This is a genomic window from Halogranum gelatinilyticum (assembly GCF_900103715.1).
Classification (GTDB): Archaea; Halobacteriota; Halobacteria; order Halobacteriales; family Haloferacaceae; genus Halogranum; species Halogranum gelatinilyticum.
In genome coordinates this window covers 440,873-495,568 of sequence record NZ_FNHL01000001.1, presented here as the reverse complement: position 1 = coordinate 495,568, position 54,696 = coordinate 440,873, and the positions used below count along the sequence as shown (strand labels likewise).

Genomic DNA, 54,696 nt, shown 5'->3' with positions numbered 1-54,696 from the left:
ACTCCCTGTTCCACGGCTTGTCTGCCCGGGTGGTGTAGTGGCCCATCATACAACCCTGTCACGGTTGTGACGCGGGTTCAAATCCCGCCTCGGGCGTTTTTCCGAACACAACACGAACGAGGAGCGTCAGCGACGAGTGAGTCGTGTTCGGAAGGCGACTACGAAGAGATTTGAACCAGAGAGCGACTGCAAGGAGCGACCGTGGTTCAAATCCCGCCTCGGGCACGTTCCCACACTACGGACGAAGAGCGAAGCCCTCGCCTACTTCCGTGCGTCGTCGACGATACCGACGAGGTAGGTCCCGGTCCGGCTGTTGTCGTAGACGATTGTGAGCGCGAAGAAGTCCCCCTTCTCGAGTTCGAACGCCTTGTTCGTGTTGTCGACGTAGTAGAACTTCAGGTAGATCGCCGTCGTCGAACTATCGGAGAGGACGATGGGGTTCGCTCCACCGGGGCTGTCGACAGCGACGAAGCTTCCACCGACCGTCAGCGGCGAGTAGAGGACGGTGCCGTCGGCGGCGACGAGCGCGGCGTAGTCCGGGAAGTCACCCTCGCTGTTCGAGATCGAGTTGGCACTGTAGAAGTTCACCCGAATCTGCTCGATGTTGCGGTCGAACGTGTCGAGGTTCTCGAAGTTGAGTCGGATCTCACAGAACGTGTTCGCCGTGCACGTCCCGTGGTTCGTGTTGCTCGTCGACAGGCGTTCGGCCTGCTGGAGGATGACCGTCTTCGAGCCGACGGGGTTCAGCGAACCCTCGTACTCGGAGTAGCCGTCGCCGACGGGGGTGACAAACTCGACGTTGAACATCGCCTTCTCGCGGGCAGTGATCGAGCCACTGTCGTCGAGATCGCCCTTCGCGGTCAGGAGTACGTCCCCGTTGGGCCGGAAGTAGACGCGTGCGAGTCCGTTCGCATCGGTCGTCACGTCGACCGACGACGACGGGATAACGGTGCCGTCGGATTTGACGAAGGTACCGGTTCCGTCCACCGAGAACGTCAGCGACACACCGGGCGTCGGATTGTTGAACTGGTCGCGGACCTGTGCAACGAACGTTCCGGCGTTCCCGGCGACGACAGCCGAGCCGTCGCCGTCGACCGCGGTGACGTAGAGCGGCGGCTCGTCGGTGTATCCGTTGCCGACTCCGACCTTCGCCAGTCGGAGGTCGTAGCTGCCGGGCTCCATGGTGAGCGTGAGGACACCACCGGTGACGTCGAGGTCGGCGATGTACGCTCGCGGCTCTTCGTCGACGAGGGGGTCGTAGCTCGTCGGGTTCGCCGGGTCGTAGCCGTCGACCTGATCACCGAGGAGGTCGAGCCACGTCGCCTCGTCGAAGGCGGTCGGGAGCGTCAGGACGACGCCCGAGGAGTCCCGGCTCGTGATGGTCGTCGTCTGTGCCGGACCGCTCAGTCCGTGGAGTTCGACCGTGGTCGGGGCCGACGACGCCGTCGAGAGCTGGCCGTCGAGGACGACGAGCGAGATCTCGCGGCCGTCGACGAGATTGCTCTCGCTGGCCGGGAGGACCGTCCCGTCGGCGAACCGGTTGTAGAGGACGCCGTGTTCGTAGTAGGTCTCGGGGGCACCCTGGTACTGTCTGTAGCCTGGGGTATATCGGACCGTACTCGTCGCGAACGTCGGGTCCGCCGTGGCCGTCTTCGACCAGTAGTTGGTGTTGTGGACGACGGCTGCGTTGGTGATGCCGATGTCTCCCGCAGAGTCGACTTGGAGCTGTCCGACGACCGGCGGCGGGTTGAACAGGAACGGGCGGGTCGGGTAGTCCATGCCGGTGTCGAGGACGACACTCCGGCTGCTTCCCGTCGCCGCCACGTCTTCGACGGCCTGGTCGAGCGTCTGGAACTCGGCCTGGACCGCTTGGCTGTGGTGGAACTCCTCTTGGGCGTTCCACACCGGGACACCCGTCACCTGGATGAGCGACACCATGGCGATCACGAGACCGAACATGAGGATGCCGCCGATGACGGGAGAGACCGCCCGGTCGGTGGTTCGTCGCGATGCGACGTGCGGTTCGGTTCGTCTGGAGTTGGTGAATCTGCTGTGCATGGCTTAGATGAACTGGAAGACCAGCGTGGCGACAAGCACCATCGCGATGGCGTATTTCAGTCCGGCGAGTAGGTCGTTGTCCGAGAGCATTCCGGTGATGAGTCCGCAGCCGATGGCCTGGACCAACACGGAGTGGAAGAACAACATGCGGTACGTGTCGATGGGGATCGCGGTGACACCCGGCAGCCCGGTCATCGAGCCGGTGGCAGCCGTGCCACTGATCTCCGAGAGCGGGCCGAGGTAGCTCGTGTTGAGCAGCGCGATGACCATCAGGTAGACCAGGAAGCCGATGACGACGACGGCGATGTACGACGTCATGGCGCGCTTTCGGTCCCGCGAGATGGTGTACTGGTTGCGCGTGTCCTCGGCGGCGATGCTGAGGAGCCGCGAGAGGTCACTGCTCGACGAGCCGCCGTCGGCGATGAGCTTGATCGTTCGCGACAGTGGCGGGACGTCGAGGCGGTTCGCAAAGCGCAGGAGCGCCTTGCGGGTGTCACCGTTCCACCGGATGTCGTTGCGGACGGTCCGGAGCTCGTCGGCGAACTTGCCGGTCGACCAGCGGGCGACGATGTCGAACGCCTCGGTCAGCTGAATCCCCATGTTGTTGGCGCTGGAGAGGATGTTCAGCGTGTCCGGGAAGCGACGGACGATCTCGTTGTCGTGGCCGCGCTTCAGTTCGTGGAACACCGAGAGCGGCACCGTCACGAGGAGCATCGGAACGACGACGAGGAGCGTCGTCGCGGTGATCGGATCCGCGAGGAGCGCGTCGGTCGAGGTCGGCACGAGGCCCAGGAGTACCACGCCGGCGACGTAGAGCATCGCAGCGGGAACAGTGGCGACGAGCGTGAACACGGGCGTCGCCCGGACCGCTCCGAGCGGGTTGTCGAGGTAGTCGCGGAGACCGTCCCAGCGGTGTGACTCGGCGAAGGCGAGATACTCCGGGTCGTCCGAGAGCTGCGAGCCGTCGATTTCGACGTCGCCGTCCTCGTCGATTGCGAGGTGGGTCTCGGGCTGTTTGTACGGTTCCGACATCGTCGACAGCAGGACGATGAAGCCCGCGACGCCCAGCGGCAGTCCGAGGTAGATGAGTACCGCCATCTGGCCGATGGCTTGGCCGCCGAGGACGCTGATGATCATCAGGATGACGATGAGGAACAGCGGGGCGGCGACGAAGCCGACGATGAAGACCTCGCTCATGACCGACAGGGTCTCGAGGAAGTCCTCCTGCTCCTCCTGTGCGCGACGGAGATACCGCGCGCTCTGTTCTTCGAGGAAGGCGGTGATGTCACCGCCGGAGTCGAGGACGCTGACCATGTCGTCGATGAACTGTTCGAGGTTATCACTCGGCGTCAGGTTGCGGGCGTTCCGCAGACTCGTGTAGAGGTCGTTGCCGAACAGTTCGACGTCACGGTGGACCATGTCGAACTCCTCGGCGACCGCGCCGTAGGCGTCTCGGGAGTCGGCCAGCTTCGAGATGACTTCGACGAAGTTCATGCCGCCGTACGACATGGCGTACATGAAGACGATGGCGTGCGGGAGCGTGAAGTCGATACTCCGGCGTCGCGTGCTGGCCTTCTGGCCGGGCGCGAGATACAGATACGCCCACGTTCCACCGCCGAACGTCGCCGCTGAGATGAGGGTGATGAGTCCCGCGGCGATGGCGACTTTGAAGCCGCTGGCCATCACGGCGAGGCCGCCGGGGACCGCGTTCGGTGCCCGGAGACCGTCGAGCATCCCCGCCTGCGCGAGGAGGTAGGCGGTCAACAGGCCGAGGAGCAGGCCGACGAGCGTGGCGGCCCCGCTGTAGTGGACCGCTCGCTCCAGATACCGGTCGTACGTCACGCCCATCCGGGCCTGATTGAGCGACCGCTGGAGCTGGTGGTAGTCGTCGGCGTGCGTCTTGAAGTACGCACGGATCAGTCCGTACTCGTCCTTCAGTGCCTGCCAGCTCTCCGCGTCCAGCTCGGGCTGGACCGGGAAGTACTGGCCGACTTCGTACTCGGGCAGCGGAACTTCGTTCATGCCCGCGTTGCTCGCTGCCATTTAGGCCTCCGACGGGAACGACGTTGGGTCGAGTTCGTCGCGCTCGATGAGTCCGAGGACGTACTCCGGGTCGCGGGCGAACATGTGAATCGTCGATGCGACCCCCCGGTAGTCGGTGATCTCGTTGTCGACGAGATACGCGAGGACGGTCCGGCGGTTCGCCAGCTCGCTCGCGAGGTCTTCGTCGCTCCAGCCGCGAAGCTCGGCGACGTTCCGGAGCGCGAGCGACTCGTTCTTCTGGACGAACTCGTCGGTCCGGGGGTCGCGGTCGAACACGGTGTAGGTCTCGACGGAGTCGTGGCTGTCGCCACGGGTGACTTCGGCGATGCGGACGTTGCGGCGGACCCGTTGGTCGCCCTGGAAGACCTGCTTCTGGATGCAGACGATGTCGAGGTCCTGGATCATCTGGGCAGGCACGCCGAGCGGCGGGTTCTCCAGGCGGCTCAGGAACGACTCCACGGAATCGGCGTGGAACGTCGAGTAGGCGGTGTGGCCCGTCCCGATGGCCTGGAAGAAGGTCATCGCGACCTTCGGCTCCGTGCGGATCTCGCCGACGAGGATGTACTCGGGGCGTTGGCGCAACGAGGCCTGCAGGAGTTCGTAGGTGCCGATCTCGCCGCGGCCGTCGGCCGTCGCGGATGGGCGCGTCGTCCCCTGAATCCAGTTGTCGTGCGGCAGCGTGATCTCGCGGGTGTCCTCGATGGAGACGACCTTCGAGTCCGGCGGGATGAAGAAGGACACGGCGTTCATCGCCGTGGTCTTGCCCGACCCCGTCCCGCCCGCGATGACGAGCGAGCGGTTGTTCTCGATGGCCAGCCAGAGGTAGGCCAGTTGGTCGACGTCGAAGGTGTTCCAGTTGATCATGTCGACCGGGCTGTACGGGATGTCTGCGAACTTGCGGATGGTGAAGTTCGAACCGCGCGCACTGACGTCGGTCCCGAGCGTCAGCTGGATACGCGAGCCGTCCGGCAGGCTGGCGTCGACGAGCGGGTTCGACACGGAGATGTGTTTGCCCGCCCGCTGGGCGAGTCTGACCGTCAGCGAGTTCAGGGGCTGCCCCTCGAAGACGACGTTCGTCCGGAGGTCGCGGAACTCGCAGTGGTAGACGAACACGGGGACGCCCGCGCCGTCACAGGAGATGTCCTCGATGTCGGGGTCGCGCATCAACGGGTCGATGTGGCCGAAGTCGAGGAAGTCTCTGAACAGATAGTAGATGAGCTTGTGGACCGTGCCGACGTCGACGGTCGCGGCGTGGTCGTCGACGATCTCGCTGACCTTCGTCGCGAACAACGCCTCGCGGTCGTCCGTGGTCTCGATCTCTTCGTACATGAGGCTGTTGCGGACGACGCGGACGAGGTCGTCTTTGGCGTACTGCTCGAAGGGGTTGAGCACCGGCTCGGTGACGTGGTAGCGGAACGACTTGCCCTCGCGGTCGTAGAGGACCGTGACGTACGCGAAGGGCTTGTTCACCCAGTAGCGGTCGACCTGTTCGTACTGGTCGAGGTAGTCGAAGTTGAACCACCGAGTCTCGATGAACTCGTCGGTCGGGACGAGGGTCTCACGGGCGAAGTCGAACCATCGTTCCTCACCGTGCTTGGCGTCGCCTGCCTCGTATTGGGCGGCAAGCTGTTCGAAGTACTCCTTCACCTCGCGGAGGATGGCCGCCCGGATGTCTTCGGGCGGCATATCCGTCGTCTCCGGGTGGACAAAGTCCTCGTCGGTGACGAGCGCGGGTGGGTCGGCCTCGTCGATGGGCGGCTCTGCCTCGTGGCGGCGGAGACGCTGGTCGGCGCGGGCGGTCGGCAGGCCACCGATGCCCGACGTCGGCAGATCGTCTTCGGACCGTTCGGTGGGGAGTGTCTCGTCAGTGTCAGAGGTTAGCACGTCGCTGTCCGGTGTCGTGTCGTTATTATTACTCATGAGATGGGTGATTCGGCCGAGCGACTGCTGTCGCACGTGTGTGCCCAGCATCCCGCTTAAGCGGGCCGCTCTGCCAGTAATCGTCAGGTTCTCTAGACAGTCCGCAAATACTTAAACATATCTCAGAGAGAATGTACGTTGAGATGGTACTTTTCTCGCGCGAATCAGGAGTAGAGAGAGCGAAGCGAACGACAGAATCGACCGACAGCACCGATCAACAGCACGACCGACGGCACCGCGACCGACGAGACGCACAGCGAGCAGCCGAGGCGACGCTCACAGGAGACTGACGAGACCGGCACCGACGCCGACGCCGAGGAGCGCGCCCGCCAAGTTCGTCACGGCGTACCGCCCCGCAGCGACGGTCCGGCCCTCTCCCGAACGGCTTGCGACCTCCACGGCGAACGAGGAGAACGTCGTGAACGCGCCACAGAACCCCGTTCCGAAGAGCAGCCCCGCCGTCTCGCTGAACGCCCCAGAGAGCTGTCCCGCGACGACCGCTCCGAGCGCGACACTGCCGAGGACGTTGACGACGAGCGTCGCCCGACTGCTCTCCAGCCGTTGGCCGACGAGATGCCGCGAGACGGCTCCGAGCATCCCGCCGAGACCGACGAGCAGTGCCGGCAGGACCCCCTCAGCCGTCACCGTCGCCCTCCCAGCGCCAGGCCCAGCCCCGCCGCGAGGAAGCCGAGCAGGTAGGTGACGCCGACGTTGGCCGTCCCGGCGAGCGGGCCGAGCTGGGCCGTCTCGACGGCGAACGTGCTGTACGTGGTAAACGACGAGAGGAGGCCGGTTCCGAGGAAGAGCCGCGTCCGGCGGGTCGCCGCGACGGAGACGAAGAGACCGAGGACGAAGCTGCCGACGACGTTGGCGACGAGGGTCCCCGCGACGTCCGGCAGCGCGAGACCGACGCCGTACCGGAGGACGGCACCGCTGAATCCGCCGAGTGCGACGAGGGCGACGGCCTCGACCTGCTCGGTCTTCATCGACGGCTCGCCTCGCTCATTCGTTCGACTGCTCGTCGCCACGGTTTAGGGGCCTTTCGAATCCGGCGTCAGAGGTCGCTCACCCGAGCACTCGCCCCGCCGTGGGGCGTGTCACGCTCGCGGACCGAGACGGCGTGGACGGACTCGGTCGCGTCGTCAACGACGAGTGCCTCGCCGGTCCCCCGCGGGAGGCGACTCGCGAGCGACTCGCCGAGGTAGGTCGGTTGGGCGGATGCCAGTGCCCGGATGTCGGTCTCGGCGGTCAGCCGGTGGGCGACGAGCAGGTCGGCCTGGGAGACGGCGACGTCGGGCAACGCGCCGGGGCGTTGGGTCGCGGCGACGAGACTCACGCCGGGTGCGCGTCCACGGGTGAGAAGCGTCCGGAGGGGGTCGGCCGCGACGCCGTCGAAGAAGGCGTGCGCTTCGTCGACGAGGAGCCACGGCAGGCGGTCGGTGTCGTCGGCGACGCGAGCCTCGTACAGCCCGCTCGCGACGGCCGCACAGACGGCGTTCATCGCGGCCGGTCGCCGTCCCGAAAGGTCCAGCACCGTCGCCTCGTCGCCGGTGAGGTCGGATGCACGGAGGCCGTCCGGGGCGAACACGTCCCACGAGTCGGCGAGTCGGAGATGGTTGGCGGCCGCACGCGTCGCCGTCTCCCCGGCAGACGCGTCGGCGACGTACTCGGCCATGCCGTCGAGCGTCGCGGTCTCGGTCGCCGCCTCCCAGACGAGCGACCCCGCCGCGCTCGTCGCGTCGAGTCCGAGCAGCGTCGGCCACGCGGTCGGTGAGAGCGCGTCGGCGCGGACCCTCGGTTCGCTCACGGCCGACGCCGGGACGTCCGGGTCGCCGCGGGTGAGACCGGAGAAGACGCCCATGGGGTCGACGACGACCGGCGCGACGCCGTCGGCGCGGGCGGCGGCTTCGGCGAGGACGCCGAGCGTGTAGGACTTCCCCGAGCCGCGTTTGCCGACGACGAGACCCGCGTGCGGGCGGTCGAGGTCGACGCCGACCTGCGCGCCCGAACTGCCGTCGCGGGCGCGGTAGCTGCCGAGGCGGCCGGTCGGGAGCGAGTCGGTGTCGTCGGCGAGGGCTGTCGCATCGGCGGACGCTGTCGCGTCGTCAGTGCGGCCGAGGACGTGCATGGGCGACGGTGGCCCTGTCATCCGACAAAAGGCCTCGCCCCACGCCGAGCGGGGGCGGACGAGGGTTTATACCGGAGAGCGGGACAACTCCGGCTCATGTTCGACAGTCTCGGCCGCTTCGGTCGCGAGAACAGCTTCCACGGGGACGAACGCGCAATCGAGGGGTTGCCGATCCGGCTCGTCATCGCCCTCGTCGTCGGCGTCGCCAGCCTCTCGGTGATGATGAGTATGCTCGGCGGGCTCAGCGGGCTCACGGTCACGGAACTCGACGCCCGCCCTACCGACGAAGTCGTCACACCCGGCGAGCAGAGCATCGAGCTGACCGTCGTCGGTGCCGACGGTGATCCCGTCTCGGACGCGACGGTCGTCGTCAAGGGTGGCACCGCCGACATCGACGGCGTCGAGACGGCCGAGACGGACGCGAGCGGCAAAGCCACGGTAACGGTCGCGCCCGAACTCCGGGCGAATCAGGAGGACGGCACGCTCGTCATCGACATCAAGCCACCCGCCGGGAGCGAGTTCGCCGACGAGCGGGGGAACACGAAGATACTGGTCGTCAGAGAATAGGCAGCGGCCGCCGAGTCGTCGACGACTACCGACCGTCTAGCCGCTCGTCCCAGTCGACCCACTCGTACTCCCAGCCGGAGGGGGCGAAGTAGCCCTGCTGGGCGAACTCGCGGTCCTCGCGTTCCGTCCGGTTGCGCGAGAGACCGCCAGCCTGCTCGCCGTCGACGAGCAGGGGGTTGAACGCCGCGGGACCGAACTCGCCGACGACGTCGTAGCCGGTCGCAGGGTCGGGTTCCACGGCGACGAGCGTCTGTTCGGGACCGCCCATCGGCATGACGAGCCGGCCGTCGTCGGCCAGTTGATCCAAGAGCGTCTGCGGCGGCCGAACCGACGCGGCTTCGACGAGGATGCGGTCGAAGGGGGCGTACTCGGGGAGGCCGCGCGCGCCGTCGCGGCAGTCGACGAGGACGGCGTCGTAGCCCGCTTTCTGTAGGTTTTCACGCGCGTCGATGACCGCGCTCCGGTTGATGTCGACGGCGTGGACGTGGCGGCCGCCGACGAGGTCGGCGACGACAGCAGACGTGTAGCCGACGCCCGCGCCGACGACGAGGGTATCCTGTTCCTCGTCGGCGTCGAGTGCCGAGAGCATCCGAGCGACGGTTTCGGGGGCGAGGACGCGGGTTCCACCGCGTTCGCTGGCGCGGTTCTCGTAGGCACGGTCGGCGACGAAGTCGTGGCGGGGGACGGTGCGCATCGCCATGGCGACGGCTTCGTCGACGAGTTCGCCGGACAGTGCATCCTCCAGTCCGTCGACCATGTCGTCGCGGAGCACGGCGGGGTCCATGCTCTCGTCTCGGTGGTGGCGACTAATCAACTGTGCGCTTGTCGGCCGCCGAGAGTGTCCGTACCGCGCGGCGGTCTGTCAGGGGAGAGTCAGCCGTCGCCCGGTTTGTGGCCGACGACCGCCTGCCGAGACGCCCCGGGAACGTCGCGGACGACGACGTCGGCCAGCCCAGCCGCCTCGAACCACTCGCGGACGGCTGTCTCAGCGTGGAGCGCGCCCTCACCGGTCGCGAGCGCGTCGACCGCGACGGCGATGGCATCGTCCGCGTTCGCGGACTCGTCCTCGCGCGCGAACACGTCGACGAAGACGAGCGTTCCTCCCGGTGCGAGCGTGTCGGCCGCGCTGGCGACGAGAGTGGCGGCCTCGCCGGGGTCGAACCGCCGAAGGGCGTCGACGCCGACCGCGAGGCCGAAGGAACCGTCGAGACCGGACAGCGACGGCAGTTCCGTCGTCGCGAGGTCGACAGCGGTCGGTTCGAGTAGCGGCGAGACGACATCGACGACGTCGGGGTCGTCGGCGAGCATCACCTCGTGGCCGCGGGCGACGAACTCACGCGCGTAGACGCCCGACCCACCGGCGACGTCGAGGGTGCGGGTCGCCTCGGGAGCCTCGCGGACGGCGGCGGTCACGCAAGCGCGGACGACTGTCTCGTCGGTGGCGGCTTGCGCGCCGAGTCGGTTGCGCGTCCAGTCGGCAGGTTTCGGAGGTTCCTCGCCCGAGGCCATCGTCTCCGGCAGCGCGGTCCAGAGGTCGAACACGTCCAGCGCGTGCGACAGGCGGCCGATGGAGCGGACGTCCCGCTTCGCGAGGAAGCCGAGCGTGCGGTTCGTGATCTCGTACTCCGAACCGACCTGCTTCAGAAAGCCCATCGCTTCGAGACCGTCGACGGTCACGCGGGCGGCGTGTTCGGTGACGCCCGCCGTCTCGGCGACCTCCTCGGGGGTGCCGGCACTCTCCAGCAGGGCGTCGAGGACACCGCTGCGTCGGGCGGCCCAGAGCAACACGAGTCCGTCGAGTGGGAGACCGCCGCGCTCTTGGGTAGGCATGGCTCAGCGGTCGGCCTGCGGGGAGAAAAGTGCCACAGTTCACGGGTCGTGCCGGACGCTGCACGGAGACGAGAGACCGAGCGACGTTACCAGGCGGACCAGGCGGAGGTGGACTTGTCGGTGCCGTAGAGACGCTTGACGTCCTTCGCGTAGACCATGTCGCCCTCGTGGTCGAGCTTGCCGTGACGGTAGCTCGGAGCGTCCTTGCGGACCTGGATGGCCTTCACGTAGAACTTCTCGTCGCCGAACTCCTCGGTCTCGCCGATGACGAACTCGTAGTCGCCGGGGACCTGCACCTTCAGACTCTTCGTGTGGTCCTTGGTTCCCTCCTTGGGGTTGACCGTGACGTTGACAGAGACGTTGTCGACGACGCGGGTCCAGATGGTGTCGATGTCTTCGATGTCGGCCTCGTCGGCACGCCGTTCTTCGCCGACTTCGAGCGACGTGATGCGCACCTGCATGATTGCCTCGGGCGTGTCGACGATGAACTCCTCACCGGCGGCGAGGGTCTCCTCTTGGGGGACGTCGACGGTCGTCCGGAAGGAGTCACCCTCCTGGGAGACGATGACCTCCGTCTCGACGGTCTTCTCGATGGTGACCTTCTCCTTGTGGACGTGGCTGCAGTCGGTACACCGGACGGTCACGTGACCGCCGGGTTTCAACACCTCGTGGACGGTCTCCTCGTAGGGAGAACACGACGGACAGGCGAGGGCGACGCGCTCGCCGGCGTCGGGACCTGGATGGCTCATGGACGTGCATATCCGGTCAGGCCGTAAAAAGCCGCTTCTTTGCGTGTCGGTGCGGTTCGGTGTGGCATACTGGCTTTGTAGGGGAGGTCAGGACTCCTCGGTAGCGGTATGCATCGGCTCCGACCGACTCGGTCTCGGTAGCGAGTCCGAGTCGCGGAGGGTCCGACCGTAGAGGAACAGCGGGAGACCGGCGACGAGGGCGACGACGAGGAAGAACAGGTGATACCCGACGGCGAAAATCGGTCCGAAGTCCCCGCCCTCGGCGATGCCGACGAGCGTTGCGAGGACGAAGGGGACCAGAATCGCTCCCGCGACACCTGCCCGTCTCCGCCCCGTCGTCGCCGCCCCGAGCGGTGTCGAGAGTGCCATCGCGTACGGGACGAGGAGTTGGAACGAGCGGGCGACAGTCGGCAGGTCAGACAGCGACCGCAGTGGGTTGGTGTGTAGTGGCCACACCTGCAGGACGACCGGGAACGCGACCGCGACGAGGGCAACGGCGATAGTGGTTCGGAAGTCGGCTGAGTTGGGGGTTCGGACGGTTCGAAGTGCTTCGATGAGGAGGCCAGTGACGAGGTAGACCGACGCGAACCCGAGCCACGTGTGGGGTTGGACAGGGAGCTGGTTGGGGAGGGCGACGGCACTCAGCGCGAGAACGGCCCCGATGGTGATGAGGAGGACCGACCGCTGTCGGGGAGTCATACTCGGAGCTTGAATGGGTGCTGTGAATACTTTGGGGCCCGAACCTACCGGGGTTGCTCGTTGTGCTTCTCGTCTTGTTGCGATTCTCGTTGGATTCGGATTCCTCGAAAGTCCACCCATCCGCGACAGCCACACCCTCCCCAACCGACTCCTTCGCTCCTTCCAGTCGCTCAGTCGTCCCTCGCACGAGTGTTTCGCGGCATGAAAGCCGCGCGAAGCCACGCGCCACACCAGAGGCTCAACGGTCGCACTCAGTCGGAAAAATCGCCATCGTTGTCGGTCCGGATTCAGGGCCGCGGCAGTTCGATTTCCTCTCCGTCTCGCGGTCTACGGCCGCTCGACAGTCGGGAGGTCTACGACCTCGCCGTCAGCATAGACCGTCGGGTCCGTCAGAATCCCGTCGAGATGCAGCGGGGCGTCCGTGTCGCCGCCGATACCGGCGTCGTCGCCGATGGCGATGTGGACCGTGCCCGCGGCCTTCTCGTCGAGCAGGACCGAGCCGACGAGTTCGTCGACGCCGACGTTCGTGCCGATGCCGAGTTCCGCGAGGTTGTAAGCGTCCTGTCCGACGTCTTCGGCGGCCGTCTCGACCTGTTTCCGGACTTCGTCGTCGCTAATTTCGGTGACGTAGCCGTCTTCGACCTCGAAGCGGAGCTCCTGTCCCTCGTCGAGGAGCCCGTAGGGCATCATCGTCCCGTCGACGACGTAGGTGCCGTTGACGTCTTCGGGACTCACGAACACCTCGCCGGCAGGGAGGTTCGAGAACTCGCCGGGGTCGTGGACCATCCCGGTGTCGGCGAACCACTCGCGGTCGCCCGGCGTGAAGGTGATGTCCGTACCCTTCGGTGTGGTGACGCGGATCTCCTCGGCCTCGTGGACCTGCTCGAGCACGTCGTCGCAGTGTTGGGCGATGGCACTGTAGTCGGCGTCGAGACCAACTACCATCACCTCCTCGGTGATGCCGGGCAGGGTCGCGCCGCGCGCACCGGCGTCGTTGGCCGCGCCGCGAGCGCGGGTGTGGCTCAGGCTCTTCGTCGTCGGGGCGAGAAAGACGTCGGCCTCAGCCATCGCGGCGGCGACGGGTGCGGGTGGCTCCTCGCCGTGCTGGCTGCCCGGCGGGTAGCAGAGGATGGCCGCGTCGGCCGTGATCTCGCTCGCCACCTCGTACAGTGCCTCGCCGATGGGCCGACGCTTGTCGTCGGTGACGACGACGCAGCTCTCGTCGGCCTGGAGGTTCATGCACTGGCGGATGGCGGTCTCGGCGGCGTCGCGGAGTGCCGCCTCGGAGTGGTCGCTCATACACGGCGAGTCGCGGGCGCGAGATTAGGGTGTTCCGCCTCGGTCGTCGCCTCGTCCGTCGCCCCCACCGCTCGGTCTCCGCCGACCGGAATGTGACGGCTGCGGCACCGTTACCCGGATTCGTAAAAATCCACGTCCGTTACTCGCCTCGGAGTTAATTTCTGGACCCTTATCTCCGGAATAACTATCTATCTCGATGGTCCAGAGACGGACGAAATGATCAAGGTCGGCGTAAACGGGTACGGGACCATCGGCAAACGCGTTGCGGACGCAGTTCGAGCACAACCCGACATGAAGCTGGTCGGGGTCGCCAAGACCCGACCGAACTACGAGGCCGAGGCCGCGGTACGGAAGGGATATCCGCTCTACGCGGCCATCCCCGACAAATCCGACGCCTTCCGTCAGGCCGGAATCGACCTCGCGGGCGAGGTCGACGACCTCGTCCTCCAGTCGGACGTCGTCGTCGACTGCACCCCCTCCGGCATCGGCGAGAAGAACCGCGAACTCTACGACCGCTACGACACCCGCGCGCTCTTTCAGGGCGGCGAGGACGCCGACGTGGTCGACGCGAGCTTCAACGCCCGCGCCAACTACGACAACGCCCGCCCCGACGACGTGCGGTTCGTCCGCGTCGTCTCCTGCAACACGACCGGTCTCTCTCGGCTGATGGCTCCCCTTCAGGAGACCTTCGGCGTCGAAAAGGCCCGGGTCACCCTCATCCGTCGCGGCGGCGACCCGGCCGACGCGACCCGCGGCCCCATCAACGACATCCTCCCCGACCCCGTCACCGTCCCCTCCCACCACGGTCCCGACGTCAACACCATCTTCCCGGATCTGGACATCGACACCGTCGGCGTCAAAGTGCCCGCGACGCTGATGCATCTCCACAGCGTCAACGTCACGCTCGAATCCGAGCCGACCACCGAGGAGGTCCGCGAGCTCCTCTCCGACGAGTCGCGGCTCTTCCTCGTCCCCGGCGTCGCCGGTATCGACGGCACGGGACAGCTGAAAGAGTTCGCGATGGACACCGGCCGTCCCCGCGGCGACCTCTGGGAGAACTGCATCTGGGGCGAGTCGATTTCGATGGAGGGCGACGACCTGTATCTCTTCCAGTCGATTCACCAGGAGTCCGACGTCATCCCCGAGAACGTCGACGCTATTCGAGCTGTCATGGACGCGGCCGACCAGCGCGAGAGCATGGAACGGACCGACGACAACCTCGGCGTCGGGCTGGAGAGCGTCTTCGGCGGCATCCGCAAGCGCATCACGCCGCGGGACGTCAACGCCGACGACTGAACTGTCCTTCCGGTCGCCGACTCGGCGACCGACTCAGCCGATCTTCTGGAAGTCGATGTCGCCCGTCTCCGTGTCGAGCGTCGCGACCGAGTAGTCGTCGTCCGCGCCCGAAATCGGCAGCCCGCCGGGGTTGACGTGGACCGTCCCGTCGCGCTCCTCGTGGACGCGCTGGTGGGTGTGGCCCCGGACGACGTAGTCGTAGTCGCCGCTGGCGACGAGCGCGTCGACGATGCCCTCGCTCGTCCCGTGGTAGACCGCGACGTCGACGCCGTCGAGTTCGAGCGCGCCGAACTCGCCGAGGTAGGTCCCGAAGTCGTCGACGACGTTCGCCAGTGCCCACTCGCCGTCGTTGTTACCGCGGGCAGCGTAGAACTCGAAGTCGGCGTCGAACGGCGTCGCCGAGAAGGGCGCGACGATGTCGCCGCAGTGGACGACGGCGTCGACGTCCTGTTCGGTGAAATAGTCGACTGCCGCATTGACGAGGTCGAGGTTGTCGTGGGTGTCCGAGCAGAGTCCGACGAGCATGGCTCGACCGTCGACCCCCGAACCAATCAACGCACCGGAAGCTTCGAGTCGTCGCCGCCTGCACGCCGAAGTATGCCAACCCCCCGCTCCGAACTGGAAGTCGCTGGCGGCCTCCTCCTCGTCGGCTGGTCGTGTTACGCGGCCCTCGAACAGCTGCTTCTCTCCCGGCCGATGGGCGGCTGGACGATACTCGGCGGTGAGTTACCCGGCGCGCTCGGGACATCACTGGCGTTCGCGCTCGGTACGTTCGTCGCTGCCAACGGGCTGTTCCGGGGAATCCGTGGCGCGGTGGAGGGCGAGTGACCGTGCAGCCGCCAGCTCACGACACCGAGGAGGGTTCGGCGGACGACAACGACGCGCAAACAGACACGTCGGGCGTCGACGACCCGTTGTCACCGGCTTTCGTCGCCGCCTGCGGTCTCTCGGTGATGGCCTTCGTGACGTTCGTCGCGCTGAATCAGCTACCGACCGCCACCTACGGCGACGGCGGCTTCGTCGCGTTCGTCCTCACGATTCCGTTCTTCTTCGGCGCGTACGTCGCAGCCCGCGGGTTCTTCGCGGGTGTGGAAAAGGAGACTGCAGCCGACGACTGACTGCTCGCTATCCTCAGTTCGACTGCAGCAGTTCGACGGCTGGCAGCGACTCACCTGTCATCGCGCGGATGTAGGCCCCGCCCGCGATGGAGACGTGCGAGAAGTCGTCCTCGCTCATGCCGTACATCTCGATGGCGCGGGAGGTGTCGCCGCCGCCGACGACGGAGAAGCAGTCGGTCTCGGCGATGGCTTCGAGCACGCCCACGGTGCCGACGGCGAACCGCTCGTCCTCGAACAGACCCAGCGCGCCCTTGACGAAGACGGCCTCGGAGTCGTGGATGTAGGGCGTGTAGGTCGCGACGGTGTCGCTGCCGACGTCGAGGTAGCCGGTATCCTTCTCGGTGATGTTGGCGACCGGAACCTCGGCGCGCTCGTCGTTGTCGTCCTCGTAGGCGAGGTCGGTCGCGAGGACGATCTGGTCACCCTTCTCGTCGAGAATGCTCCGGATGAGGTCCTCGTTCGCCTCCCACTGGTCGTCGAAGAGGTCCATGCCGCCGACGTCGTAGCCGACCTCGTGACCCGCAGCGCGGAGGAAGAGTTCGCCCGCAATGCCGCCGAGCAGGAACTGGTCGACCTTCTCGTCGAGTGCGTTCATCACGCCGATGACGTCGGTAGCCTTCGTGCCGCCGACGACCATCGTCACGTCGCCCTCGAACTCCTGGGTCGCGATGGAGGAGTTGGCCTCGTACTCCGACTCCATGACGCGGCCCGCATAGCTGGGAAGGACGAGCGGGAAGCCGACGAGCGAGGCGTGCTTGCGGTGGGCTGCCGAGTAGGCGTCGTTGACGTAGGCGTCGAACTCCTGCGAGAGAGTCTGCACGAACTCGGTCTCAGCTTTGACCTCCGGGTCTTCCTCGGGCAGTTCCTCGTCGAGCATCCGGGTGTTTTCGAGGAGGAGGACTTCACCTGCTTCCAGCCCGCGGATGGCCTCGATTGCCTCGTCGCCGTAGGTGTCGGCGACGAACTTGACATCCATTCCGATGTGGCCCGCGAGGATGTCGGCGTGCTGTTCGAGCGAGACGAAGTCGTCGCCGCCGGGACGGCCCTGGTGGGCCATCAGGACGACTCTGTCGCCGCGGTCGGCGAGTTCCTGCACCGTCGTCGCGTGGCGGTCGAACCGGCGGTTGTCCTGCACTTCGCCGTCCTCGACGGGGGAGTTGAGGTCGAGGCGGACGAGGACGCGCTGTCCGGCGTCGAGGTCGTCGAGCGTCTTGAACGTCATTACGCGATTTGACGAGAGCGACGCACTTAGTCGTGGCCGAAACGGGCGAGGACTATCTCACGGTGTCTCGAGAGCGATACCGTCGGCTCGGGGGTGGAAAAGCGGAAAAGTCGGGTGCGCGGATTACTCGGACTTGACGAACGACGCCATGTCGAGCATCCGGTTCGAGAAGCCGTACTCGTTGTCGTACCAGGTGAGGATCTTCGCCATCTCGCCGTCGTTGACGACGTTCGTCGACTGGAGGTCCACAGTGGACGAGAACGGCCAGCCGAGGATGTCCGAGGAGACGACCTCGTCGTCCGTGTAGCCGAGGACGCCGGCGAGTTCGTTGTCCGCGGCGTCGCGGAAGGCCTCGTTGATCTCTTCGGCACTCGGGTTGCCCTCGAGGTCGACGACGAGTTCCGTGATGGAGCCGTTCGGGACAGGAACACGGATCGCCATCCCGTCGAGCTTGCCGTCGAGCTGCGGGAGAATCTCGGTGGCGGCCTGTGCGGCACCGGTCGTCGTCGGGACGATGTTCTCGGCGGCGGCGCGGCCACGACGCTTCTTGCCCTTCGGGCCGTCGATGAGGTTCTGGCTGCCCGTGTAGGCGTGAACCGTCGTCAGCAGGCCGGAGTTGATGCCGAACTGCTCGTCGAGCACCTTCGCGACCGGTGTGACGCTGTTGGTCGTACAGGAGGCGTTGGAGACGACGTCCTCGCCGTCGTACTCGTCGTGGTTGACGCCGTAGACGAGCTGCTTGACGGGCTTGTCACCCTTCGGCGGGGCCGAGATGACGACCTTGTCCGCGCCGCCCTTCAGATGCTCGCTCGCGTCGTCGAACGTCCGGAAGATACCCGTACACTCCAGAGCGACGTCGACGTCGAGTTCGTCCCACGGCAGTTCGGCGGGACTCTGCTCGTTGAACAGCGGGACCGACGTGCCGCCGATAGTCAGATGTTCGTCTTCGAGTTCGACACCCGCGAGTTCGCCCATGACGGTGTCGTACTTCGCGAGATACTCCATGTCCTCGAAGTCCATCACGTCGTTGATGCCCGCGAGTTCGATGCGCGGGTCCTCGAGCACAGCACGGAAGACGTTGCGGCCGATGCGGCCGAAGCCGTTCAGTCCGACACGGACGACTTCGTCGTCGGCGACGTCGCCTGCGTCGAGGTACGATTTTTCACTCATATCCGAGTGATTTGCCTTCGAACTACTAAAATCCGCCCGTTTGCCGCGGTCGTCCGGCGGGGTTCTTCGGGAAATATCCACACAGAAGCCCTCTATAGTCGTCTTGAGGTGTCCGTCCCCCGTCCCACGCGCTGCTGTGGGTGTACGTCTGAAAGCTCCGTGACAAGAGTACACATTTCTCATGCTTCAGAAGGCTTTTGAGGACGAGTAGCATACCGTGGAGCATGGATAGAGACGACCGTGACGACCCGTTCGACAACATCTTCGACGAGATCGAACGGATGATGAGCGGCATGACCGGTGGCACGCGCGACCAGACCGGATTCGCCACCGAAACCCACGTCGACGTCTTCGACGAGGGTGACGTCATCCGACTCGTTGCGGACCTCCCCGGCGTCGACAAGGACGCAATCGAACTGAAGTGCGACGGCGAAGTGCTGACCATCAGCGCGGCCTCCGACCGCCGCGAGTACGACGAACGCATCCGGCTCCCGGCCCGCGTCGACGAACACTCCGCGAAGGCGTCGTTCAACAACGGCGTCCTGCAGGTGACACTCGACCGCATCGAGGACTCGGCCGCCATCGACGTCGAGTAATCCCTCGTTCTCCATCCGTTCTCACACCCGCGAGCGACTGCTCAAACTCAGCCCCACTCGACTCCACGCACGCCGAGCATCCACTCGTCCAGCGCGGCACGGTAGTCCGCTTTGTCGACACGGCTGTCGTCTTCGTCAACGGGTGCCGTCTCCAACAGCTCGCCCATCAGCCGTTCCGCGTCGCTTGCGACGTCGCCGTCGAGTTCTCTTTCGCCTCGTTTCGCCGCCACCAGTGTGTCGACCACGCCAGTGTCGCCGAGCACTGCGTCCGAGAGCACGCGCACGTCCGACTCGATGGTTCGTTCTTCGGCGACGTAGTGGGCGGCGAGCAGCCCCCGAACGCCGTACAGATACTCTTTCGCCGACGGTCTCTCGCTCACGGTCGACGCCGCCACCGACCGCTCGTACTGGTGGCGAGCCATCCCGACGTATTGACTCGGCACGTCCAGCGGCAGCCGTTCCTCGACGAGCGACCGGAGCGCGTCGAGGTCAGCGGGCTGTTCGTCGGCGACGACGAGACCGTCGAAGACGAGTTCGAGCGTGGTGAAGTTCGCCCGCGCGAGATGCGTCGCGAACGTCCGGAGTTCGTAGCTCACGACGTCGACGTCGGCGGCGGCCGTCGACGTCGCCGCTCGCTCGGGGTCGGCCGACAGCTGTTCGGCGGGTTGGTCGAGCAGCAGGTAGCGAGCCGCGTCGGCGACGTGAAAGCCACGGAGGTCGACGTCGCTGTCGTCGGCCGCGAAGCCATAGATATGGCTGCCAGCGACGGCGTAGAAGCCCGGCTCGCCCTCGTCACCGACGACGACGCTCGCCAGCCGAGCCAACTCGTCGCGGGACCAGCCACCGAGCTCGCTCATCACTCGCCCGTCCGCCGCCGAACCATCGCGGCCAGTTTGTCGTAGAAGCCGGGTTCGTACTTCGTCGCCGCGTCGATGGTCGGCCGGGCGTTCGTCTCGTTGACCACCAGCCTCTCTTCGGTCTCCAGGAGGTCGACACCGAGATACGGGATGTCGAGGACTTCCGCCGCGCGCTCGGCGAGTCGTCGGTGCTCGTCGGGCAGGTCGACGCCGACGGCCTCCGCGCCGCGGTGGACGTTGTGCTTCCACCGGCCTTCGGCGACGGCGTTCTCGGGCAACCGGCGTTCGACCGCGCCGACGAACTCGCCGTCGACGACCATCGCCCGGTAGTCGCGAGCGTCGGGGAGATACTCCTGTAAGAGATACGCGCGGTCGCCCGTCGCCCGGTAGTCGTGGACGAGGTTGAGGTAGTCGACAGTGCCGAGAAGCGAGTCGAGGTCCGTCGCCTTCGCGATGCCCGTTCCCCGAGTCGTCGAGTTGGGTTTGACGACGACAGGGGTGTCGGCACCGAGACCGCCAGGCTCGGTTAACTGCCCGACGGCGTCGACCAGTTCCGACTCGTCGACGGGGTTCGAGACCAGCGTCGTCTCGGGGACAGGAATCCCGGCCTGCGACAGAGCGGCGAGAACGCCCGCCTTGTTGCGGGAAGTGAGAATCGCCTCGCGGTCGTTCACCCACGGGACGTCGAGCAGCGTGTCGACGACGCCACCTTCCATCAGTCGGGAGGGGTAGACGAAGCCGACGTCGACGTCAGGGAGGTCGGGGTCGCCCGTCAGCGACAGCGTTCGCTCTTTGGCCTGGACGTGGACGACGTCGATGTCACGGTCGGCGAGCGGGTCGGCCATCCGCTCGAACGTCTCCGCGCGGGTGGTAACCGCGAGGCGTAGCATACGCTACGAGAGGAGTGGAGAGTGAAAAACGCGAGGGGTTCGTCTACCGGACGAGCAGCTCTTCGCCCTTCTCGACGACGATGCGACACGGCGGCGTCATCTTGTTGTAGGCGCGGCGGAAGGCGTCCTTGACGACTTCGGCGTCCTCGACGTTACAGTAGGCCGTGAAGACGGCGTCGTTGCGGTTGACACGGGCGGCCGTGCCGACCGGCTTCCCGAAGGCCTGACGCATCCCGTCGGAGACACGGTCCGCACCCGCACCGGTTGCCTGCTTGTTCTCACGCAGGACGTGGTGGGGGAACTTGCGGAGCACCATCTTGTAGTTCGGCTGGCCGACGTGCTTCAGGAGCAGGCGGTTGGCCGACAGACGTGCCGATTCGAGCGAGCCGTGGCGGATCTGCGCTTCTTCCTCGACGCGCAGGCTGATCTGCACCGGGTAGTCCTCGGGACCCGTCTGCAGGTTACCCATGTTGTGCTGGGCGATCTTCGAGCCGGGAATGCCCGTGATGTACTCCCGTCGCGTGTACGGACGGTTGTCGAACTGCCGGTACATGGAGGCAGGTTTGTCTGACATGGTTACTTGTTCGGGAAAACGCCGACTCCGTGAATAAAGCCTTCGATACAGTCCCCGCCGTCGTGCCCTGTGACGCCCTCTCACCCGTGTTTCGCGCCGATTCGCCCCGTCGGCTCGGCGGCAGCGACGAGCGTGTCACTCCGGTGACCCGCTCCGCACCGTCGCAGCCGCGTTTATCACTCCCGACCACCAAAGCCGACCGATGCTGCTCGTGCTGGAAAACGAGGTCGACCGCGACAAGCGGTACTTCGTCCCCGAAATCGTCCGCTACCTGCCCCAGCACCGCGTCCACGACGTGGCCCACGGTGACGTGCCGGACATCGAGGGGGTCGTCGGCGACGGTGGGGGAGACAGCGATGTCGACGGCGTGATTCTCAGCGGATCGACCGCAGGCGTCTACGAGTCCGCGGACTATCCGTGGATGGACGAGCTTCGAACACTGGTCCGCGACCTCGTCGCCCACGAGATCCCCACGCTCGGTGTCTGTTTCGGCCACCAACTCGTCAACGACGCGCTCGGCGGCTCGGTCGAACACCGCGGGCTGACGGCGGAACTCGTCGACGTCGACCTGGCCGACGACCCGCTGTTTGCGGGCGTCGGGTCGCGGATACCGATGGTCCACGGCGACCACGTCACGGCCCTCGGCGACGGGATGGAGTCCATCGCTGAGGCCGACTACTACCCCAACCTCGCGAGTCGCCACGAGGACGCGCCGCTCTGGACCGTCCAGTACCATCCCGAGTTCACCGACCGTCTCCTGCCAAACATCGCTCGCGACTTCGGCTGGCAGGGGGCCGAGGACTTCTCCGGCGTCTCCGTCGAGCGGACGTTCGCGAACTTCGCACGGTTGGCCGAGAAGAATTAGCCGTCCGAGCCGTCGGTCTCGCTATCGGCTTCTTTTGGCTCGTCACCGTCGGCGTCCTCGGATGCCTCGGGCGGCTCGACTTCCTCGCTCGCTTCGGTCGCCTCGGGCGGCTCACCCGTCGCGGGGTCGAGCGCGACGAACTCCAGGCCGTTCTCCTTCAGGAGGTCGGCCGCGCGGTCCGTGACCGACGGCGCGACCAACACCCCGCGGACTGCCACACTGTCCCCGAACTCCCGGTGCAATGCCTCGACGTACCGTTGGAGCTGACTCGCCGCCGACGGGCCGACCCGGCGACGTTTCAACTCGACGACCATCGGGACCCCCTCGGCGTCCTCGCCGTAGATGTCCATCGGCCCGGCCGTGCTCTCGCGTTCGGTCTCCAGCGGCGTGAAGCCCGACTCGACGAGCGAGGGGTCGTCGAGGATGTGCTCGCGGAGATCCTCTTCGCTGCCGTAGAGGTCGAGGTCGCGGCCGCCGGTCACGTCCAGCGCGGAGAACTGGTGGACCTGCTCGAAGTGGATGTCCAGCGTCTCGTCGGGCGTGGTTCGTGTCCCGCGCACGCGGAGGCGGCCGTCGCGGACGCTCGCGTGGTGCTCACAGCCCGGCGGCTGCCAGTTGACGGGCGTCCGCTTCTCGTCGGTGTGGACCAGCGTCGACCCGTCGGGCTTGAGGATGACGAGGCGGTTGCCCGGGCCGAGGGTGCTCGTCGCCCGCCCGTCGTAGTCGACGGTACACCGGCCGAACACCGTGATGAGGTCGCCGCGCTCGATGGCCGCCTCCAGCTCCCAGAGCGTCTCGCGGTGTGTCGGCCGGTGGAGGGTCGTCGTATGCATCGGTGCTGTCTGGCGGTTGGGTGCGGAGTCGTAAAAACCGCGCGCCCCGTCGACGGGATGGGGTCGCAAGTGGTGTGGTAGCGTTGCGCAATTTATCTTCTCTCCCCGCGTACTATCAGCTATGGAAGCAGACAGCTTCGCGGGGATTCAGGGCATCGAGATGGATACCGACGAGGTCGACGCGTTCCTTCGGAGTCAGGGGTTCGGCGTGCTCTCGCTCGCCCGCGACGGGGAGGCCTACGGCATCCCCATCTCGTTCGGCTACGACGGCACGCAGCTCTACTTCGTCCTCCTCCGGCCGGGCGCACGCAGTAAGAAAGAGGAGTTCGTCCGCGAGACCGACACGGCCAGCTTCCTCGTCTACGACGTCGGCGACAAACACGACTGGCAGAGCGTCGTCGTCACCGGCCGTCTGGAACCCGTCGGCGACGACGACTGGCCCGCGCTCCGCGACGCCATCGAGGAGAACGCGTGGTTCCCGAGTCTCTTCTCGGAGACCCAGCCGATGCAGGACATCCTCGGCTGGCGGCTCGTCGTCGACGAGATGACGGGCCAACGGAGCCACGACGCGCCGTAGCACACAGCCGAACCGCCCAACCGACCGGCTGGCTCGGCCAGTCGACGGCCGACAGCCGCCGCTGTGTCACGATTGAACAGGAGGTAAGAAAGCATATATTCGGTGGTAGTGTGTTACCATATGCCAGACTAAACAAACCAGACGGATAGTCTTTCCAAGATTCTACAGACAGATGAACAACAACAGATACATCGCCGAACGCCTGTCCCGTGCTGTCCGAGGACTGCTCCGTTCGGCACGGTTTCGGTCGGTACGCTCCTGCTCGGCACGGTTTCGGTCGGCACGCTTCCGTTCGGCACAGACTCGCGGGGTGCGACGATGAGCCAGTCGAGTGGACTGGTCGGCGCGGCCGAACGCGGATCGTTGCTACGGCGGCTCTTGCGGCCGTTGCTCGCGTTCGGCAGCGTCGTCGTCGCTGGCGTCGCCGGGTTCAGCCTGCTCGGCGGCGTCGGCGTCGTCGACGCGTTGTTTTGGCTCCTCGATCCGACGAGTATCGAACTCCACTTTCAGGAGCACGCCGGGCCAGCACGGCTCGTCAAGGCCTACGCCATCGTGGTATTGTCCGGCCTCGTCGTCGCGGGACTCTGGACCGGCGAGACGGTGTTCTCGGCGATGTTCGGCGGAAAACTCATGGAAGAAGTCACTCGAATGCAGACGAAACGACAGATCGACGAACAGGAGGACCACGTGGTCGTCTGTGGCTACGGGACGTTCGGCAAGACGATCGCGGCACGGCTCCGACGGACCGAGACACCGGTGGTCGTCATCGAACACGGCGACACCCAGTACCAGCGGGCGACCGAGGACGGACTGCTCGCGGTCCAGGGCGACGCGCGACGCGAAGAGACGCTCACGGAAGCGGGTATCGACCGCGCGGCCACGGTCGTCGGAGCCATCGACGACACGAACGCGAACGTGAAAATCGCCGTCACCGCGAGCCAACTCGCACCGACGCTCCACGTCGTCGTCCGCGCGGGCGACCAGATGGACGAAGCGGTCGCCAAGCGTGTCGGTGCCGACGAGGTCATCGTTCCCGAAGTCGTCAGTGCTGAACAGGTCTGCGAGGGGCTGTAGCGGCGACGCCGCTTGCGACTCCCAGCACAGTCACTCTATTTCGTCACCCGCTGGCTGCGTGTACCACCACGCCCAGAGGATCAAGACCGCCTGCAGCGGGAGCCGCGCCCACAGTGCCACGTCGGGGATGTCGTCGACCGCTTTCGGGAGCCTGCCCGCTCCGGGTTCACCGACCGCCATGTAGACGTTCGCCGGAAAGACGGCCAGAAGCAGGGCGATCAGTCCCCATGCGGACGGCCGACGTGTCCGCCGGAACCACACGCCGACACCGAGGACGATCTCGGCAATTCCGGAGAGATAGACGAGTTCGCGTGGCCGCGGGAGTTGCGGGGGGACGATCCGTTCGAACAGCGTCGGCGCAAGGAAGTGCGCCACGCCAGCGACGACGTAGACGAGTCCCATCAGATAACACAGCGGGCCTTTGAGGGTGGCGAGTGTGCCGTCGGTATCGGTCATCCCGTATGCAGTCGGACCGTGACGTCAAGAGCGTTGGTGCTGGCGAGGCGGGGTGGGAAAAACACGACAGGTGTGACGAGCGCGACAGGCGCGATGAATGCGACGGGCGCGACGGACGCGACGGGCGCGACGGACGCGACGGACGCGACGAGCCGAATGGGTAGGGAACTACAAGCCTGTAGAGAACTATCTTCCCTCATGGAGTCTGATACTGTCGACAAGCCCGACCGACTCGCCCGCCTCGTCGCCGCTGCCACACTCGCGCTCGTCGCCCTCGCCTCGTTCCGGACGGGGCGGCGACTCGTCGGCACGGTCGCCGCCGTCGGTGCGGTCGGCGTCGGCTACGGTGCAGTGGCCACCTCAACAGAGGCGAGTGAAACGACTGAGCCGACCGAAGCAGGTGAGCCGGATGAGTCGGAGACGACAGAGACGAGCCAGCCGACGGCTGACGCCCGCGCGGCGACCGCCGGAGAGACGAGCTGTGCGGCCTGTAGTGAACCCATCGTCGTCGGGCAGTCCCGGCGTCCGAACGCCGAGAACCGCACCGTCCACGAGCACTGCCTGTAGTCGTCGGCGACTCCGGCCGTCCGGACCGGAGCCGGTTCGACGCGCTCACTTAAGCCTCTCCTCGTCGTACGACTGTCGTGTATTCCAACCGTTTCCTGACCCTGTTCGTGGTGAGTCTCGTCCTCCTCGCTGGCTGTGCCGGTGGCGGAGACGTCGCCCCGGAAGCCGAGAGCGAGGGCACCACAGCCGACGGAGACGGTGCGAGCGGTGGCTCGGCTGCGGGTGGCGGAGGGAGTGCCGCGAGCACCGACGACGAGTTCGAGTTGAACGACCCCGAGGCGTTGCTCCGGGAGGCAGGCAGTTTCACCGTCACGTGGTCCTACACCGGCGTCGACGCGGACGGCGTCGAGACGCAGGTCACGCAGACCTTCTACGCCGACTTGGATGCCGAGCGGTCCTACAGCCGCATCACGTCGACGACCGACGGCCAACCGGACGGCGGCACCGTCGAGCAGTTCGTCGCCGACGGCGTCACGTACATCCGGTCGGGCACCGACGAGTCGGCGTCGTACACCTCGTACGAGGGGTCGGTCGGGGTGCTCGCCACGGCCATCGCGTTCTCACAGGCCCGTGCGTACGGAGCCGACGACGATCTGACCTTCGTCGGAAGCGAAACCTTCGACGGCACCTCCGTCGACCGGTACGAATTGTCGGCCGCGAACGAGGCGTTGATCCTGGCCGGGTCGGCCGCTGCCCCGAACTCGCCCGGCGAACTGGACGTGACGAACTTCGAGTACGCCGTCCTCGTCGACGAGGACGGACTCTCGCGCTACGAATCGTGGTCGTTCGCCGGACGGATGGACGACGGCACCGAAGTGCAGGGGTCGTGGGAATACTCGCTGACGGCCGTCGGCTCGACGACCGTCGACGACCCCGACTGGCTGGACGAAGCGACGGCGTAAGCAGTCGACTACTCAGTCCCTGGATTTTCTCGAAATCGAATCGACTGGCGTTCGGCCACCAGCACGACGGTGCGTACTCGTGTCGTATCGTCTCGTGTCGTTGTGTCGTCTCGCGTCGTCTCGTGTCGTTGTGTCGTCTCGCGTCGTCTTGCGTCGTAATTCACCTAAAAACCGGATATTCAGAGGGTGGTTCACCGCTGGTTCCGTACCGGGACGGGGGCCGGGGTACTGGCAGATGAGTCGCTGTCGGGATTATCTGCACTCAGGGTCGTTGTCCACGAAGTGCGGCGCGTTGATGCGGCCGACACAGTTGTACCCCTTGTCTGCACTCTCTGGAATACTGATCTTGAGGTCCGGGATGTGGTTGTGCAGATGTCTCGGCTCGTCGGTGCATGGCGGTTTGACCCACCACTTCGAACTGGTCTTGTCACCGGCCTTGTTCGAGCCTTCGGAACTGATTTTGTACTTGTCGCCCTCACAGGCCGGGTGGTCCGGGTTGTCGTTCTCGTGGGCGGCGACGACTCCGACGCCACCGAGACTGGCGAACAGGAGGGTTGCCACGACAGCGAACGTGAACAGTCGGCGCAGATTCATTGTTGAGTTGCTCCACCTGCTACTTGCGCCATGATTGTGGTTAGTTACAACCGTGGTAATCTACCTGTGAAATGTACCGACAGGACAGTTCAAACGGTAACGACGGATCGACTGAGATAAGAACGGAGACATCGGTCCGTTCAGCACAGTTCAACTGTTCACAGGCGGCTGTTTCGACCGTCTGCGCCACGATTTGGAGTCGTCCCGTGGCAATCTATCGCGCGGTTGCAGACCCCAACAGACTCTGCTTAGCAGACGATTTCCGTCGTTCTGGCGGTTCGAGAATCGAGACACTGCACACAGTTCGGTCGTGCTCGAAAACCTCCGATTTTTGGTATCACGAGAGAGCCGCGCTCTCTCGAACCCATCGCTCCCGCAGACGCGAAAGAGATGTTCCTCGCACAACGGCGTGACGAGGATGCAGAAACAACGCTACAGGGCTATCACTACCGTCTCAGGCCGTTCGAGAATGGTGCGTTGACTGAAGATGGCTCATTCTGCCAAATCGCAGATTGTGTTTATATACTTCTATAGCAATTAATCATTAGGTTTGTGATGGCCATACCTCCTGGAGAGGGCGTTTGTGGCAGACCTCGATGGCTGACGAACCAGTACAAGACCATGGAAAAAGTACCACGAGTAAATCGGCGAAACGTATTGAAAACCCTCGGAACAGGTGTCGCAGGAGCCGTCCTCTTCAGTGGTGCTGCAAGCGCGGGCCGAGGCCGAGGCCGAGGGTTCGGGAATGGCAACGGCATCGGGGCGTTCTTGAACGACAAAGCCCAATTCAAGAAACCCCCAATCTGGAGTGGCGGTATCTCTGACCAGACGGGGAAGGGAACAGTCGAGGTGGAAGTCGGCACGATCACCTCGATCGATCTTCCGGGAGCACCTCCGGGTCAGGTGGGGCCCTTTGCGTTCTCCCCTCGTGTAGTCAAGGTCTCACCTGGGACGAAGGTGAAATGGGTCTGGACTGGTGAACCGTGGCCATCCAATCCGTTTGGATTCCCCGTGGACGCGCCATGGCCGCACGATGTCGCATCCCTCGAAAAAGATGGAGGTACCCACAAGTTCGCCAGCGAGATGTTCCTGGCAGGCGATGACAAATCGTACGAATTTACCTTCGAAGAGGTGGGAACGAACCTCTACTACTGCTCCCCGCACGGCTACCCGTTCCGCGATGAGAGTGGGTTCGATTACAACCTCCTTGGGATGCGCGGAGCAGTGTTGGTGACCGACGACTAAGCGTTGATTCGGAACTAACGCGAGTGAATTAGGGATGAAAGCTAATCGGCCGAAGGGGGGCCAAATCGCTGTAATGCGGTGTCTTCCCTCGAGCGAGGTTCAGGGCAAAAAGGGATGCCGCCTCCCGAATTGTGAACATCGCCGAGACGGTCGCCTCGCTTCGCTCGGCACTGCGACTCGTCTGATTCAAATCCGCTCTCGTCGTATCGTCCCGGCCGGCGGCTCACTCGCTCCGCTCGTTCACGTAGTCGGCCGTAGAATGATGCCGCCTCCCGGATTTGAACCGGGGACAGCTCGATCTTCAGTCGAGTGCTCTCCCAGTCTGAGCTAAGGCGGCTTACACCCAAACCGATGCCGGACTGTTGGAAAAGGATTTCGGAATTGAACCGCCGCGCCTTATGCGACTTTTCGGCGTTCGCTGAACGTCTGTTCGCCGCCGTCCCACGTGATGGTGGTCGTGACGGTGATGTAGCCGTCGTTGTTCTGTACCTTCGCGGCTTCGAGATACCCCAGTTTGACACGCTTCGTCCGGGTCTTGCTCTCGCCAGCGTCGACTTCCGTGAAGGACTCCGTTCCCGTCCAGAGCTGGTCGCCGTCGGCGGAGATGACCGTCTCGACCTCGACGTTCGTCGCCGTGTCGTCCATCTGGTTCGTCGCCGCCACGGTCACGTCACGGCAGGTCGTCCCGCACTCTTCGATGTTCTGGACGACGAAGGAGAAGCTCGGCGTGTCGCTCCCGCTGTCGGCTGTACTGTTGTCCGTCTCGCTGCTGGACCCCGTGTCACCCGTGGAGCTGCCGTCCGAAGCCGTGTCGCCGGTGTCACTGGTGCCGCCGGTATCGCCGCCGACACTGCCGTTGGAAGTCGGACTAGAGATGATGTCGATCGGGTTGACGCCGAGGGCGAACGCGCCCGCGAGCCCGCCGGTGACGACGAGCAAGACGACACCGAAGACGGCTGTCTTGCTCGTCATCTGTCTCCTTCCGTTGCCCGAAGATGCCTCTCCCAACTATCCATACCCGGATTCGGGTCTGTCGGAGTAAATGTCTGATGGCCACGAGAGTCCGGATGGCCCTGATGGCCTCGATGGCCGCTACGGCCCCGCACATCGGCGGAGAGGCACAACGCCATCCTGCGCGGTTACGGCAGCCGCAGACCGCACAGCTGGGGGAGTCGCGCCGGTCACGGCCGTTTCCGTTTCTCGCGGCGGCCGCGGCCGAACAGCCGCTCGGTCAGCGGCCGACTGGAGGGGCGTTCGGCCAGCAAGACCGAGGCGTCGACCTCGTTGACGACGTCGAGATGGAGCGAGTCCGTGACGAGTCGCGAGAGGAGTCCGCGCTCGGTCGCGCCGATGAGCACCAGCGAGTGGTCGTCGGCCGCGCGCTTGATCGCCGCTTCGACGTCGCCGGAGTCGTCGACGAACTGCGTCGCGTCGTCGAGACCCTGTTCGGCCGCCCAGTCGGCGAGGAACGCCTCGCCCGCCTCGCGCTCGCCGCGGCCGACGACGTGGAGCAGCGACACCTCGGCTCCGACGGACGACTGAAGCGCCCGAGCGACGTCGGCACTGAGACCGGAGTCCGGTCCACCGGCCGTCGGCAGGAGCACGCGCGAGGTGTCCAGTCCGCGGTCTTTGACCACGAGGAAGTCCGAGGGCAGCCGGTTGGTCAGCTCGTCGAGCGGCCGTTCCGCGCGGGCGGCGTTCCACAGGCGGTCGTCGCCCCAGCCGATGACGACGAGGTCGGGACGCGTCCGACGCGCGCGGTCGAAGACCTCCTCGAACGAGCGCGAGGAGACGATGGTCGAGGTCTCGAAGTTGACGTCGTAGCCCTCGACGCGCCGTTCGACGTCGTCCATGAGGTCGGCGGACTCCCGGAGGATGCGACGGTGGTGACCGTCTGCCTTGGGTGAGACCCGAGAGGGCGTCTGGACGATGTGGACGGCGTGGACGGTACTCTTCTCGTGGACGCTCGCAAGCGCGCAGGCGAACTCCACGATGGGGCCCTCTGTCCGGGGGTTCGCGACCGGGACCAGGATACGGAAGGAGTCGGGGTCACGGACGAAATCGCCGAGCGTGTCGACGACGGGGACGTACGACCGGCCCGCGAGGTTCCCGAGCAGCCACTCTCTGGTCGAGAGCCGACGGACGTTCTCGAAGTGCTCGACGTCGAGACGGCGTTCGCTGGTCTGGTAGTAGTTGACGACGGTGACCAACAGGACGCCGCCGATGGTGTTACCGAGCAAGACGGGGATGACGAACTCAGTCATCGAGACGAAGAGACCGGGACCGCCGACGAGCATCAGATAAACCGACTCGGTGAAGGAGACGACGACGTGAAAGAGATTTCCGAGCGGGATCGCCAGGAACGCGAGATAGACGATGAGCACCCGCGAGACGGTGTCGCGGGCCGCGAAGTTCATCCAGACGACACCGGCGACGATCAGCCCGGCGAAGGCACCTTTGAAGAAGAGTGCCGTCGGCGACGTCGCGATGCCCTTCTGTGCCAGGTCGGCGGCGACCGCCGCGGCTTCGGGGCTGAACACTTCGCCGTAGGCGAGCACGACGGCACCGATTGCCCCGCCGGTGAAGTTGCCCGCGAGCACGACCAGCCAATGTCGGAGCAGTCTCGGGACGCTGGCGAGACGCTCCAGTGTCAACGCCACCGGCGGGAGCGTGTTCTCGGTGTAGAGCTGGTAGCCGCCGATGATGATGTAGATGAAACCGAGGGGATACAGCAAGACGGCGGCGATAGATCCGCCGGTCTTGGCGGTCATCGACGCGTACAACAGATACGTGATGGTGATCGCAAAGCCCCCGGCGACGGCCGCGAAGAAGAGCTCGCGGACGCTGGAGGTGATTTCGTGGTCCGCGTCCATGACGATACGCTGGAACACCTGGTCCGAGGAGAACATATCCGGAACGACCTCGCCTGTGGCGGGGACGTCGCTCCCGTGGGCGTCGGCGTCCTGGTGTGCTCCCTCTCGGTCGGAGTCTGTCATCGTTTACCTTGCCACAGCGACCGGACTAAGGTGTTTTCTCTCCGGTCGGTGGTTCGTCTTGTGGGATTGGACCGCTCTCTCGGCACAGATTTGTGACTCACCGTTCGGTTCGTCACAAAATCTGATGGGCTCGGGCGGAGTCGAACCGCGGTCACTCCACTCGCGTCGCTCGTTTCGTTCCCTGCTTCGACTCTACCACTCACGTAGATGATTCTGGACTCACGCTGTTCGCCACAGAATCATGGGCTCGGGCGGAGTCGAACCGGAGCAAGACTCACTACGTTCGTCTTGCAGGGTTCGCCCCGCGTCGCCCACCCAGCCGACACAGACTCCTCGCTGCGCTCGTCGTATTGTGTCGGCAGAAGTGGGCTCGGGCGGAGTCGAACCACCGATCTCAGCCTTGTAAAGGCCGCGTCATAACCAGCTAGACCACGAGCCCGTACCACGACAAATCCGGCCGCGACTCATAACGGTTACTTTCTGCTCCGGAACGCTTACTCCCGTGTCGCACGTCGTTTCTCGTATGCCCTCACGGACTACGCTCGCCCTTGCCGTCGTCCTCGTCCTCGCCGTCGGCGGCGTCGCCGCGTACGACCTCGGCTACCTGTCCGGGAGCGACTACGATCGAACCACGGTCACCGTCGTCGACGACGCTGACGGCGACACGCTCGCGACCGTCGACGTCCGCATCGCCGACACCTTCGAGAAGCGCTATACGGGCCTGAGCGACACCGGATCGCTCGACACCGACGAGGGGATGCTGTTCGTCCACGACGCCGAAGGCGACCACGCCTACGTGATGCGGGACATGGCCTTCCCCATCGACATCGTCTTCATCGACGCCAACGGCACCATCACGGCCATCCACCACGCACCGCTGGAGGAGCAGGACGACGACCTGACGCGGTACCGCGGCACTGGGAAGTACGTCCTCGAAGTCCCGTACGACTACACGACCGACTACGGCATCGAAGTCGGCGACACCGTCGAAATCGCCGACCGAGAGACGAGCGAGGAGTGACCGAAACCCCCTCCTGTCTGGCGAACCGAGCCGACGTATGAGCAACGCCGAGGCACTCGCCGCCCTCGATGGCTGGCAGGCCGAAGGGTTCGCCGCGCGCGTCCACTACCGCGGTGCCGACGACCACTACAGTATCGAGTATTACGAACCGAGCGACTGCGTCCTCTACTGGAAGGTGAAGGGTGACGGAGAGACCGCCGTGCCAGTCGGCCGCGATACCGTTCCCGACCCTCTCAGGACGCGGATTCGCCAGGACTTGGCCGAAGCCGGAGTCGACCCCGAGGTCGAGTCGCGAGTAGTGTAGCACGCTGGGTCCACCCGAAGCGACGCCGGTTGCCGAACGCCGTACCGATCTGTTTCGGTTCGTAGGGAATGGCTTTTCCCCGCTCGCCTCGGCGAGTGTGTAATGAGTCTCTCCACCGACGAAGACGACCCGTTCGAAGCCCAACGCGAACGGGCCGAAAACCCCATGCGCCGACTCTTCTCGGAGTACGGGGGCGACAACGTCTTCCAGTTCGTGGTCGGGTTCCTCGCGAGCGTCGCCGCCCGTGTCCTCGACCTCATCCCGCCGGTCATCCTCGGCGTCGCCGTCGACGCCGTCTTCCGCGACGAGAAGTCCTTCGCCGAGGCACTGCCCGTCCTGCCGACCGCGTGGGTCGAACCGTTCGTCCCCGCGACGGAGATCGGCCAGTTCTACTTCGCCATCGGTCTCATCGTGGTCGGCTTCTTCGGCGGCGCGGCCTTCCACTGGATCCGCAACTGGGGCTGGAACTCCTTCGCGCAGAACATCCAGCACGCCATCCGGACCGACACGTACGACAAGATGCAGCGGCTGAACATGGACTTCTTCGCCGACAAGCAGACCGGCGAGATGATGTCTATCCTCTCGAACGACGTCAACCGCCTGGAGCGGTTCCTCAACGACGGGATGAACTCCTTCTTCCGCCTGTCGGTGATGGTGCTCGCCATCGCGGCCATCCTCTTCTCCTACAACTGGCAACTCGCGCTCATCGCGCTCGTGCCCGTCCCGCTCATCGCACTGTTCACCTGGAAGTTCGTCCAGATTATCCAGCCGAAGTACGGCGAAGTTCGCTCCTCCGTGGGACAGCTCAACTCGAGATTGGAAAACAACCTCGGCGGCATCCAGGTCATCAAGACCTCCAACACGGAGGACTTCGAGTCCGACCGCGTCGACGACTCCTCGATGGGCTACTTCGACGCCAACTGGGACGCCATCAACACCCGCATCAAGTTCTTCCCTGCCCTCCGCATCATCGCGGGAATCGGCTTCGCCGTGACCTTCTTCGTCGGCGGCCTGTGGGTCATCAACGGTACCGGCCCCGGCCCGCTCACCGGCGACCTCTCGGAGGGGCAGTTCGTCACGTTCATCCTGCTCACCCAGCAGTTCATCTGGCCGATGGCGCAGTTCGGGCAGATCATCAACATGTACCAGCGTGCCCGTGCCTCCAGTGCCCGCATCTTCGGCCTGATGGACGAACCGTCGCGCATCGCCGAGGACCCCAACGCTGAGGACCTCGTCGTCTCCCGCGGCCGCGTCGAGTACGACGACGTCTCGTTCGCCTACGGCGACGACGACGCGGACCCCATTATCGAGGACATCTCCTTCACCGTCGACGGCGGCGACACGCTCGCGCTCGTCGGCCCGACGGGAGCGGGTAAGTCGACCGTACTCAAACTCCTCTTGCGGATGTACGACGTCGACGAGGGAGCCATCAGCGTCGACGGCCAGGACCTGCGAGACGTGACCATCCCCAGCCTCCGACAGGCCATCGGCTACGTCAGCCAGGAGACGTTCATGTTCTACGGGACGGTCAAGGAGAACATCGCTTACGGGACCTTCGACGCCAGCGACGACGACATCGTCGAGGCCGCGAAGGCCGCCGAGGCCCACGAGTTCATCCAAAACCTCCCCGAGGGCTACGACACCGAAATCGGCGAACGCGGCGTGAAACTCTCGGGCGGCCAGCGTCAACGGCTCTCCATCGCCCGCGCCATCCTCAAGGACCCCGAGATCCTCGTGCTCGACGAGGCCACCTCCGACGTCGACACCGAGACGGAGATGCTCATCCAGCGGTCGCTGGACCGCCTGACCAAAAACCGGACGACCTTCTCCATCGCCCACCGCCTCTCGACAATCAAGGACGCCGACCAGATCGTCGTCCTCGAAGACGGCCGCATCGTCGAACGCGGCGGCCACGACGACCTGCTCGCCGAGGACGGTCTCTACGCACATCTCTGGGGCGTGCAGGCCGGCGAAATCGACGAACTCCCCGAGGAGTTCATCGAGCGGGCGAGTCGGCGGCAGGCCCGGACCGAGGCACAGGACGACTAACCCGACATCTCCCGTCTCCCGACGACGACCGCGGGTTACAAACCCGTCGCCCACCTTCCGCCGGTATGCATCTCGCGGACGCCACGTGGACCGACGTCGACGACTGCGACACGGACCTCGCGCTTCTCCCCGTCGGCAGCACCGAACAGCACGGGCCACACGCCCCGCTCGGCACGGACACTCTCACTGCCACTGCCGTCGCCGACGCGGCCGCCGAGGCGTACGACGAAGAGGTCGTCGTCGCTCCCGCCATCCCTGTCGGCGTCGCCGAGGAACATCGCCAGTTCACCGGGACGCTCTGGGTCTCACCCGAGACCTTCCGCGACTACGTGCGCGAGACGGTCCAGAGCCTCGCCCACCACGGTTTCGACCGGGTCGTCGTCGTCAACGGCCACGGCGGCAACGTCGACGCGCTCCGCGAGGTCACGGGGACCATCAGCCGTCACGACGACGCCTACGCCGTCGCCTTCACCTGGTTCGAGTCGGTCGGCGAGCACTCCTCGGACATGGGTCACGGCGGCCCGCTGGAGACGGCGATGCTCCGACATCTCGCGCCCGAGTTGGTCCAGGAGGACCGTCTCGACGAAGCCCGCGAGGGCGCGGCTGACGGCTGGGGCGAGTGGGTCTCGCGGGTCAACCTCGCCCACGACTCCGCGGAGTTCTCCGAGAACGGCGTCGTCGGCGACCCGGCCGAGGGCGACACCGAGCGTGGCGAGGAGCTGCTGACGCTGGCGACGGCGTCGCTCGTGAAACTGCTCGATGCCGTCGCGAAAAGAGACGTCCGCCGACCGGACCACCGCTGAGTTACTCTTCTTCGTCTTCCTCGTCTTCCTCGTCTTCTTCGTCCGCGTCGACCTCTTCTTCCTCCTCCTCTTCGTCGTCGTCGTCACGCTCCATCGCCTCGTCGAGCGCGCCGCGGAGCTGCGGCATCGTGCTCGTCAGTCCGCCCACCTGTTCGCGGGCGTCGGCGAGCATCTCGATGACCTCCTCGACGGCCTCGATCTCCTCGGCGAGGTCGTCGGCGTCCTCGAAGGCGTCGGCGCGCTGGCCCATCGTGTACCACTTCTTCGCCTGTCGGAGATGGTCCTCGGCGTCACCGGCGTCCAACGCCGAGCGAAGCCCGTTGAGTACGCCGAGGACGTTGTCAGCCTCGGTATCCCAGACGTCGTCGCTGTCCGGCAGTTCGTCCCACGCCTGCTGGAGATGCTCTTCGACGTCCGCGCGCATCTCGGCCGCCGCTTCGCCGAACAGGTCGTCGTCCTCGAGTGTCGACTGACTACTCATGGCACGCTGTTCGTCCGGTCCGCATTTAAAAACACGCCCGAAAGTGAAAGTGAAATCAGTTGTCTGGAGCGTCCTCGACGGAGACGAGCTTCATCAGCGGATAGTCGCCCTCCATCTCCATCCGGGTGTTGACCGTGACACCCTCGTAGGCGATGCGCATCTCGACCTCCATGAACCGGCCCGTGAGCTCGGTGTAGTCCGCCGACTGGCCCGCCAGCTCGGCTTCGAGGGCATCATCGAGAATGTCGACCGTGACGGCTTCGCAGTGCGGCTGGTTCTCGATGGCCTCGGCCATCGCGGTCTCCAGACTCCGCGACGACGCCGGACTGACCGGCGTGCCAGCGAACTGGTGATAGAGCGTCCCGAACTTGATGCCCGCCTCGAAACACGCGGTCTCTGCGTCTGTCGGCATGGCCGTCCCGTCGGACGGGGCGTGCTAAATTCTGTCGAGTGCTGGCGCGAACCGGACGTTACTTACCCTCTCACTGTCGTATGTGCAATCGAATGGACGACCCGGTTCTCCTCACGGGTGCCGGCGGCCGCGTTGGACAGGCCATCCTACGCGACCTCGCCGACGACTACGACTGGCGACTACTCGACCGTGAACCGCTCCCACGAGAGAAGATCCCCGAGAGCGTCGACGCAGACGCCGTCTACGTCGCCGACGTGACCGACGACGAGGCGGTCGCCGAGGCCGTCGACGGCGTCGGTGCGATCATCCACCTCGCGGGCGACCCCCGGCCCGAAGCACCGTGGGACAGCGTGCTCCGCAACAACATCGACGGTACACAGACCGTCTTCGAGGCGGCCGTCGAGGCCGACGTCGACAAGGTCGCCTTCGCCTCCTCGAACCACGCGGTCGGCGCCTTCGAGACCGACGAGCGCACCCCCGACATGTACCGCCCACACGACGACTACCGCCTCGACGGGACGGAACTCCCCCGTCCGAGCAACCTCTACGGCGTCAGCAAGGCCACCGGCGAGACGCTCGGCCGCTACTACCACGACCACTACGACCTCTCGGTCGTCTGCGTCCGTATCGGCAACCTCACGCGCGGCCATCCGCCGTGGAACTACGAGCGCGGCCAGGCGATGTGGCTCTCCTACCGCGACTGTGCGCGACTCTTCGACTGCTGTCTCACCGCCGACTACGGCTACGAGATCGTCTACGGTATCAGCGACAACGAACGGAAATACTACGACATCTCCCGCGCTCGCGAGGTCCTTGGTTACGAACCGGTCGACAACTCGAAAGAGTTCGAGGACCACCCGAAGAATCAGTGAGTTAGTGAGTCAGTCGAACAGCCCTTCGACGTCGCGTTTCTTGTGTTGCCGTCGCTCGACGTGTTCGGAGAGCCGCTGGTAGATGATGTCGCGGTGCTCCACGTCGGCCGCGAAATCCATCACGAAGGTGATAAAGCGCGTCTGCGCGCTTCCCAGTTCTTCGCGAGCGTAGTCGATACCGGCGGCGACGACTGATTCGTCGTAGCGGTCGTACTCTTCGGCGACGATTTCGGCAGCCAACGCGGCGGCCGCGAAGTCGAGATCCCGCGGCGTCACGGCGTCGCCCTCGACGGTCAGTTTCGGCGGGGCAGCGCGCTCGACACGTTCCGGGTCGGCTTCGAGGGCAGCGAGATAGTCGCGGACGACGTCGAGGTCGACGCCGTGGGACGTCGCCGGGAGCCCCGAGAGATACTCGCCCGCACTCTCGGCCAGCCCCGTCGCCCCCGACCAGTTCCCCCGACGGGCGTGGTAGACGGCTGCGGTGAACTGAATCAGTCCGTGGAGGAGACGCTCGTCGTCGGTGCCGTCGGCCAACCCGAGCCACTCGTCTTCCCAGGCGTCGTGGGCCGCGTGGTACTCGCCGACGTTGTAGACGGCGACGCCAGCCCGGAGTGCGTCGTCCATACGGGTCATTGAGGACCGGTCGGCAAAACCCCCGTGATACGCTCGTCGGGCGGTAGGACGGCCGTACCCGACGCACATGACGAGAATACATATATAGCTGCGTGACCGACAGTTACCTGTGTGATAACACATGGCAAGCACAGCCCTTCGAACGACTCGTTCGGGTGTTCGTCGATGACCACCCATCCCACCTGCATCGACTGCGGCGACACCTATCTGAGCCGCAACGGCTACCACGGCTACTACTGCCCCGAGTGCCACGGCGCGTGGCAAGGGAAACAACAGCCCGCCCCGAAGCGGAGCCGACGACTCCGGTTCTCGCCGTCCCCCACGCGCTCGACGCGTCCCACGCGTCCCACGCGGCCGAGCATCACCCGCAGGACTCCCGAACAGTCGACCTCGCGACGACGCCACGGTCGCGAGAAGTGACACGGACGCCCCGAATCGGGTCCCCCCAGCACAGTTCGCTGATCCGTGACCCACGAGTTTGCCCCGTTGCCGACGCAGGGTTGGTGACACCAACGAGCGATGGGTCTCTATGTCGGTGAGCAGCGAATCGGGAGATACAGAGGTCTCTCGCGGGCGTAGTTTTCCGAGAGAAACGTCCTGACGGAGTCTCACGCGAGCGGACGCGAGCGTGGGGCAAGTCAGGTCGCGAACGAAAGTGAACGTCCTGACGGAGATTTGAACTCGGTCGCGGCGAAGCCGCTCCCTGCTCAAATCTCCGTGTTTGACTCGAAACGGGCACTGACGACTCGCTTCGCTCGTCGTGTTAGTGCCCTCGAAAACGTCCTGACGGAGATTTGAACTCCGGTCCCTGGCTCCGCAAGCCAAGAGGATAGTCCACTACCCTACCAGGACTTTGTGCGTCCACGCGGCGCACCGCGCTTCCATTTCATTCAACCCCACCCATTTACTTAAACGCCCCGGTATAGACGCCGTATGAGACAGTGGACACACGGTACGGAACCGCACGATGGCGGCGGGATATCGACGCGGTCAGCCGGGTCCGAGTCTGCTCGGTGAGCGGGTGCGCGCCCACCCGACGCTGCTTTTGACCAGCCACAAGCGGTTTACAATCATCGGACGAACTCTGGATATGAACCGCCGAACGGTGCTCGCGGCAGTCGCAACGGCGACGACGACCGGGCTGAGCGGCTGTACTGCAGGTGGCGGGGGAGACGGAACGGCGGGCGGGTCGCCGTCGCCGGGGTCGGCACCGACGGTCGACTCGTCGACACTCGACGCAACCGGCGACTGCTCGGTTCCCAATACAGCGAGCGTCGCCGTCGACGCCGCCGTCGTCGTCACCGGCTGTATCCAGGGACCGAACGGCTGCCACCAGCCCGTCCTCGCCGACGTGACGGTGGATGGCGAGACGCTGGAAGTCGTCGTGACCACCGAAGCGCGGGGCGGCGACGGCTGCACGCAGGCACTCGTCCAGCGCGGGTACGAGGCGACGGTGACGTTCGACGGCGACCGCCCCGCGACGGTCACCGTCGTCCACGACAGCATGGGTTCGCGCGAGACGGTCGCGACCGCCGAGCGGTGACGAGAGCGGGCCGGGCGCGGACGCTGACGGCCGAACCTTTTTGAATCATACCGAAGCTAGACAGTCTATGCGTACGACAGGCCGATTCGTGGCTTCAAAACCACCAGACAGCGCGGACCCACCCCGGCAAGGACAACGCTTAAGCGCGCACTCACCTTGCTTGGCTACACGATTATGGGCGCGATAGAGGACGTCTACGAAGACCTCGACACGGAGGTTTCTTTCGAGGAATTCGAGGCTGCAGTCCAGGACAAAGTCGAACAGATGGGGGGGCTCGCGGACGACGAGACGGCGGCGATGCTCATCGCCCACGAGCTAACAGACCAGGGCGGCGAGGTGAGCGGCATCGCCGACATCGAACCCGGCATGGACGAGGTGAAGTTCCTCGCGAAGGTCGTCAGCGTCGGCGAGTTGCGCACCTTCGAGCGCGACGGCGAGGACGAGGACGGCCGCGTCGTCAACGTCGAGGTCGCCGACGAGACGGGTCGCGTCCGCGTCTCCTTCTGGGACGGGATGGCCGTCGACGTCGTCGACAGCCTCGAAGTCGGCGAGGTGCTCCGCATCGCGGGCCGCCCGAAGGACGGTTTCAACGGCGTCGAGGTCAGCATCGACAAGGCCGAGCCCGCTCCCGACGAGGAGGTGGACGTCCAAGTGCTCGACACCTACCAGGTCGAGGACCTCTCGCTCGGCCTCTCGGACGTCAACCTCAAAGGGAAGGTGCTCGACACCTCCGAAATCCGGACGTTCGACCGCGACGACGGGAGCGAGGGCCGCGTCGCCAACCTGACCGTCGGCGACGAGACGGGTCGCGTCCGCGTCACGCTGTGGGACGAGCAGGCCGACCGCGCCGACGAACTCGACACGGGCGTCACCGTCGAGGTCGTCGACGGCTACGTCCGCGAGCGCGACGGCTCGCTGGAACTCCACGTCGGCTCGCGCGGCGCGGTCGAGGAACTCGACGAGGAGGTCCAGTACGTCCCCGACACCGCCGACATCGGCGACTTGGAGATCGGCCAGACGGTCGACATCGCGGGCGGTGTCATCGAGACGGACCCCAAGCGCACCTTCGACCGCGACGACGGCTCGCAGGGACAGGTCCGCAATATCCGCGTCAAAGACGAGACGGGCGAGATCCGCGTCGCGATGTGGGGCGAGAAGGCCGACACCGACGTCGACCTCGCGGACCACGTCGTGCTGACGGACGTCGAGATCAAGGACGGCTGGCAGGAGGATCTGGAGGCCTCCGCGGGCTGGCGTTCGACCGTGAGCGTCACGCGCGACAGTCTCAACGACGACTCGTCGGGCGCGGCGAGCAACGGACAGGGCGGGCTGGACGCGTTCGGGAGTGACTCCAGCAGCGACGGCGGAGCCGACAGCGAGGCCGAGAGCGCGGCAGGCGGTGCTGGCGGAGCGGCGGTCGCGACGAAGACGGCCGACGCCGACGGCGAGGACGTCGAGTTCACCGGGACGGTCGTCCAGGCCGGGAACCCGGTCGTCCTCGACAACGGAACCAAGACCCGGAGCGTCAAGACCGACGCCAAACTGCGACTCGGCGAGGAGGTGACCGTCCGCGGGACGCTCCGTGACGGCACCATCGACGCCGACGACGTGTTCTGAGCCAGCCCCGAGCCAGCCCCGAGCTGTCCCCCGAACCGGGTTGTCGTACAGCCGTGTTTTCCGCGAGGACGCACGAGGCCTGAGTAGCATCGCTCTCGGCTGCGGAAAGGGCCTTAACGGAAAGGATTATACAGCGCACGGACCGGTATGTGGGTATGAGTGTTGAGCTGCCGTTCGCCCCGGTAGACACCATCATCCGGCGCAACGCCGGAAACCTCCGGGTGAGTGCGGACGCCGCCGAGGAGCTCGCGCGACGGATCCAGTCGCACGGCGCGACCCTCGCGAAGGACGCCGCCGAGAACGCGACCGTCGACGGTCGCAAGACCCTGATGGCCGAGGACTTCGGGGTCGAACAGGTCGTCGACCGCGCGGACTTGGAACTGCCGGTCGCCCCCGTCGACCGTATCGCCCGCCTCGACATCGACGACCGCTACCGGGTCTCGATGAGTGCCCGCATCGCGCTGGCGGACATCTTGGAGGACTACGCCGACAACGTCGCCGCCGCCGCCGCCAAACTGGCCCACCACGCCGACCGCAGGACCATCCAAGCCGAAGACATCCAGACGTACTTCTCCCTCTTCGAATAATGCGCTTCGGCTACAGCGACACCTGTCTCGACCACGACACCGGCGCGCGGCATCCGGAGACGGCCGACCGGCTGCGCGCCATCAAGCGCGGGCTGGCGAAACGCCACGGCGTCGAGTACGTCGACCCGGATCCCGCGACGGAGGCTGCCGTCACCGCTGTCCACGACGCGGACTACGTCCAAGAGGTCAAGGAGTTCTGCGCCAGCGGCGGGGGGAACTGGGACCCCGACACCGTCGCTGCCGAGGCGACGTGGGACGCCGCGCTCACGAGTGCCGGGCTCTCGCAGTGGGCCGCCCACGAGGCACTCGACGGCCGTGACGGCCGCCAGACCCCTTTCGCGCTCGGCCGTCCGCCGGGTCACCACGCCGTCGAGGACGACGCCATGGGCTTCTGTTTCTTCAACAACGCCGCCGTCGCCGCCCGCGACGTCATCGACAACGGCGAGGCCGAGCGCGTCGCGATCTTCGACTGGGACGTCCACCACGGCAACGGCACGCAGGACATCTTCTACGACACGGGTGACGTCTTCTACGCCTCAATCCACGAGGACGGTCTCTACCCCGGCACGGGCGACGCCGATGAGACCGGCGAAGGCGACGGGGAGGGGACGACGCTGAACATCCCGCTGCCCGCTGGCACGGGCGACGCCGACTTCCTGCTCGCCATCGACGACCTGTTGGCCCCCGCGCTCGACCGGTTCGACCCCGACCTGCTCATCGTCTCGGCGGGCTTCGACGCCCACCGTCACGACCCCATCTCGCGGATGCGCGTCTCGACGGAGGGCTACGCGCTGATGACCGACCGCGTCCGCAGCATCTGCGAACGAGTCGACGCGGCACTCTGTTTCGTCCTCGAAGGCGGCTACGGGCTGGATACGCTCTCCGAGGGCGTCGCCACGGTCCACGAGACCTTCGACGGCCGTGAACCGATGGACCCCGACGAGGAGGCCGACGAGGACACTGAAGAACTCATCGCCGAGTTACGCGAGATTCACGGACTGGACTGACGCAACTGGCAACTGGCAACTGGCGGTGACGGCCGTCTCCTCAGCGTGTCCAGTCGAGCTCAGTCGAATTCAGTCGAATTCAGTCGAGACCAGCCGTCGGAAAGACGCCGCCAACCCCGAGCACCAGGAGAACGAGGAGGACGACGAGGAAGGCGTATCGGTGGTCGTCGGTCCAGCGGCGGACGGAGTCGAACGACAGTCTCGCAACCCCGAACGAGCCGATGGCGACCAACGAGACTGCCGTCAGCACGTGGCCTCGGAATAGCATCCAGAGACCGACGGCCGCCGTTCCGACGGCGACGAGCGCGTCACCATACCGACGGAGCCAGCTATCGAGCGTCGTGGAGTCCATATGCCTCGCCCTCGCGGCCGGATGATTACGCTTTCGTGTCACACTGCCGTCTCGTCGTGGCGACCGCGTAGACGGTAGGTGCCACTCGATTAGGGAGTCGGATCGAAGTAGTCTCGCAACTCCACGCCGAACCGCTCGGTCAACGCGACGACGTCGTCGCCGACGAGCACCTCGTACTCAGCCTTCAACTGCTGTTTCACCTGTGCACCGAGTGCGACGTCGAACAGTGCGTCGCTCTCCAAGAGCGACTCGGGCGTCGTGAACTCCCGGTCGCGCTCGACGACGTAGCGGTCGCCGTCGACGAACGGGCCGTAGACGTCGCTGTCGGCGTACGTCTCGTAGAAGCCCGTCGCGTGCTGCCGGACGTGGACGGGCGGCCCGTTGTGACGCTGTATCTTCGGTAACTCGGCGATAGCGACCTCGACGAAGAGGACTGCCCGGTCGAACGGCTGGTCTTCACCCTCGCTGGCGAAGGAGGCAGCGCGGAGCGGCTCGAACCCGCGGCGGTCCAACTCGGCGACGACGCCGTGGAGTGACTTTTCGAGCTGTGGATAGAGCTGGTCCTCCACGACGTCGGGCGCGTCGAAGGCGACGGCGAGCGGGAGCGTGCCGCGGCGGTCGAGATGACCCTCGAGTTCTTCGGCCGAGAGGCGGTCGCGCTCGGGCGGGAAGAACAGCTCCTCGCGTGGGTCGGCGAGGAGGTCACGGGCGTAGTGCTGGAGCCGCGCGACGTTGTCGGCCGAGAGGACCGCGGCGACGTTGCGCTCGGGGTCGGTCGGGTCGACGACGACGAGCGGGTCGTCGAACGTCCGCGTCCCGTGGTCTTCGGGGTCGTGTTCGACCGGCGGCTGCCAGTCGGCGGCGGCTCGAAGCAGCGGCTCGAAGCCGCCGTATTCGAGAACGAGGAGTTCCGAGAGGTAGCCCGAGAAGCCCTTGGTTCGGAGGTCGCTCCCGTAGACGCCGATGCCCTTCAGGAAGCGTTTGAATACCCGGACGTCGCCCGCAAGGTCGTCGTCGAGCCGGTCGAGGAGGTAGGCGTTGTGGAAGGGTGTCCGGTCGACGGCCGAGCGGATGTCGGTCGCGGCGGGCACGTCGTAGCAGGGCACGAGGTCGACGTCGAAGCCTTCGAACTCACCTTTGACGTAGGGGTGTTCGGCGAACTCCTCGTGGCCGTCGGGCAGGACCTGACGGCCGACCACGAGCCCGAGCCGTTCGAGGTCTTCGCGCGGGAGCTCGTCGGGGAACCGGACGAACAGGTCGATGTCGCGGTCGCCAGCGAGCCACGTGCCACGGGCGGTGCTGCCGACCTGGACGACGTCGGCCGTCACGTCGTGGTCGGCCAATGCCTCCTGCACGCGCTCGGTGAGCGCGTCGACAGCCTCGGTCAGCCGTTCGCGCTCCTCCGGTGCGGGGTCGACCCGCTCTCGGACGCCCGCGACGACGGCGTCGAGGTCGGCGTCCTCCTCGGTAGTCATACCCGCGGGTTTCCTCGGCGACGGCGAAAGGATGTCGGTGTCGGCCGTGGGGAATCGAAACCCTTCTACGGGAGGTGAAAGCGAAAACGCTTTCAAATAACCTCGAATATGAAGAGACGCGAAGAGCCGTCGTAGCTCAGATGGTAGAGCACCTCGCTGTTAACGAGGTGGTCCCAGGTTCGAGTCCTGGCGACGGCGTGATTTTCCCGAACCTACCTCACAAGCGATGAGTCTCGTCTTCGGCCGAAAGTTCGGTGTATGACACACGGCAAGGCGCAGGGAACGGGAGACGAGAGTGAGGTCACTGTGCGGACGTGAAACGACAAGGTAACGCTAAAGAAGCGGCCACGGGAAAGACGGCGTACGGGCCCTTAGCTCAGTCTGGTTAGAGCGCTCGGCTCATAACCGAGTGGTCATTGGTTCGAATCCGATAGGGCCCATGACGGCCGATTTCGGCAGTATTTATTCTGAAACGCTGACAGCCGAGTTGTCTGCGCGTCGTCTCATCGTTTAAAAACAGACCACAAGGCACGAAGCCGAGTGGTCCTCTTCACGGCTCGTTTCCGAGTGCTTCCACGAGATTCGCTTAGAGCCGGTACAGGACCGCTTCGTACGGCCGGAACTCCTGTTGGTGTGGGTTTTGCGGTGATTCCTCGTAGTTACTGAGCAGTATCTCGGCCTCACTGGTTTCGATGTCCGCAGCGTCGAACGTCGTAGGCGCGTCGGACCAGTTGAGGACAACCAGAACTTCCTCGTCACCGAGTGTCCGTGTGTAGGCGTAGAGTTGCTCGTGGTCGGGGAGCAAGAGTTCGTACTCGCCGTAAACGAGCGTGTCCATCTCGTGTCTGAGGGTAATGAGCGACTGGTAGTGTCGCCAGATGGAGTTCTCGTCGGCGAGTGCGGCTTCAACGTTGATGTCGCGGTAGTTCTCGTTGACATCGAACCACGGCTCACCCTCGGTGAACCCAGCGTGAAAGTCGTTGGACCACTGCATCGGTGTCCGTGCGTGGTCACGGCTCAGGTAGTTGACCAAGTCACGTACTTCCTCGAATGAGTCAATCTCGCCCGCTTCGATGAGTTCCTTTACCTTCCCGATGGTCATCACGTCGTCAAGTTCGTCGAGGGTGTCGAATTCGACGTTTGTCATGCCGAGTTCCTCACCCTGATAGATGTATGGCGTTCCACGCAGCGTCAGCAGGAAGGTGGCGATGAGTTTCGCACTCTCCTCGTGATATACTTCATCATCGCCAAAGCGAGAGACGATTCGAGGCAGGTCGTGGTTTCCAAGGAACAACGACTCCCAGAACTCGGCAGCGAGTTCGTCTTGTGCCCGAGTGACGATTTCTTTGAGGTCGGTGAGGTTCCACTCGCCCCACCCATCGAGACTCCACGGACCGTTCGGCCCATCGTCGACGGCCAAGTGGTTGAACTGGAAGATCATGTCCAACCCACTGTTACCCTCGATGAGGTACTCGGCGGTTTGTTCGATGCTCGTCCCACCCATCTCACCGACTGTCATGGTGTCGTAGTTCGCGAGGGTATCGTCGTACACCTCCTGGAGGTATTCGTGGATGTGCGGCCCGTGAGCGTAGTGTTCGTGACCGACGAGTTGCGCGTCTGGGTCACCGTCCGGGAGGCCCTCCGGCTTCGAGATGAAGTTGATGGCATCCATACGGAAGCCATCGATGCCCTTCTCCAGCCACCACGTGATCATCTCTTTCACGTCTTTGCGGACATCGGGGTTACGCCAGTTCAGGTCAGGCTGGTTTTCGTCGAACAGGTGAAGATACCACTGTTCGCGGTCGTCGTCGTAAGACCACGCTGGGCCGCCGAAGATCGATTCCCAGTTGTTCGGTGGTTCGTCCGGTGAACCGTCGCGCCAGTAGTAGTAGTCCTCGTATTTGCCATCGCGCTGTCGTGAGCGTTGGAACCACTCGTGTTCCTTGGAGGTGTGGTTGACCACGAGGTCCATGATCAGCCGCATATCTCGCGCGTGGAGCGCGTCCAGTAACTCTTCCCAGTCGGCCATCGTGCCGAACTCGTCCATGATGGCGCGGTAATCGCGGATGTCGTACCCGTTGTCTGCGTTCGGAGAATCGTACACCGGGCACAACCAGACGACATCGACGCCCAGTTCGTCGAGGTAGTCGACTTTCTCGGTGATTCCAGGGATGTCACCGACTCCGTCGCCATTACTGTCGTTGAAGCTTCGTGGATAGATCTGGTAGACGACCGCTTCTTTCCACCACGACTTATCAACCTGTTCGAGGGGTGCAGGCTGACTCATTGACTCTCACCAGCCTCGGTGCCTGTTCCAGTGTCAAAGTCGGCAGGCTGAGTCGGCCTCGAGAGGCTCCGAGCGGAGTGAAAAACCTGTGCTGTCTGTGATTGTCGGCATCTGTGTGTCGGGTTCATGATGTGAGAGGTATCGCGTAAGCTGCTCCTGCTCGCCAAAACCAAAGAGAGACGTCCACATAATTGTTTCTAGAATCTTAATCAACTGCTTGATTCAGAATCTTTATTGTGGAGTATGTCACAATCGTAGATGCACCATGAGGAACGATGGCAATGAGAACAAGACGCGGTCACCAGTTTCGCGCCGCCGATTCGTCCAAGCGGTCGGAGTGACAAGCGGGATCACTGGAATCGCTGGCTGCATCGGCGGAGGAAGCGGAGACAAGCCTGAAAAAGCGAGTTCGGACCAGACAGTCGTTCGCCAGTACGCTGGCGTGGGAGCCAACGAATCACCGGGGATCAAAGACCAACTTCGCGAAGCACTGTGGAGTGCGGGCCTGTCGGAGGACATCTACGTTGAAATCGTGGACGGCCCGTCAACGACAGACCAGTTGCTCAATCAGTACCGCACTTGGCTCTCCGCAGGTCGGGAAGAGCCGGACATCTTCACGATGGACTCCGGGTGGACAATTCCGTTCATACAGCGGGGTCAAGTACAGAGTCTAGAAGAGCTACTGGACAGCAACACGGTCAGTACCGTCAAGAACGACTTCTTCGAGGCGAGCGTCGCTTCCGCAAGTGCTCCCGACGGAACCCTGTACGGGGTCCCAGAGTTCCCGGATTTCCCGACGATACAGTATCGGAAGGACCTCGTCGAGGACGCCGGGTACGACACCGAAGGATGGCAAACGGAACCGATGAGCTGGACTCGGTTTGCCGAGATTACTGCTGACGTCAAAGCGCAGAACGACATCCAGTACGGCTACACGTTCCAAGCAGACAGCTACGGTGGATTGGCCTGCTGTGACTTCAACGAATGGATGACGACCTGGGGTGGTGCCTACTTCGGTGGCACCGAGAACCTGTTCGGGCCGGTAAACGAACGCCCGATTACAGTCAACGAAGGTGGTGCCGTGGACGCGATCAAGATGGTACGGTCGTTCATCCACGGTGAAGACGACAAATACGGGATGGACATCCCCGGTAACATCGCTCCAGCCGCGACACTGGGTTGGACCGAGGAAACATCCCGGAAGCCGTTCACCAATGGCAACGCCGTTATGCACCGGAACTGGCCCTACTCGATCGCGATAAACGGGGCAGAGGAAGAGCTCGGTGAGAAGCTTGGCGTGATGCCACTGCCGTACGGTGTCAAAGAGAGCGAAGCCGAGTACACCGGCACTGGTGGAACCGCATCGGCACTTGGTGGGTGGAACTCCGTCGTGAATCCGAACTCACAGAAGAAAGACGCTGTGGTAGAGGTTCTGAAGGCGAAGATGTCCAAGGAGTTCACCCTATGGCAGTTCGAGACGCTTGGGCTCTTACCGCCGAAGCCGGAGGTGTTCAACTCCGATGAAGCACGGAATGTTGACGTCATGGGACGCTACATGGACGCCTTGCAAACTGCGGGTAGCAATGCGATCCCACGACCGGTGACGACTGCCTGGCCAGACCAGTCTGGTGCCATTGCCAGTGCCGTCAACAAGGCACTGCAGAAGGGGAGCAGCGAGTCACCACAGCAAGCGATGGACAAACTCGCGAGCAAGCTGAAAGAGATCGAGGAGCAGTCGGTCTAACCGAGTCCAATGGCAACTGAAAACAAGCAGTCAAACGGCTTTCCACGCCCGGATTACGCCATCGCCAACAAACTCGAAGGGCTCCCCGAAGAGCTGTACGCGTACCTCCTGCTGGTGCCAGCGTTCTTCATGGTGGGAGCGGTTGCACTCTGGCCTCTGGTAGACACGTTCACCATGTCACTCCATGCAGACGCTCTCACTGGAGTTGCTGTCGGTGACTTCATCGGGATTCAGAACTATGTGGACGTACTGACCGGCCAACGCAACGCGGTCCTCCCAGGCTCCTTCTGGTACGCCGTGGGACTCACTGTCGTCTTTACAGTTGTGAGTGTCACTCTCGAAACGGTAGTTGGACTCGCCCAAGCGCTGATACTCGATCAAGAATTCCGTGGCCGTGCATGGGTCCGGATGGCGATTATTCTTCCGTGGGCTGTTCCCGTAGTCGTACAGGGAATGATGTTCTATCTCCTGTTCGAGCCGAGTATTGGGTTCTTGGTCGCACCGCTGCAGGAACTCGGGATATTCTCGTCGACGCCGCTGTCGAACACCCAAGACTCACTCATTCTAATCACGCTCACAGACGCGTGGAAGACCTCCGCGTTCATGGCACTCATCATCCTCGCAGGGATGCAGAGCATCGACCGGAGTCTCTACGACGTCAGTAGAGTCGCTGGTGCCACTGCCTGGCAACGGTTCAAGATGATTACCTTCCCACTGGTTCTGCCTGCAGTACTGGTAGGGATGCTCTTCCGCACGCTGGGCGCGCTGAAAGTATACGGTGTCATTGAGGTACTGTCGGGATGCCGCACAGTCCCGTCGATGACCTGTCTCGTCATCTCGGCGTTCAGGTCGAACCGTTACGGGACGTCAGCAACGCTGGCCTTCCTTACTGCACTGATAATCAGCGTGTTCATTCTCGTGTATCTGGTGAAGTTCGTGGATAGTCTCCGAGGAATCGGGGGGAGTGCATAGATGACGACCGCACAAGACAACGACGCCGGAGACGGTGGTGGGCCCTTCACCCACTGGGTCAAGAGCGCGATCGACAATCCGGGGAAGGTACACAGAGCGATGTTCTACGTCGCGCTCATCTTCTTCATGTTCACGACGCTCTTCCCGATCTACTGGCTCGTGGTTCTGGCACTTACGCCGAATGACCTCATCGTGAACATGGGACCGATCCCACGCGGATTCAACATCTCGGTCTTCGTCGAGATGTGGAACACCGTTCCGCTCCACCTGTATATGTTCAATAGCTTCGTGATCGCCATCGCAACGACAGTCTACGTCCTGCTCGTCTCGAGTCTGGCAGGATACGCGTTCGGACGGCTCGAATTCCGTGGGAAGGGTGGACTACTGCTGTTGCTGTTGATAATCTCGTTCTTCCCACCAGCAGCGTTCATTCTCCCGTTGTTCAAGCTGTTCACCGGGAACGTGGTACTCTTCGGGCTTCACAGCCCGGACCTGTTCAATACGGTGGGGGCGATTATCGTTCCGTTCAGCGGACTCTTCCTGCCGTTGTCAGTGTTCATCCTGACGACGTTCTACAGCCAGATTCCGGACGGACTCGAGGACGCAGCACGGGTAGAAGGGACGACTCGAATCGGTGCACTGTTCAGAGTCATCATGCCGCTCTCGGCACCCGGTTTGTCAACCGCCGGAATTCTGACGTTCATCGCCGTCTACAACGAGTTCTTCTTCTCGTTCCTGATGACGACAGGTCAGCCCGAGAACGGTGCCCCACTCGTATGGGGCATTCTGGCCTTCCAGAGCCAGTATACTAGTCTGTACAACTACATGGCGGCTGCGAGCCTCATCGGGATTCTCCCGGTCGCGCTCATCGTGGTTGTTGCACAGGAGAAAATTGTCAGCGGTCTCACCGCCGGAGCAGTCAAGGAGTGATTCACTATGGGAAATGTTAAACTCGAACACGTAACGAAGCAGTACGACGACGTAACGGCAGTCAACGAAATGAGTCTGGACATCCAGGACGGCGAGTTCGTCTGTCTTGTCGGGCCATCGGGCTGTGGGAAGTCGACGACGATGGAGACGATTGCTGGTCTCACGCTCCCCACGGAGGGCGAGATTACGATCGCTGGAAAGGATGTCACGAATCTCCCACCGAAGGACCGGGGGATCGCGATGGTCTTCCAGAACATCGCGCTGTTCCCGCACATGGACGTCTACGACAACGTGAGCTTCGGGTTGCGGCTCCGTAACTTCGAGAAGGAGGAGATCGACCGCCGAGTCGAACGGGCGGCAGACATCCTCCAAATCGGTGGATTACTGGATCGGAAGCCCTCGGAGTTGTCGGGCGGCCAGCGCCAACGCGTCGCCATCGGCCGGGCAATCGTTCGCGAACCAGAGGCGTTCCTCATGGACGAACCGCTCGCGAACCTCGACGCGAAGCTTCGCGTCCACATGCGAACCGAACTCCAGCGGCTCCACAAGGAACTGGAGACGACCATCATCTACGTAACACACGACCAGGCGGAAGCGATGACGATGTCCGACCGTATCGCAGTCCTTAACGAGGGTCAACTGCAGCAAATCGCGCCACCCCTGACCTGTTACAACGAACCAGCGAACCTCTTCGTCGCCGGATTCATCGGGTCGCCGTCGATGAACTTCCTCGAAGGGGAGGTTACTCCCAACGGGTTCGAGTCCGAGTTCGTCTCTGTCGACTTCGACCCGACCGAGTTCGACGTCTCTGTCGGAGACTCGGTAACGCTTGGGGTTCGACCCGAAGACGTCCATCTCTCCGACGCAGCCGAAAACATCGCTCATCCGACGAAACCAGTGGACACAACCACTGACGTCATCGAGCCCATGGGTAACGAGATCTTCGTCTACCTCACTCACGGTGGCCGCGAAACCACCACGATGGACGAGGAACAGCGGAAAGGAGATCAGTTACTGATGAGCGTCGACCCCGACCTCGAACTCTCAGAGGAAGAAGACGTCACGGTCCTCTTCGACCGTGCGAATCTCCACCTGTTCGACCAGCAGTCAGGCGACGCACTCTGTCACAGTCTCGTGAGTTCCCTCACCACAAAGACGAGCGACCAGCGCGCCACGTCGGAGAACTGACTATGCTCGATACACTCACTGTCGTCTACGTCAGCGCGGTTACAGTGCTGTTCTTCTTCTGGGTCTACGGCATCTATGCGTTCTTCCGTGACTGTCGGCGAACGTACGTTCCGAAGTTCCGTCAGACACTCCGTGGCTGGAAATCGATGTGGACCGAAGAGGACGAACAGGAACTTGACGAACACGAGCAACAGCTCCTCTGAATCGACGATACAGACTTCCGTCGACGACCTCTCCGAACCCAGACGAATGGACAATCAAATTAATCAATGAACCCTAACTACCAGTATAATGTCTCAGCACGGTGAGCAAGACGACGCGATGCTCAGAGAGGAGCTGGGCGACTTCGGATTCTCGGACAAAGAAATCGACGTCTATCTCGCATTGTTGTCTTTAGGCGAGGCGACGACGAGTACGATTTCGGAAGAGGCCGACGTCTCACAACAGGCGGTCTACACCATCACTGATCGACTCGAAGACCGGGGCTTGGTCCGTGTCAACGACCACGCTTCGCCGAAAACGATTCGTGCAGTCCCTCCAGAAGAGTCGATGGCTGCGTTGTCGAGTCGAATTGACTCGATTACACCCGTTCTGAAAACCCGATTCAACGACACGAAGCCACAGACGCCTGAGCTCAAGATGGTGAAATCTCACGAGACGGCTCTCAAACGGCTTCGAGAGGCCATCTCACAAGCGCAACGAGAGGTCATCGTTGCGATTCCAGAACGCATCTATCCAGAGATCGAACAAGAGCTTCAGGCTGCGAGAGAACGAGACGTGCTTGTGTTTCTGTTAGTACAAGACGTTGAGGACTTCGAGGAAGCAGAAGAGCGGTTCAGCGGTGTTGCGGACGTCGTTCGCTGTTGGAGCGAGAATATCTTGTTCATGTTCGCGACGGACACGCAGTCGACGAATCCGTCGGTCCACCAATCGGCCTTGGTGGGTGACGCTCTCTTGCTATCCGGAACGCACGACGTTGGCGACGGTGTCGCAGTCTCTGAGAAACACCTCGCAGGTTCGATTCACGGGATGTTCTTCAGCGCTTACTGGCCAGCCGGGACCGAAGTGTTCGTCACCGACCCGGACCCGCTCCCGGAAACGTACGACTGGTTCCGCCAAGCTGTCTTCCAGGCCAGGCTCCATTTGAATGCGGGAGCGGATCTCTTGGCAGACGTCGAAACGAAGGAGGGAGAGATAGTTTCTGGAAAGGTAAGCCAAGTTCGTCAGGCACTCGTCGACCCAGCAACGAATGAATATACGTTGCAGACGAGTCTGTTCCTTGAGACAGACGAAGGAGAAGTGAGTGTCGGAGGGCAGAGTGCGATCCTGGAAGACTACGAAGCAAGTTCTGTTACGCTCCGAGTCGAATAAAGAAGGTCTCCACAAATCTCTGTTGACCCGTCTTTTCTGGAATGTCTGAACAGCACTCGGCAGCATGCCTTGCGCAACAATGTCGCCCTCAGGCCTGCCGTTCTGTTTTACCGTACGAACGTTGATTCGTCTGGCCTCCTTCTAGAGAGACATGGCAGAGTTTCCAGACGAGCGACACCTCGTGGTACGTGCGAGATCACACATGGCCGAGTGGACGAATCGTGCCCGGACGGCGGCATACGCCGAACTCTTCGAGGGTGACGAGACGCTCCTCACCGAGGAAGAAGTTCGTCTCCTCGACAGCCTCGATTCTGAACTCGAGCGACGTGGGGGTGATGGTGTCTGGGGCACTGACCAGTACGGAATCCACACGGCCGGAACCTCCAGTTCAGATATCTCCCTCGGAGTTGTCTGTGTGTACCACCCTCAGATCACCAAAGACTCCGTCCTTCGTGGCTTCGACGAACTCGACGACGAGACCGAAGAACGACTCAACGCAGCACTCTGGAGATACAGCGAGCGCGTCGCGACACTCATCGAAGAGGACCTCGGTGAGTTCGTCCGTCACACACAGACGTAGTCGAGGATTGCCAACTGCTCGGGGGGAGCCTCACCGAGTCGTGCACCGGGACGTCACCGTCGTCAGGTGCCCGTGCGGTTCGTGGTGCGAACGGGACTCACACTCGAAGGCCCCAGAAGAACGCGATGCCCAGCACGGTCACCACCGACAGGAGCAGCTGTAGCGGGGCACCGACGCGGAGGAAGTCCGAGAAGGTGTAGCCGCCGGGGCCGTAGACGAAGAGGTTCGTCTGATAGCCCACGGGCGTCATGAACGCCGTCGAGGCCGCGAACGTCACTGCGAGGACGAAGGCGAAGGCACTCGCGCCGACCGACTGTGCGGCACTCGCGGCGACGGGGATCATCAACACCACACTCGCGTTGTTGCTGATGACGCTGGTCAAGAGCCCGGTCGCGATGTAGAACACCCACAGAACCCCGATGACCGGGAGGAACGTCGCCGTCGAGGCGACAGCGTCCCCGAGAAGCGCGGCGGCCCCCGTCTGTTGGAGGGCCGTCCCGAGGGGGATGACGCCCGCCAGGAGGAAGATGACGTTCCACTCGACGGACTTGTAGAGTTCGTTCGGTTTGAGCACGCCGGTGAAGATCATCGCGACCACACCGGCGAGCGCCGAGACGACGATGGGGAGGACGTTCAGTGCCGGGAGCGCGACGACGCCGGCGATGATGGCGACGGCGAAGGGAATCTTCTCGTCGCGGTAGTTCACGTCGTCGAACTCGTGGGCGACGATGAAGTCCTCGTTCTGGACGAGGCGGGTGAGGCTGTCGGGCGGTGCCTGGACGAGGAGGGTGTCGCCGACGCGGATCCGGATGTCCTCGAACCGGTCGCGGACGACCGCGCCGCGTGACCGGAACGCGAGGACGTTCGCGTCGTAGCGCTGCCGAAAGGTCGAACTGGAGAGCGTCTCGCCGACGAGGAACGACCCCGACGGGATGACGACCTCGACGAGCACCGGCTCCTCGTCGTCCTCGTGGAGGTCCTCCTCACTCTGGGGGCCGCCGAGGAGCGTGAGTCCCTCCGCGTCCATGATCCGTTCGAGCGTCTCGCGGTTCGTCCGTACACGGAGCGTGTCGTTCTCGTGAATCTCCTTGCGAGCCAGCGGTTCGTCGAACCGCTCGCCGTACCGGATCAGTTGGAGCACGTCGATGTCCAGCTCTTCGTCACCCAACGCCTCGCCGACCGTCTGGCCGATCAGCGACGAACTCGCCGGAACCACGACGTCTGCGAGATACTCTTGGAGAGCGTACTCCTCGACGAGGTCGTCCTCGACGGGCACCCGTTCGGGGAGCAGCCGCACGCCAATCGTCATGAGGTACAGCGACCCGACGGCGAAGACGACGATG

Annotated in this window: 57 protein-coding genes and 6 tRNA genes (1 of these 63 running past the window's edge); 31 read left to right on the top strand and 32 right to left on the bottom strand. The window is 64.2% G+C overall.

The window, feature by feature from the left end:
* The first annotated feature begins 23 nt into the window (after positions 1–23).
* A tRNA-Asp gene (locus tag BLR57_RS02540) sits at positions 24–96 on the top strand.
* Positions 97–261: 165 nt separating this feature from the next.
* Here BLR57_RS02540 and BLR57_RS02535 read toward each other — a convergent pair.
* From BLR57_RS02535 to BLR57_RS02510, 6 genes are all read right to left on the bottom strand, one after another.
* On the bottom strand, positions 262–2,058 hold the full coding sequence (locus BLR57_RS02535; protein ID WP_089693822.1) for a DUF7289 family protein: 1,797 nt from the start codon (positions 2,056–2,058) through the stop codon (positions 262–264).
* 3 nt (positions 2,059–2,061) lie between these two features.
* A complete protein-coding gene (locus BLR57_RS02530) occupies positions 2,062–4,101 on the bottom strand; it encodes a type II secretion system F family protein (protein WP_089693820.1) in 2,040 nt (679 codons plus the stop codon).
* Positions 4,102–6,072, bottom strand: a complete 1,971-nt coding sequence (locus BLR57_RS02525; RefSeq protein ID WP_211603147.1) for a type II/IV secretion system ATPase subunit — start codon at positions 6,070–6,072, stop codon at positions 4,102–4,104.
* Positions 6,073–6,297: 225 nt separating this feature from the next.
* Positions 6,298–6,666 carry a fluoride efflux transporter FluC gene (locus tag BLR57_RS02520; RefSeq protein ID WP_089693819.1) on the bottom strand — a complete coding sequence of 123 codons (369 nt, stop codon included), beginning with the start codon at positions 6,664–6,666 and terminating at the stop codon, positions 6,298–6,300.
* Positions 6,663–7,007, bottom strand: a complete 345-nt coding sequence (locus tag BLR57_RS02515) for a fluoride efflux transporter FluC (protein ID WP_089693818.1) — start codon at positions 7,005–7,007, stop codon at positions 6,663–6,665. The genes BLR57_RS02520 and BLR57_RS02515 overlap by 4 nt, the downstream gene beginning before the upstream one ends.
* Positions 7,008–7,075: 68 nt before the next feature.
* Positions 7,076–8,149 carry an ATP-binding protein gene (locus BLR57_RS02510; protein WP_089693817.1) on the bottom strand — a complete coding sequence of 358 codons (1,074 nt, stop codon included), beginning with the start codon at positions 8,147–8,149 and terminating at the stop codon, positions 7,076–7,078.
* A 96-nt stretch (positions 8,150–8,245) separates the two neighbouring features.
* On the opposite strand from BLR57_RS02510, the gene BLR57_RS02505 reads away from it, so the two are divergent.
* Positions 8,246–8,716: a DUF7382 domain-containing protein gene (locus BLR57_RS02505; RefSeq protein WP_089693816.1), complete on the top strand. Its 471-nt coding sequence runs from the start codon at positions 8,246–8,248 to the stop codon at positions 8,714–8,716.
* Between the two features lie 25 nt (positions 8,717–8,741).
* On the opposite strand, the gene BLR57_RS02500 is transcribed toward BLR57_RS02505, so the two are convergent.
* The 5 genes from BLR57_RS02500 to BLR57_RS02480 all read right to left on the bottom strand — a co-directional run bounded on the left by BLR57_RS02500 (position 8,742) and on the right by BLR57_RS02480 (position 13,293).
* Positions 8,742–9,500, bottom strand: coding sequence for a protein-L-isoaspartate O-methyltransferase family protein (locus BLR57_RS02500; RefSeq protein WP_089693815.1), 759 nt, complete (start codon positions 9,498–9,500; stop codon positions 8,742–8,744).
* 89 nt (positions 9,501–9,589) lie between these two features.
* Positions 9,590–10,546 (bottom strand): methyltransferase domain-containing protein, encoded by a 957-nt coding sequence (locus BLR57_RS02495; RefSeq protein ID WP_089693814.1) that lies wholly within the window; start codon positions 10,544–10,546, stop codon positions 9,590–9,592.
* A gap of 86 nt (positions 10,547–10,632) precedes the next feature.
* Positions 10,633–11,295 (bottom strand): HVO_0476 family zinc finger protein, encoded by a 663-nt coding sequence (locus BLR57_RS02490; RefSeq protein ID WP_089693812.1) that lies wholly within the window; start codon positions 11,293–11,295, stop codon positions 10,633–10,635.
* Between the two features lie 87 nt (positions 11,296–11,382).
* Positions 11,383–11,994 carry a hypothetical protein gene (locus BLR57_RS02485; RefSeq protein WP_089693810.1) on the bottom strand — a complete coding sequence of 204 codons (612 nt, stop codon included), beginning with the start codon at positions 11,992–11,994 and terminating at the stop codon, positions 11,383–11,385.
* 327 nt (positions 11,995–12,321) lie between these two features.
* Complete coding sequence (locus BLR57_RS02480; RefSeq protein WP_089693808.1) at positions 12,322–13,293, bottom strand: aminopeptidase; 972 nt, start codon at positions 13,291–13,293, stop codon at positions 12,322–12,324.
* 216 nt (positions 13,294–13,509) lie between these two features.
* Here BLR57_RS02480 and BLR57_RS02475 point away from each other — a divergent pair, with 216 nt between their 5' ends.
* Positions 13,510–14,589, top strand: coding sequence for a type II glyceraldehyde-3-phosphate dehydrogenase (locus BLR57_RS02475; RefSeq protein ID WP_089693806.1), 1,080 nt, complete (start codon positions 13,510–13,512; stop codon positions 14,587–14,589).
* Positions 14,590–14,622: 33 nt separating this feature from the next.
* Here BLR57_RS02475 and BLR57_RS02470 read toward each other — a convergent pair whose 3' ends face one another.
* A complete protein-coding gene (locus tag BLR57_RS02470; protein WP_089693804.1) occupies positions 14,623–15,114 on the bottom strand; it encodes a metallophosphoesterase in 492 nt (163 codons plus the stop codon).
* A gap of 72 nt (positions 15,115–15,186) precedes the next feature.
* Between BLR57_RS02470 and BLR57_RS02465 the strand changes: the two genes are divergently transcribed.
* The gene (locus BLR57_RS02465) at positions 15,187–15,417 is read left to right on the top strand and encodes a hypothetical protein (protein WP_089693802.1); all 231 of its coding nucleotides are present in this window, start codon (positions 15,187–15,189) and stop codon (positions 15,415–15,417) included.
* A 2-nt stretch (positions 15,418–15,419) separates the two neighbouring features.
* Entirely contained in the window at positions 15,420–15,707 is a 288-nt protein-coding gene (locus tag BLR57_RS02460; protein WP_139173268.1) for a hypothetical protein, read from the top strand.
* 13 nt (positions 15,708–15,720) lie between these two features.
* Here the strand turns inward: BLR57_RS02460 and BLR57_RS02455 are convergent, their stop codons facing one another.
* Positions 15,721–16,929, bottom strand: coding sequence for a phosphoglycerate kinase (locus BLR57_RS02455; RefSeq protein WP_089693798.1), 1,209 nt, complete (start codon positions 16,927–16,929; stop codon positions 15,721–15,723).
* A 123-nt stretch (positions 16,930–17,052) separates the two neighbouring features.
* Positions 17,053–18,099, bottom strand: coding sequence for a type I glyceraldehyde-3-phosphate dehydrogenase (gap, locus tag BLR57_RS02450; RefSeq protein ID WP_089693795.1), 1,047 nt, complete (start codon positions 18,097–18,099; stop codon positions 17,053–17,055).
* Positions 18,100–18,323: 224 nt separating this feature from the next.
* Here gap and BLR57_RS02445 point away from each other — a divergent pair, with 224 nt between their 5' ends.
* Positions 18,324–18,695: an Hsp20/alpha crystallin family protein gene (locus BLR57_RS02445; protein WP_089693793.1), complete on the top strand. Its 372-nt coding sequence runs from the start codon at positions 18,324–18,326 to the stop codon at positions 18,693–18,695.
* Positions 18,696–18,742: 47 nt separating this feature from the next.
* On the opposite strand, the gene BLR57_RS02440 is transcribed toward BLR57_RS02445, so the two are convergent.
* Genes BLR57_RS02440 through BLR57_RS02430 form a run of 3 tightly spaced genes read right to left on the bottom strand, consistent with a single transcriptional unit; the run spans position 18,743 to position 21,016 of the window.
* Positions 18,743–19,552 carry a nucleotidyltransferase domain-containing protein gene (locus tag BLR57_RS02440; protein ID WP_139173267.1) on the bottom strand — a complete coding sequence of 270 codons (810 nt, stop codon included), beginning with the start codon at positions 19,550–19,552 and terminating at the stop codon, positions 18,743–18,745.
* Complete coding sequence (locus BLR57_RS02435) at positions 19,552–20,442, bottom strand: ATP-grasp domain-containing protein (RefSeq protein WP_089693789.1); 891 nt, start codon at positions 20,440–20,442, stop codon at positions 19,552–19,554. The genes BLR57_RS02440 and BLR57_RS02435 overlap by 1 nt, the downstream gene beginning before the upstream one ends.
* A gap of 43 nt (positions 20,443–20,485) precedes the next feature.
* Positions 20,486–21,016 (bottom strand): 50S ribosomal protein L16, encoded by a 531-nt coding sequence (locus BLR57_RS02430; RefSeq protein ID WP_089693787.1) that lies wholly within the window; start codon positions 21,014–21,016, stop codon positions 20,486–20,488.
* A gap of 202 nt (positions 21,017–21,218) precedes the next feature.
* On the opposite strand from BLR57_RS02430, the gene BLR57_RS02425 reads away from it, so the two are divergent.
* Entirely contained in the window at positions 21,219–21,881 is a 663-nt protein-coding gene (locus BLR57_RS02425; protein WP_089693785.1) for a type 1 glutamine amidotransferase, read from the top strand.
* Here the strand turns inward: BLR57_RS02425 and nucS are convergent.
* Entirely contained in the window at positions 21,878–22,714 is an 837-nt protein-coding gene (gene nucS / locus BLR57_RS02420; protein ID WP_089693784.1) for an endonuclease NucS, read from the bottom strand. The two genes, BLR57_RS02425 and nucS, sit on opposite strands and share 4 nt — an antisense overlap.
* A 121-nt stretch (positions 22,715–22,835) precedes the next feature.
* Between nucS and BLR57_RS02415 the strand changes: the two genes are divergently transcribed.
* Both BLR57_RS02415 and BLR57_RS02410 read left to right on the top strand, forming a co-directional pair.
* Complete coding sequence (locus BLR57_RS02415) at positions 22,836–23,291, top strand: pyridoxamine 5'-phosphate oxidase family protein (RefSeq protein ID WP_089693783.1); 456 nt, start codon at positions 22,836–22,838, stop codon at positions 23,289–23,291.
* Positions 23,292–23,609: 318 nt separating this feature from the next.
* Entirely contained in the window at positions 23,610–24,365 is a 756-nt protein-coding gene (locus BLR57_RS02410; RefSeq protein ID WP_089693781.1) for a potassium channel family protein, read from the top strand.
* 30 nt (positions 24,366–24,395) lie between these two features.
* Here the strand turns inward: BLR57_RS02410 and BLR57_RS02405 are convergent, their stop codons facing one another.
* Positions 24,396–24,821 (bottom strand): DoxX family protein, encoded by a 426-nt coding sequence (locus BLR57_RS02405; RefSeq protein WP_089693779.1) that lies wholly within the window; start codon positions 24,819–24,821, stop codon positions 24,396–24,398.
* 198 nt (positions 24,822–25,019) lie between these two features.
* Here BLR57_RS02405 and BLR57_RS19200 point away from each other — a divergent pair, with 198 nt between their 5' ends.
* Positions 25,020–25,388 carry a Trp biosynthesis-associated membrane protein gene (locus BLR57_RS19200; RefSeq protein ID WP_089693776.1) on the top strand — a complete coding sequence of 123 codons (369 nt, stop codon included), beginning with the start codon at positions 25,020–25,022 and terminating at the stop codon, positions 25,386–25,388.
* Positions 25,389–25,465: 77 nt separating this feature from the next.
* Complete coding sequence (locus tag BLR57_RS02395) at positions 25,466–26,290, top strand: DUF7537 family lipoprotein (RefSeq protein WP_089693774.1); 825 nt, start codon at positions 25,466–25,468, stop codon at positions 26,288–26,290.
* A gap of 252 nt (positions 26,291–26,542) precedes the next feature.
* Here the strand turns inward: BLR57_RS02395 and BLR57_RS02390 are convergent, their stop codons facing one another.
* The gene (locus BLR57_RS02390) at positions 26,543–26,884 is read right to left on the bottom strand and encodes a hypothetical protein (RefSeq protein WP_089693772.1); all 342 of its coding nucleotides are present in this window, start codon (positions 26,882–26,884) and stop codon (positions 26,543–26,545) included.
* 768 nt (positions 26,885–27,652) lie between these two features.
* Here BLR57_RS02390 and BLR57_RS02385 point away from each other — a divergent pair.
* Positions 27,653–28,129, top strand: coding sequence for a plastocyanin/azurin family copper-binding protein (locus BLR57_RS02385; protein WP_170830538.1), 477 nt, complete (start codon positions 27,653–27,655; stop codon positions 28,127–28,129).
* A 263-nt stretch (positions 28,130–28,392) separates the two neighbouring features.
* Here BLR57_RS02385 and BLR57_RS02380 read toward each other — a convergent pair.
* From BLR57_RS02380 to BLR57_RS02365, 4 genes are all read right to left on the bottom strand, one after another.
* Positions 28,393–28,466 (bottom strand) — tRNA-Phe (locus BLR57_RS02380).
* Between the two features lie 59 nt (positions 28,467–28,525).
* Complete coding sequence (locus BLR57_RS02375; RefSeq protein ID WP_089693768.1) at positions 28,526–29,101, bottom strand: hypothetical protein; 576 nt, start codon at positions 29,099–29,101, stop codon at positions 28,526–28,528.
* Positions 29,102–29,310: 209 nt separating this feature from the next.
* Positions 29,311–31,125, bottom strand: a complete 1,815-nt coding sequence (locus tag BLR57_RS02370) for a formate/nitrite transporter family protein (protein WP_089693766.1) — start codon at positions 31,123–31,125, stop codon at positions 29,311–29,313.
* Positions 31,126–31,490: 365 nt separating this feature from the next.
* Positions 31,491–31,564: transfer RNA gene (locus tag BLR57_RS02365), tRNA-Val, on the bottom strand.
* 84 nt (positions 31,565–31,648) lie between these two features.
* Here BLR57_RS02365 and BLR57_RS02360 point away from each other — a divergent pair.
* From BLR57_RS02360 to BLR57_RS02345, 4 genes are all read left to right on the top strand, one after another.
* On the top strand, positions 31,649–32,146 hold the full coding sequence (locus BLR57_RS02360; RefSeq protein ID WP_089693764.1) for a DUF192 domain-containing protein: 498 nt from the start codon (positions 31,649–31,651) through the stop codon (positions 32,144–32,146).
* A 37-nt stretch (positions 32,147–32,183) separates the two neighbouring features.
* Entirely contained in the window at positions 32,184–32,450 is a 267-nt protein-coding gene (locus BLR57_RS02355) for a DUF7538 family protein (RefSeq protein WP_089693762.1), read from the top strand.
* 102 nt (positions 32,451–32,552) lie between these two features.
* A complete protein-coding gene (locus BLR57_RS02350) occupies positions 32,553–34,499 on the top strand; it encodes an ABC transporter ATP-binding protein (protein WP_089693760.1) in 1,947 nt (648 codons plus the stop codon).
* 65 nt (positions 34,500–34,564) lie between these two features.
* Entirely contained in the window at positions 34,565–35,302 is a 738-nt protein-coding gene (locus BLR57_RS02345; protein WP_089693758.1) for a creatininase family protein, read from the top strand.
* Between the two features lies 1 nt (position 35,303).
* Here the strand turns inward: BLR57_RS02345 and BLR57_RS02340 are convergent, their stop codons facing one another.
* Both BLR57_RS02340 and BLR57_RS02335 read right to left on the bottom strand, forming a co-directional pair.
* Positions 35,304–35,783, bottom strand: coding sequence for a DUF5790 family protein (locus tag BLR57_RS02340; protein WP_089693756.1), 480 nt, complete (start codon positions 35,781–35,783; stop codon positions 35,304–35,306).
* A 55-nt stretch (positions 35,784–35,838) separates the two neighbouring features.
* Positions 35,839–36,195 carry a dihydroneopterin aldolase family protein gene (locus tag BLR57_RS02335; RefSeq protein ID WP_089693754.1) on the bottom strand — a complete coding sequence of 119 codons (357 nt, stop codon included), beginning with the start codon at positions 36,193–36,195 and terminating at the stop codon, positions 35,839–35,841.
* Between the two features lie 92 nt (positions 36,196–36,287).
* Here BLR57_RS02335 and azf point away from each other — a divergent pair, with 92 nt between their 5' ends.
* On the top strand, positions 36,288–37,067 hold the full coding sequence (gene azf / locus BLR57_RS02330; RefSeq protein WP_089693752.1) for an NAD-dependent glucose-6-phosphate dehydrogenase Azf: 780 nt from the start codon (positions 36,288–36,290) through the stop codon (positions 37,065–37,067).
* Between the two features lie 9 nt (positions 37,068–37,076).
* On the opposite strand, the gene BLR57_RS02325 is transcribed toward azf, so the two are convergent.
* Positions 37,077–37,691: a DUF309 domain-containing protein gene (locus BLR57_RS02325; RefSeq protein ID WP_089693749.1), complete on the bottom strand. Its 615-nt coding sequence runs from the start codon at positions 37,689–37,691 to the stop codon at positions 37,077–37,079.
* A gap of 174 nt (positions 37,692–37,865) precedes the next feature.
* Here BLR57_RS02325 and BLR57_RS18830 point away from each other — a divergent pair, with 174 nt between their 5' ends.
* Positions 37,866–38,120, top strand: a complete 255-nt coding sequence (locus tag BLR57_RS18830; protein WP_139173266.1) for a DUF7564 family protein — start codon at positions 37,866–37,868, stop codon at positions 38,118–38,120.
* Between the two features lie 359 nt (positions 38,121–38,479).
* Here the strand turns inward: BLR57_RS18830 and BLR57_RS02320 are convergent.
* A tRNA-Arg gene (locus BLR57_RS02320) sits at positions 38,480–38,552 on the bottom strand.
* Positions 38,553–38,790: 238 nt separating this feature from the next.
* On the opposite strand from BLR57_RS02320, the gene BLR57_RS02315 reads away from it, so the two are divergent.
* The 4 genes from BLR57_RS02315 (at position 38,791) to BLR57_RS02300 (ending at position 42,454) form a co-directional block, all read left to right on the top strand.
* On the top strand, positions 38,791–39,243 hold the full coding sequence (locus BLR57_RS02315) for a hypothetical protein (protein ID WP_089693747.1): 453 nt from the start codon (positions 38,791–38,793) through the stop codon (positions 39,241–39,243).
* A 174-nt stretch (positions 39,244–39,417) separates the two neighbouring features.
* Positions 39,418–40,860, top strand: a complete 1,443-nt coding sequence (locus tag BLR57_RS02310) for a single-stranded DNA binding protein (RefSeq protein ID WP_089693745.1) — start codon at positions 39,418–39,420, stop codon at positions 40,858–40,860.
* 155 nt (positions 40,861–41,015) lie between these two features.
* The gene (locus tag BLR57_RS02305; protein WP_089693743.1) at positions 41,016–41,447 is read left to right on the top strand and encodes a histone; all 432 of its coding nucleotides are present in this window, start codon (positions 41,016–41,018) and stop codon (positions 41,445–41,447) included.
* Positions 41,447–42,454 carry a histone deacetylase family protein gene (locus BLR57_RS02300; RefSeq protein WP_089693741.1) on the top strand — a complete coding sequence of 336 codons (1,008 nt, stop codon included), beginning with the start codon at positions 41,447–41,449 and terminating at the stop codon, positions 42,452–42,454. Before BLR57_RS02305 ends, BLR57_RS02300 begins: the two co-directional genes overlap by 1 nt.
* A gap of 79 nt (positions 42,455–42,533) precedes the next feature.
* Here the strand turns inward: BLR57_RS02300 and BLR57_RS02295 are convergent, their stop codons facing one another.
* Both BLR57_RS02295 and cca read right to left on the bottom strand, forming a co-directional pair.
* Positions 42,534–42,806, bottom strand: coding sequence for a hypothetical protein (locus tag BLR57_RS02295; RefSeq protein WP_089693739.1), 273 nt, complete (start codon positions 42,804–42,806; stop codon positions 42,534–42,536).
* An 89-nt stretch (positions 42,807–42,895) separates the two neighbouring features.
* Positions 42,896–44,281: a CCA tRNA nucleotidyltransferase gene (cca, locus tag BLR57_RS02290; RefSeq protein ID WP_089693737.1), complete on the bottom strand. Its 1,386-nt coding sequence runs from the start codon at positions 44,279–44,281 to the stop codon at positions 42,896–42,898.
* 125 nt (positions 44,282–44,406) lie between these two features.
* Here cca and BLR57_RS02285 point away from each other — a divergent pair.
* Positions 44,407–44,479, top strand: a tRNA-Asn gene (locus tag BLR57_RS02285).
* Positions 44,480–44,646: 167 nt separating this feature from the next.
* A tRNA-Ile gene (locus BLR57_RS02280) sits at positions 44,647–44,721 on the top strand.
* A 146-nt stretch (positions 44,722–44,867) separates the two neighbouring features.
* Here BLR57_RS02280 and BLR57_RS02275 read toward each other — a convergent pair.
* On the bottom strand, positions 44,868–46,568 hold the full coding sequence (locus BLR57_RS02275; protein WP_089693735.1) for a glycoside hydrolase family 13 protein: 1,701 nt from the start codon (positions 46,566–46,568) through the stop codon (positions 44,868–44,870).
* Positions 46,569–46,833: 265 nt separating this feature from the next.
* Between BLR57_RS02275 and BLR57_RS02270 the strand changes: the two genes are divergently transcribed.
* The 7 genes from BLR57_RS02270 (at position 46,834) to BLR57_RS02240 (ending at position 53,353) form a co-directional block, all read left to right on the top strand.
* Positions 46,834–48,312, top strand: a complete 1,479-nt coding sequence (locus tag BLR57_RS02270; protein WP_089693733.1) for an extracellular solute-binding protein — start codon at positions 46,834–46,836, stop codon at positions 48,310–48,312.
* Between the two features lie 9 nt (positions 48,313–48,321).
* Entirely contained in the window at positions 48,322–49,284 is a 963-nt protein-coding gene (locus BLR57_RS02265; RefSeq protein ID WP_089693730.1) for a carbohydrate ABC transporter permease, read from the top strand.
* Positions 49,285–50,214, top strand: a complete 930-nt coding sequence (locus BLR57_RS02260; protein ID WP_089693729.1) for a carbohydrate ABC transporter permease — start codon at positions 49,285–49,287, stop codon at positions 50,212–50,214.
* Positions 50,215–50,220: 6 nt separating this feature from the next.
* The gene (locus BLR57_RS02255) at positions 50,221–51,402 is read left to right on the top strand and encodes an ABC transporter ATP-binding protein (protein WP_089693726.1); all 1,182 of its coding nucleotides are present in this window, start codon (positions 50,221–50,223) and stop codon (positions 51,400–51,402) included.
* A 2-nt stretch (positions 51,403–51,404) separates the two neighbouring features.
* Entirely contained in the window at positions 51,405–51,605 is a 201-nt protein-coding gene (locus BLR57_RS02250; RefSeq protein ID WP_089693724.1) for a DUF8005 family protein, read from the top strand.
* Positions 51,606–51,693: 88 nt separating this feature from the next.
* Positions 51,694–52,773, top strand: a complete 1,080-nt coding sequence (locus tag BLR57_RS02245) for a TrmB family transcriptional regulator (RefSeq protein ID WP_170830537.1) — start codon at positions 51,694–51,696, stop codon at positions 52,771–52,773.
* Between the two features lie 151 nt (positions 52,774–52,924).
* Complete coding sequence (locus BLR57_RS02240) at positions 52,925–53,353, top strand: DUF7539 family protein (protein ID WP_089693722.1); 429 nt, start codon at positions 52,925–52,927, stop codon at positions 53,351–53,353.
* Between the two features lie 97 nt (positions 53,354–53,450).
* On the opposite strand, the gene BLR57_RS02235 is transcribed toward BLR57_RS02240, so the two are convergent.
* Positions 53,451–54,696: the 3' portion of an SLC13 family permease gene (locus BLR57_RS02235; RefSeq protein ID WP_089693720.1), read on the bottom strand. 563 nt of this gene lie beyond the right edge of the window; 1,246 of the gene's 1,809 nt are visible here — the last part of the coding sequence; its start codon lies beyond the right edge, outside the window; it ends in the stop codon at positions 53,451–53,453.

Coding starts and splice junctions, on each gene's coding strand:
- BLR57_RS02535 (WP_089693822.1), bottom strand. CDS start 2,058: ATGCACAGCAGATTCACCAACTCCAGACGAACCGAACCGCACGTCGCA.
- BLR57_RS02530 (WP_089693820.1), bottom strand. CDS start 4,101: ATGGCAGCGAGCAACGCGGGCATGAACGAAGTTCCGCTGCCCGAGTAC.
- BLR57_RS02525 (WP_211603147.1), bottom strand. CDS start 6,072: ATGCTGGGCACACACGTGCGACAGCAGTCGCTCGGCCGAATCACCCAT.
- BLR57_RS02515 (WP_089693818.1), bottom strand. CDS start 7,007: ATGAAGACCGAGCAGGTCGAGGCCGTCGCCCTCGTCGCACTCGGCGGA.
- BLR57_RS02510 (WP_089693817.1), bottom strand. CDS start 8,149: ATGCACGTCCTCGGCCGCACTGACGACGCGACAGCGTCCGCCGATGCG.
- BLR57_RS02505 (WP_089693816.1), top strand. CDS start 8,246: ATGTTCGACAGTCTCGGCCGCTTCGGTCGCGAGAACAGCTTCCACGGG.
- BLR57_RS02500 (WP_089693815.1), bottom strand. CDS start 9,500: ATGGACCCCGCCGTGCTCCGCGACGACATGGTCGACGGACTGGAGGAT.
- BLR57_RS02495 (WP_089693814.1), bottom strand. CDS start 10,546: ATGCCTACCCAAGAGCGCGGCGGTCTCCCACTCGACGGACTCGTGTTG.
- BLR57_RS02490 (WP_089693812.1), bottom strand. CDS start 11,295: ATGAGCCATCCAGGTCCCGACGCCGGCGAGCGCGTCGCCCTCGCCTGT.
- BLR57_RS02485 (WP_089693810.1), bottom strand. CDS start 11,994: ATGACTCCCCGACAGCGGTCGGTCCTCCTCATCACCATCGGGGCCGTT.
- BLR57_RS02480 (WP_089693808.1), bottom strand. CDS start 13,293: ATGAGCGACCACTCCGAGGCGGCACTCCGCGACGCCGCCGAGACCGCC.
- BLR57_RS02475 (WP_089693806.1), top strand. CDS start 13,510: ATGATCAAGGTCGGCGTAAACGGGTACGGGACCATCGGCAAACGCGTT.
- BLR57_RS02470 (WP_089693804.1), bottom strand. CDS start 15,114: ATGCTCGTCGGACTCTGCTCGGACACCCACGACAACCTCGACCTCGTC.
- BLR57_RS02465 (WP_089693802.1), top strand. CDS start 15,187: ATGCCAACCCCCCGCTCCGAACTGGAAGTCGCTGGCGGCCTCCTCCTC.
- BLR57_RS02455 (WP_089693798.1), bottom strand. CDS start 16,929: ATGACGTTCAAGACGCTCGACGACCTCGACGCCGGACAGCGCGTCCTC.
- gap (WP_089693795.1), bottom strand. CDS start 18,099: ATGAGTGAAAAATCGTACCTCGACGCAGGCGACGTCGCCGACGACGAA.
- BLR57_RS02445 (WP_089693793.1), top strand. CDS start 18,324: ATGGATAGAGACGACCGTGACGACCCGTTCGACAACATCTTCGACGAG.
- BLR57_RS02440 (WP_139173267.1), bottom strand. CDS start 19,552: ATGAGCGAGCTCGGTGGCTGGTCCCGCGACGAGTTGGCTCGGCTGGCG.
- BLR57_RS02435 (WP_089693789.1), bottom strand. CDS start 20,442: ATGCTACGCCTCGCGGTTACCACCCGCGCGGAGACGTTCGAGCGGATG.
- BLR57_RS02430 (WP_089693787.1), bottom strand. CDS start 21,016: ATGTCAGACAAACCTGCCTCCATGTACCGGCAGTTCGACAACCGTCCG.
- BLR57_RS02425 (WP_089693785.1), top strand. CDS start 21,219: ATGCTGCTCGTGCTGGAAAACGAGGTCGACCGCGACAAGCGGTACTTC.
- nucS (WP_089693784.1), bottom strand. CDS start 22,714: ATGCATACGACGACCCTCCACCGGCCGACACACCGCGAGACGCTCTGG.
- BLR57_RS02415 (WP_089693783.1), top strand. CDS start 22,836: ATGGAAGCAGACAGCTTCGCGGGGATTCAGGGCATCGAGATGGATACC.
- BLR57_RS02410 (WP_089693781.1), top strand. CDS start 23,610: ATGAGCCAGTCGAGTGGACTGGTCGGCGCGGCCGAACGCGGATCGTTG.
- BLR57_RS02405 (WP_089693779.1), bottom strand. CDS start 24,821: ATGACCGATACCGACGGCACACTCGCCACCCTCAAAGGCCCGCTGTGT.
- BLR57_RS19200 (WP_089693776.1), top strand. CDS start 25,020: ATGGAGTCTGATACTGTCGACAAGCCCGACCGACTCGCCCGCCTCGTC.
- BLR57_RS02390 (WP_089693772.1), bottom strand. CDS start 26,884: ATGAATCTGCGCCGACTGTTCACGTTCGCTGTCGTGGCAACCCTCCTG.
- BLR57_RS02375 (WP_089693768.1), bottom strand. CDS start 29,101: ATGACGAGCAAGACAGCCGTCTTCGGTGTCGTCTTGCTCGTCGTCACC.
- BLR57_RS02370 (WP_089693766.1), bottom strand. CDS start 31,125: ATGACAGACTCCGACCGAGAGGGAGCACACCAGGACGCCGACGCCCAC.
- BLR57_RS02360 (WP_089693764.1), top strand. CDS start 31,649: ATGCCCTCACGGACTACGCTCGCCCTTGCCGTCGTCCTCGTCCTCGCC.
- BLR57_RS02355 (WP_089693762.1), top strand. CDS start 32,184: ATGAGCAACGCCGAGGCACTCGCCGCCCTCGATGGCTGGCAGGCCGAA.
- BLR57_RS02350 (WP_089693760.1), top strand. CDS start 32,553: ATGAGTCTCTCCACCGACGAAGACGACCCGTTCGAAGCCCAACGCGAA.
- BLR57_RS02345 (WP_089693758.1), top strand. CDS start 34,565: ATGCATCTCGCGGACGCCACGTGGACCGACGTCGACGACTGCGACACG.
- BLR57_RS02340 (WP_089693756.1), bottom strand. CDS start 35,783: ATGAGTAGTCAGTCGACACTCGAGGACGACGACCTGTTCGGCGAAGCG.
- BLR57_RS02335 (WP_089693754.1), bottom strand. CDS start 36,195: ATGCCGACAGACGCAGAGACCGCGTGTTTCGAGGCGGGCATCAAGTTC.
- azf (WP_089693752.1), top strand. CDS start 36,288: ATGGACGACCCGGTTCTCCTCACGGGTGCCGGCGGCCGCGTTGGACAG.
- BLR57_RS02325 (WP_089693749.1), bottom strand. CDS start 37,691: ATGGACGACGCACTCCGGGCTGGCGTCGCCGTCTACAACGTCGGCGAG.
- BLR57_RS18830 (WP_139173266.1), top strand. CDS start 37,866: ATGACCACCCATCCCACCTGCATCGACTGCGGCGACACCTATCTGAGC.
- BLR57_RS02315 (WP_089693747.1), top strand. CDS start 38,791: ATGAACCGCCGAACGGTGCTCGCGGCAGTCGCAACGGCGACGACGACC.
- BLR57_RS02310 (WP_089693745.1), top strand. CDS start 39,418: ATGGGCGCGATAGAGGACGTCTACGAAGACCTCGACACGGAGGTTTCT.
- BLR57_RS02305 (WP_089693743.1), top strand. CDS start 41,016: ATGAGTGTTGAGCTGCCGTTCGCCCCGGTAGACACCATCATCCGGCGC.
- BLR57_RS02300 (WP_089693741.1), top strand. CDS start 41,447: ATGCGCTTCGGCTACAGCGACACCTGTCTCGACCACGACACCGGCGCG.
- BLR57_RS02295 (WP_089693739.1), bottom strand. CDS start 42,806: ATGGACTCCACGACGCTCGATAGCTGGCTCCGTCGGTATGGTGACGCG.
- cca (WP_089693737.1), bottom strand. CDS start 44,281: ATGACTACCGAGGAGGACGCCGACCTCGACGCCGTCGTCGCGGGCGTC.
- BLR57_RS02275 (WP_089693735.1), bottom strand. CDS start 46,568: ATGAGTCAGCCTGCACCCCTCGAACAGGTTGATAAGTCGTGGTGGAAA.
- BLR57_RS02270 (WP_089693733.1), top strand. CDS start 46,834: ATGAGGAACGATGGCAATGAGAACAAGACGCGGTCACCAGTTTCGCGC.
- BLR57_RS02265 (WP_089693730.1), top strand. CDS start 48,322: ATGGCAACTGAAAACAAGCAGTCAAACGGCTTTCCACGCCCGGATTAC.
- BLR57_RS02260 (WP_089693729.1), top strand. CDS start 49,285: ATGACGACCGCACAAGACAACGACGCCGGAGACGGTGGTGGGCCCTTC.
- BLR57_RS02255 (WP_089693726.1), top strand. CDS start 50,221: ATGGGAAATGTTAAACTCGAACACGTAACGAAGCAGTACGACGACGTA.
- BLR57_RS02250 (WP_089693724.1), top strand. CDS start 51,405: ATGCTCGATACACTCACTGTCGTCTACGTCAGCGCGGTTACAGTGCTG.
- BLR57_RS02245 (WP_170830537.1), top strand. CDS start 51,694: ATGTCTCAGCACGGTGAGCAAGACGACGCGATGCTCAGAGAGGAGCTG.
- BLR57_RS02240 (WP_089693722.1), top strand. CDS start 52,925: ATGGCAGAGTTTCCAGACGAGCGACACCTCGTGGTACGTGCGAGATCA.